Annotated in this window: 59 protein-coding genes and 3 pseudogenes (2 of these 62 running past the window's edge); 27 read left to right on the forward strand and 35 right to left on the reverse strand. The window is 68.0% G+C overall.

Annotated elements, in window-relative coordinates; all coding sequences use genetic code 11:
- Together urtA and MVF96_RS16750 are read right to left on the reverse strand one after the other, a co-directional pair.
- Positions 1-263: the start of an urea ABC transporter substrate-binding protein gene (gene urtA, locus MVF96_RS16745; RefSeq protein WP_091344393.1), read on the reverse strand. The gene continues 1051 nt to the left of window position 1, outside the view; the window shows 263 of its 1314 coding nt (coding positions 1-263); it begins with the start codon at positions 261-263; its stop codon lies beyond the left edge, outside the window.
- A 277-nt stretch (positions 264-540) separates the two neighbouring features.
- The gene (locus tag MVF96_RS16750) at positions 541-1587 is read right to left on the reverse strand and encodes an oxygenase MpaB family protein (RefSeq protein WP_247449743.1); all 1047 of its coding nucleotides are present in this window, start codon (positions 1585-1587) and stop codon (positions 541-543) included.
- A gap of 116 nt (positions 1588-1703) precedes the next feature.
- On the opposite strand from MVF96_RS16750, the gene MVF96_RS16755 reads away from it, so the two are divergent.
- Positions 1704-2312, forward strand: coding sequence for a TetR/AcrR family transcriptional regulator (locus tag MVF96_RS16755; protein ID WP_247449745.1), 609 nt, complete (start codon positions 1704-1706; stop codon positions 2310-2312).
- On the opposite strand, the gene MVF96_RS16760 is transcribed toward MVF96_RS16755, so the two are convergent.
- Positions 2293-3531, reverse strand: coding sequence for an MFS transporter (locus tag MVF96_RS16760; protein ID WP_159371206.1), 1239 nt, complete (start codon positions 3529-3531; stop codon positions 2293-2295). The two genes, MVF96_RS16755 and MVF96_RS16760, sit on opposite strands and share 20 nt — an antisense overlap.
- A 67-nt stretch (positions 3532-3598) precedes the next feature.
- Positions 3599-4300, reverse strand: a complete 702-nt coding sequence (locus MVF96_RS16765; RefSeq protein WP_159371207.1) for a TetR/AcrR family transcriptional regulator — start codon at positions 4298-4300, stop codon at positions 3599-3601.
- Between the two features lie 105 nt (positions 4301-4405).
- Here MVF96_RS16765 and MVF96_RS16770 point away from each other — a divergent pair, with 105 nt between their 5' ends.
- Positions 4406-5392 carry an ATP-binding cassette domain-containing protein gene (locus tag MVF96_RS16770; RefSeq protein WP_159371208.1) on the forward strand — a complete coding sequence of 329 codons (987 nt, stop codon included), beginning with the start codon at positions 4406-4408 and terminating at the stop codon, positions 5390-5392.
- Positions 5389-6213: an ABC transporter permease gene (locus tag MVF96_RS16775; RefSeq protein ID WP_247449746.1), complete on the forward strand. Its 825-nt coding sequence runs from the start codon at positions 5389-5391 to the stop codon at positions 6211-6213. Before MVF96_RS16770 ends, MVF96_RS16775 begins: the two co-directional genes overlap by 4 nt.
- A gap of 15 nt (positions 6214-6228) precedes the next feature.
- Here the strand turns inward: MVF96_RS16775 and MVF96_RS16780 are convergent, their stop codons facing one another.
- Entirely contained in the window at positions 6229-6738 is a 510-nt protein-coding gene (locus MVF96_RS16780; RefSeq protein WP_226513727.1) for a carboxymuconolactone decarboxylase family protein, read from the reverse strand.
- Positions 6739-6781: 43 nt separating this feature from the next.
- The gene (locus MVF96_RS16785) at positions 6782-7114 is read right to left on the reverse strand and encodes a hypothetical protein (protein ID WP_058252485.1); all 333 of its coding nucleotides are present in this window, start codon (positions 7112-7114) and stop codon (positions 6782-6784) included.
- 126 nt (positions 7115-7240) lie between these two features.
- Here MVF96_RS16785 and MVF96_RS16790 point away from each other — a divergent pair, with 126 nt between their 5' ends.
- Entirely contained in the window at positions 7241-9286 is a 2046-nt protein-coding gene (locus MVF96_RS16790) for a DUF2339 domain-containing protein (protein WP_247449748.1), read from the forward strand.
- A 65-nt stretch (positions 9287-9351) separates the two neighbouring features.
- On the opposite strand, the gene MVF96_RS16795 is transcribed toward MVF96_RS16790, so the two are convergent.
- The gene (locus MVF96_RS16795) at positions 9352-10221 is read right to left on the reverse strand and encodes a formate/nitrite transporter family protein (protein WP_065631086.1); all 870 of its coding nucleotides are present in this window, start codon (positions 10219-10221) and stop codon (positions 9352-9354) included.
- A gap of 253 nt (positions 10222-10474) precedes the next feature.
- Here MVF96_RS16795 and cynS point away from each other — a divergent pair, with 253 nt between their 5' ends.
- Complete coding sequence (cynS, locus tag MVF96_RS16800; RefSeq protein ID WP_058252560.1) at positions 10475-10927, forward strand: cyanase; 453 nt, start codon at positions 10475-10477, stop codon at positions 10925-10927.
- Here cynS and MVF96_RS16810 read toward each other — a convergent pair.
- Positions 10915-12506, reverse strand: a pseudogene (locus MVF96_RS16810) (PucR family transcriptional regulator). The gene cynS and the pseudogene MVF96_RS16810 sit on opposite strands and share 13 nt — an antisense overlap.
- An 88-nt stretch (positions 12507-12594) precedes the next feature.
- On the opposite strand from MVF96_RS16810, the gene MVF96_RS16815 reads away from it, so the two are divergent.
- Both MVF96_RS16815 and MVF96_RS16820 read left to right on the forward strand, forming a co-directional pair.
- A complete protein-coding gene (locus MVF96_RS16815) occupies positions 12595-13095 on the forward strand; it encodes a nucleoside deaminase (protein ID WP_078113680.1) in 501 nt (166 codons plus the stop codon).
- Entirely contained in the window at positions 13092-14063 is a 972-nt protein-coding gene (locus MVF96_RS16820; protein WP_247449753.1) for an isopenicillin N synthase family dioxygenase, read from the forward strand. Before MVF96_RS16815 ends, MVF96_RS16820 begins: the two co-directional genes overlap by 4 nt.
- 449 nt (positions 14064-14512) lie before the next feature.
- Here the strand turns inward: MVF96_RS16820 and MVF96_RS16825 are convergent, their stop codons facing one another.
- From MVF96_RS16825 to MVF96_RS16840, 5 genes are all read right to left on the reverse strand, one after another.
- Entirely contained in the window at positions 14513-15394 is an 882-nt protein-coding gene (locus MVF96_RS16825) for a sulfurtransferase (RefSeq protein WP_247449754.1), read from the reverse strand.
- A 157-nt stretch (positions 15395-15551) separates the two neighbouring features.
- Complete coding sequence (locus MVF96_RS16830) at positions 15552-16535, reverse strand: glycoside hydrolase family protein (protein ID WP_247449755.1); 984 nt, start codon at positions 16533-16535, stop codon at positions 15552-15554.
- 301 nt (positions 16536-16836) lie between these two features.
- Positions 16837-17058, reverse strand: a complete 222-nt coding sequence (locus MVF96_RS24675) for a hypothetical protein (RefSeq protein ID WP_418930394.1) — start codon at positions 17056-17058, stop codon at positions 16837-16839.
- Complete coding sequence (locus tag MVF96_RS24680; protein WP_418930395.1) at positions 17055-17342, reverse strand: putative immunity protein; 288 nt, start codon at positions 17340-17342, stop codon at positions 17055-17057. Before MVF96_RS24680 ends, MVF96_RS24675 begins: the two co-directional genes overlap by 4 nt.
- A gap of 23 nt (positions 17343-17365) precedes the next feature.
- Complete coding sequence (locus MVF96_RS16840; protein ID WP_247449757.1) at positions 17366-18025, reverse strand: GNAT family N-acetyltransferase; 660 nt, start codon at positions 18023-18025, stop codon at positions 17366-17368.
- 116 nt (positions 18026-18141) lie between these two features.
- Between MVF96_RS16840 and MVF96_RS16845 the strand changes: the two genes are divergently transcribed.
- Positions 18142-19500, forward strand: coding sequence for a S1C family serine protease (locus tag MVF96_RS16845; protein WP_247449777.1), 1359 nt, complete (start codon positions 18142-18144; stop codon positions 19498-19500).
- Positions 19501-19516: 16 nt separating this feature from the next.
- Here MVF96_RS16845 and MVF96_RS16850 read toward each other — a convergent pair whose 3' ends face one another.
- From MVF96_RS16850 to MVF96_RS16870, 5 genes are all read right to left on the reverse strand, one after another.
- The gene (locus tag MVF96_RS16850; RefSeq protein ID WP_068971861.1) at positions 19517-19954 is read right to left on the reverse strand and encodes a VOC family protein; all 438 of its coding nucleotides are present in this window, start codon (positions 19952-19954) and stop codon (positions 19517-19519) included.
- Between the two features lie 115 nt (positions 19955-20069).
- Positions 20070-20561: a peptide-methionine (S)-S-oxide reductase gene (locus MVF96_RS16855; protein ID WP_247449779.1), complete on the reverse strand. Its 492-nt coding sequence runs from the start codon at positions 20559-20561 to the stop codon at positions 20070-20072.
- Between the two features lie 7 nt (positions 20562-20568).
- Positions 20569-21648 (reverse strand): redox-regulated ATPase YchF, encoded by a 1080-nt coding sequence (gene ychF, locus MVF96_RS16860; RefSeq protein WP_065631064.1) that lies wholly within the window; start codon positions 21646-21648, stop codon positions 20569-20571.
- 57 nt (positions 21649-21705) lie between these two features.
- Positions 21706-23004, reverse strand: a complete 1299-nt coding sequence (locus tag MVF96_RS16865) for an AI-2E family transporter (protein WP_247449780.1) — start codon at positions 23002-23004, stop codon at positions 21706-21708.
- An 84-nt stretch (positions 23005-23088) separates the two neighbouring features.
- Positions 23089-23427 carry a hypothetical protein gene (locus MVF96_RS16870; RefSeq protein ID WP_223258998.1) on the reverse strand — a complete coding sequence of 113 codons (339 nt, stop codon included), beginning with the start codon at positions 23425-23427 and terminating at the stop codon, positions 23089-23091.
- A gap of 118 nt (positions 23428-23545) precedes the next feature.
- Between MVF96_RS16870 and MVF96_RS16875 the strand changes: the two genes are divergently transcribed.
- The 4 genes and pseudogenes from MVF96_RS16875 to MVF96_RS16890 all read left to right on the forward strand — a co-directional run bounded on the left by MVF96_RS16875 (position 23546) and on the right by MVF96_RS16890 (position 28030).
- A complete protein-coding gene (locus tag MVF96_RS16875; protein WP_247449782.1) occupies positions 23546-25099 on the forward strand; it encodes a DNA-3-methyladenine glycosylase 2 family protein in 1554 nt (517 codons plus the stop codon).
- An 84-nt stretch (positions 25100-25183) separates the two neighbouring features.
- Positions 25184-25810: a methylated-DNA--[protein]-cysteine S-methyltransferase gene (locus tag MVF96_RS16880; RefSeq protein ID WP_247449784.1), complete on the forward strand. Its 627-nt coding sequence runs from the start codon at positions 25184-25186 to the stop codon at positions 25808-25810.
- Positions 25811-25867: 57 nt separating this feature from the next.
- Positions 25868-27120: pseudogene (locus MVF96_RS16885) on the forward strand (DNA recombination protein RmuC).
- A 76-nt stretch (positions 27121-27196) separates the two neighbouring features.
- Positions 27197-28030, forward strand: coding sequence for a DUF6542 domain-containing protein (locus MVF96_RS16890; protein WP_336287431.1), 834 nt, complete (start codon positions 27197-27199; stop codon positions 28028-28030).
- A 3-nt stretch (positions 28031-28033) separates the two neighbouring features.
- Here MVF96_RS16890 and MVF96_RS16895 read toward each other — a convergent pair whose 3' ends face one another.
- The 6 genes from MVF96_RS16895 to trhO form a co-directional block, all read right to left on the reverse strand.
- The gene (locus MVF96_RS16895; RefSeq protein ID WP_247449787.1) at positions 28034-28618 is read right to left on the reverse strand and encodes a nucleosidase; all 585 of its coding nucleotides are present in this window, start codon (positions 28616-28618) and stop codon (positions 28034-28036) included.
- A gap of 20 nt (positions 28619-28638) precedes the next feature.
- Positions 28639-29436, reverse strand: a complete 798-nt coding sequence (locus MVF96_RS16900; RefSeq protein ID WP_247449788.1) for a fructosamine kinase family protein — start codon at positions 29434-29436, stop codon at positions 28639-28641.
- Positions 29433-30356: an SDR family oxidoreductase gene (locus MVF96_RS16905; RefSeq protein WP_247449789.1), complete on the reverse strand. Its 924-nt coding sequence runs from the start codon at positions 30354-30356 to the stop codon at positions 29433-29435. The genes MVF96_RS16900 and MVF96_RS16905 overlap by 4 nt, the downstream gene beginning before the upstream one ends.
- 83 nt (positions 30357-30439) lie before the next feature.
- The gene (locus MVF96_RS16910) at positions 30440-31462 is read right to left on the reverse strand and encodes an N-acetylmuramoyl-L-alanine amidase (RefSeq protein ID WP_159371959.1); all 1023 of its coding nucleotides are present in this window, start codon (positions 31460-31462) and stop codon (positions 30440-30442) included.
- 196 nt (positions 31463-31658) lie between these two features.
- A complete protein-coding gene (locus MVF96_RS16915; RefSeq protein WP_247449790.1) occupies positions 31659-32666 on the reverse strand; it encodes a CobW family GTP-binding protein in 1008 nt (335 codons plus the stop codon).
- A gap of 49 nt (positions 32667-32715) precedes the next feature.
- Positions 32716-33573 (reverse strand): oxygen-dependent tRNA uridine(34) hydroxylase TrhO, encoded by an 858-nt coding sequence (gene trhO / locus MVF96_RS16920; protein WP_159371222.1) that lies wholly within the window; start codon positions 33571-33573, stop codon positions 32716-32718.
- Position 33574: 1 nt separating this feature from the next.
- Here trhO and MVF96_RS16925 point away from each other — a divergent pair, with 1 nt between their 5' ends.
- From MVF96_RS16925 to MVF96_RS16935, 3 genes are all read left to right on the forward strand, one after another.
- Complete coding sequence (locus tag MVF96_RS16925) at positions 33575-34396, forward strand: hypothetical protein (RefSeq protein WP_374612551.1); 822 nt, start codon at positions 33575-33577, stop codon at positions 34394-34396.
- A 265-nt stretch (positions 34397-34661) separates the two neighbouring features.
- The gene (locus tag MVF96_RS16930) at positions 34662-35006 is read left to right on the forward strand and encodes a histone-like nucleoid-structuring protein Lsr2 (RefSeq protein WP_058252466.1); all 345 of its coding nucleotides are present in this window, start codon (positions 34662-34664) and stop codon (positions 35004-35006) included.
- Positions 35007-35097: 91 nt separating this feature from the next.
- Entirely contained in the window at positions 35098-36144 is a 1047-nt protein-coding gene (locus tag MVF96_RS16935; RefSeq protein ID WP_058252465.1) for a PHP domain-containing protein, read from the forward strand.
- Positions 36145-36180: 36 nt separating this feature from the next.
- On the opposite strand, the gene MVF96_RS16940 is transcribed toward MVF96_RS16935, so the two are convergent.
- The 6 genes and pseudogenes from MVF96_RS16940 to MVF96_RS16965 all read right to left on the reverse strand — a co-directional run bounded on the left by MVF96_RS16940 (position 36181) and on the right by MVF96_RS16965 (position 42110).
- The gene (locus MVF96_RS16940; protein ID WP_058252554.1) at positions 36181-37275 is read right to left on the reverse strand and encodes an LLM class flavin-dependent oxidoreductase; all 1095 of its coding nucleotides are present in this window, start codon (positions 37273-37275) and stop codon (positions 36181-36183) included.
- A 23-nt stretch (positions 37276-37298) separates the two neighbouring features.
- A complete protein-coding gene (locus tag MVF96_RS16945; protein WP_247449791.1) occupies positions 37299-38372 on the reverse strand; it encodes an ABC transporter substrate-binding protein in 1074 nt (357 codons plus the stop codon).
- A gap of 32 nt (positions 38373-38404) precedes the next feature.
- A complete protein-coding gene (locus MVF96_RS16950; RefSeq protein WP_247449793.1) occupies positions 38405-39193 on the reverse strand; it encodes an ABC transporter ATP-binding protein in 789 nt (262 codons plus the stop codon).
- Between the two features lie 40 nt (positions 39194-39233).
- Positions 39234-40079, reverse strand: a complete 846-nt coding sequence (locus MVF96_RS16955; protein WP_058252462.1) for an ABC transporter permease — start codon at positions 40077-40079, stop codon at positions 39234-39236.
- Between the two features lie 127 nt (positions 40080-40206).
- A complete protein-coding gene (locus tag MVF96_RS16960; protein ID WP_058252553.1) occupies positions 40207-40806 on the reverse strand; it encodes a DUF1707 SHOCT-like domain-containing protein in 600 nt (199 codons plus the stop codon).
- Between the two features lie 68 nt (positions 40807-40874).
- A pseudogene (locus MVF96_RS16965) lies at positions 40875-42110 on the reverse strand (serine hydrolase domain-containing protein).
- A 127-nt stretch (positions 42111-42237) separates the two neighbouring features.
- Between MVF96_RS16965 and ygiD the strand changes: the two are divergent.
- On the forward strand, positions 42238-43080 hold the full coding sequence (ygiD, locus tag MVF96_RS16970; protein WP_418930449.1) for a 4,5-DOPA-extradiol-dioxygenase: 843 nt from the start codon (positions 42238-42240) through the stop codon (positions 43078-43080).
- Positions 43081-43083: 3 nt separating this feature from the next.
- On the opposite strand, the gene MVF96_RS16975 is transcribed toward ygiD, so the two are convergent.
- Positions 43084-43569: an SRPBCC family protein gene (locus MVF96_RS16975; protein ID WP_078113699.1), complete on the reverse strand. Its 486-nt coding sequence runs from the start codon at positions 43567-43569 to the stop codon at positions 43084-43086.
- 3 nt (positions 43570-43572) lie between these two features.
- Positions 43573-43944, reverse strand: a complete 372-nt coding sequence (locus MVF96_RS16980) for an ArsR/SmtB family transcription factor (RefSeq protein WP_058252459.1) — start codon at positions 43942-43944, stop codon at positions 43573-43575.
- Positions 43945-44120: 176 nt separating this feature from the next.
- Between MVF96_RS16980 and MVF96_RS16985 the strand changes: the two genes are divergently transcribed.
- On the forward strand, positions 44121-45491 hold the full coding sequence (locus tag MVF96_RS16985) for an LLM class flavin-dependent oxidoreductase (RefSeq protein ID WP_078113700.1): 1371 nt from the start codon (positions 44121-44123) through the stop codon (positions 45489-45491).
- A gap of 6 nt (positions 45492-45497) precedes the next feature.
- On the opposite strand, the gene MVF96_RS16990 is transcribed toward MVF96_RS16985, so the two are convergent.
- Complete coding sequence (locus MVF96_RS16990) at positions 45498-47159, reverse strand: ABC-F family ATP-binding cassette domain-containing protein (protein WP_058252457.1); 1662 nt, start codon at positions 47157-47159, stop codon at positions 45498-45500.
- A gap of 113 nt (positions 47160-47272) precedes the next feature.
- On the opposite strand from MVF96_RS16990, the gene MVF96_RS16995 reads away from it, so the two are divergent.
- From MVF96_RS16995 to MVF96_RS17010, 4 genes are all read left to right on the forward strand, one after another.
- Complete coding sequence (locus MVF96_RS16995; protein WP_078113701.1) at positions 47273-48472, forward strand: NAD(P)/FAD-dependent oxidoreductase; 1200 nt, start codon at positions 47273-47275, stop codon at positions 48470-48472.
- 109 nt (positions 48473-48581) lie between these two features.
- On the forward strand, positions 48582-49013 hold the full coding sequence (locus MVF96_RS17000) for an iron chaperone (protein ID WP_247449795.1): 432 nt from the start codon (positions 48582-48584) through the stop codon (positions 49011-49013).
- A 274-nt stretch (positions 49014-49287) separates the two neighbouring features.
- Positions 49288-49665, forward strand: coding sequence for a VOC family protein (locus MVF96_RS17005; RefSeq protein WP_078113702.1), 378 nt, complete (start codon positions 49288-49290; stop codon positions 49663-49665).
- Positions 49666-49774: 109 nt separating this feature from the next.
- Complete coding sequence (locus MVF96_RS17010) at positions 49775-50737, forward strand: hypothetical protein (protein WP_078113703.1); 963 nt, start codon at positions 49775-49777, stop codon at positions 50735-50737.
- 27 nt (positions 50738-50764) lie between these two features.
- Here MVF96_RS17010 and MVF96_RS17015 read toward each other — a convergent pair whose 3' ends face one another.
- Both MVF96_RS17015 and MVF96_RS17020 read right to left on the reverse strand, forming a co-directional pair.
- Complete coding sequence (locus MVF96_RS17015; protein WP_247449796.1) at positions 50765-51457, reverse strand: alpha/beta fold hydrolase; 693 nt, start codon at positions 51455-51457, stop codon at positions 50765-50767.
- Positions 51458-51479: 22 nt separating this feature from the next.
- The gene (locus tag MVF96_RS17020) at positions 51480-53198 is read right to left on the reverse strand and encodes a CocE/NonD family hydrolase (RefSeq protein ID WP_247449797.1); all 1719 of its coding nucleotides are present in this window, start codon (positions 53196-53198) and stop codon (positions 51480-51482) included.
- A 144-nt stretch (positions 53199-53342) separates the two neighbouring features.
- On the opposite strand from MVF96_RS17020, the gene MVF96_RS17025 reads away from it, so the two are divergent.
- The 6 genes from MVF96_RS17025 to MVF96_RS17050 all read left to right on the forward strand — a co-directional run.
- On the forward strand, positions 53343-53699 hold the full coding sequence (locus MVF96_RS17025) for a VOC family protein (RefSeq protein WP_065631726.1): 357 nt from the start codon (positions 53343-53345) through the stop codon (positions 53697-53699).
- Complete coding sequence (locus MVF96_RS17030; protein ID WP_247449798.1) at positions 53696-54049, forward strand: ArsR/SmtB family transcription factor; 354 nt, start codon at positions 53696-53698, stop codon at positions 54047-54049. Before MVF96_RS17025 ends, MVF96_RS17030 begins: the two co-directional genes overlap by 4 nt.
- Complete coding sequence (locus tag MVF96_RS17035) at positions 54039-54572, forward strand: SRPBCC domain-containing protein (protein ID WP_247449800.1); 534 nt, start codon at positions 54039-54041, stop codon at positions 54570-54572. The genes MVF96_RS17030 and MVF96_RS17035 overlap by 11 nt, the downstream gene beginning before the upstream one ends.
- Before the next feature lie 65 nt (positions 54573-54637).
- Positions 54638-55705, forward strand: a complete 1068-nt coding sequence (locus MVF96_RS17040) for a transposase (RefSeq protein WP_247449802.1) — start codon at positions 54638-54640, stop codon at positions 55703-55705.
- A gap of 33 nt (positions 55706-55738) precedes the next feature.
- The gene (locus MVF96_RS17045) at positions 55739-56053 is read left to right on the forward strand and encodes a transposase (RefSeq protein ID WP_068969944.1); all 315 of its coding nucleotides are present in this window, start codon (positions 55739-55741) and stop codon (positions 56051-56053) included.
- On the forward strand, positions 56050-56155 hold the 5' end (the start) of the coding sequence (locus MVF96_RS17050) for an IS3 family transposase (RefSeq protein WP_165630008.1). The gene runs 788 nt beyond the window's last position; the window shows 106 of its 894 coding nt (coding positions 1-106); its start codon is at positions 56050-56052; its stop codon lies beyond the right edge, outside the window. Before MVF96_RS17045 ends, MVF96_RS17050 begins: the two co-directional genes overlap by 4 nt.

The following is a 56155-nucleotide window of genomic DNA, read 5'->3' on the forward strand; positions in this document are numbered from 1 at the left end:
ACGGTGACCTCGGAGATCGCCATGGTGCCCGACAGCGAGTTCAGCGAGCCGACCTTGATGGTGCTCCCGGAGGTGTCGACACACGATTCGGCGCTCGATGCCGATTCCTCGCTGGCCGAACTGCCACAGGCGCTCAGGACCAGCGCCACCGCGGACAGCGCCGCGGGGACCAGGATGCCGTACCGCCGACGGCGTGACCGGGTCGGGGCGGACGGCGGGATGTCCGCCGGCGGGGGGCCGGGCGGCAACGGAACAGACGGCATCGGCGAAGCCTTTCTCATTACGTCTCAGGTCCACTCAGATGGGGGCACGACGAACACGCGGCCTGTCACCGCGTGACCCCCGATGAGATACGCGTCGCAAGCCTTGCGATCTGGCGTATGGGAGGTAAACGTAAATTGACTTTGTTACACCGGCGTGACGTGAGATGAAATCGATGTTTCCGCTTCCGGACCCGCCGTCACGATCTGATGCCGGCGAATTCCGTTGCCTTCATTGAAGTTTCGGAGCGACCCGGTTTGACACGAGCGCCCACAGCGGCTAACGGGCGAACGAGGCCTCGATTTCGGCACGGGTACGCTCGGGGTCGGATCCGAGTTCATAGCGCGGAAGCGTGTGCGGCACCGTCGTCCCGTGCGCCACGCGACGACGAGCGGCCGCGAACTCCGGCGCCTCCCCCATCGTCAGGTGGGCGGAGTTGATCAGACCCCACACCGCACTCCGGCGCGCACGCCGTTCGACCGGATTGGGCGGGCGGTACATGATGAGCTGCTGGGCCCAGCGGGGCATCGTGTCACGGATCGCCCAGTCCACGGCGCCCTGGGCCGGGTTGCGTACGTTCAACCCGGTGGCCATCGCATTGCCATGTGTCAGTGCGAGTTTCGGAAGGTACTCGGCCAAGCAGGTGAGGGTGTCGGCTTTGGTCGTGGGCAGGTCGGTCCCACCCAGCGCGTGACCGACACGCACGAATTCCCGGTAATAGCCGTCGAGTTCGGCGCCCCGCAGCGGCTGCGGGTGGTAGATCTCGTGCGCGGTGGCGATACCCCAGACGACGGTGGCATAGTTCCAGCGAAGCCAGGCCGGATCGTCGGCGTCGTAGGCCGCACCGTCGGGCCGGACACCTTTGATGGTGTGGTGCATCGCGCGTACCATACGCGCCAGTCGCTCGGCGGACTCGGTCGAGCCGTACGCGGTCCCCATGAAGAAGGCCAGCGAGTGCCCGAGTCTGGTCATCGCGCCGTCGGGATCGATGGACAGGGTCGGGGTTCCGTCCTCGCGGCGCCGGACCAGCCGTGAGTGCTGCACACCCATCCAGAAGATGCTCGGGTCGAGACGCTCCAGGTACGACGCACACTGCAGACCGAAGATGAGCGCCGGCGTGTGCGAATGGACGTACCAGGTCGCGCTGCCCGGGCCGAACCAACCCGGATCGCCGGATGGATTCTCGAAGTCCATCCCGCGGAAGAACTTCGCTCGGACGTGGGCGTCGAACTTGCCGTTCAGCCAGGACCCGACGAACTCGTGCGGGAGGGGAACCGGAATCCAGTCGGTCGACGGCAGTCGGAGAGGAGCCATGGACACAGTCATCTACAGACCTTCCGCTCGGGTCGACCATTGGTCACGGTCGTACCCAGAGTAACTCTTTGGGTACAGGCGTGACCAGATCTGTGCGGGGCACGTTCGCGGCCGACTATGGTGAGCAGATGTCCTCACCGACCCGCTGGGCGGGCGTACCGCTCGCGGACCGGCGCGCGGAGCGTAGAGCGGCACTGATCGCGGCTGCCTTCGACATCTTCGGAGGTATCGGCGCGGAAGCCGAGCTGTCGGTCCGCTCGGTGTGTCGATACTGCGGCTACAACACCCGGTACTTCTACGAGAGCTTCTCCGACACCGACGATCTGCTCGGCGCGGTCTACGACACCGCGACCGCGGAACTCGGCGCGGTGGTCGAGGCCGCGATGCGCGAGGCGGGCCCCTCGGTCCGGTCACGCACCCGTGCGGGTATCCGGGCGGTCCTCGGCCACGCGTCGTCGGATCCGCGGCGCGGCCGCGTGTTGTTCACCGCCGAGGTGACCAATCCCGTTCTCGCCGAACGGCGGGCCACCACCCAGGGCATGCTCCGCGACCTCGCGTTCGCCGAGGCCGACGCCCGCGACACCGACCGCCTGACGAGCCGGGTGCGGGCCGCGATCTTCACCGGCGCGATGGCCGAACTGGTGCAACAGTTCTTGGCCGGCAGCCTGGGTGACGACCTCGACCGCGTCGTCGACGAGGCGATGGCGACCCTCCTGCCTACCCGAGCCGTTTCATGAGACCGCGATCGAGGGCCCGGATCATGACCAGGCAGCCGAGGCCGGACAGGATCAGGCCGGTCGCGAAGATAGCCGGGAAGCCGAACAGGTCGCCGACGACCCCGGCGGCGAACCCGGCCGCACCCTGCACGCCGACCACGGCGCACGCGAACAAGGTGTAGTCGCTGCCCTCGTAGCCCTTCTGGCACGCATCCATCATCAGGGTGAACACCGCGACGGTCGCCGCGCCACCCAGGATGTGCTCGGCGAGGCTGGCCGTGACCACCAGCGAGAAGCCGCCGACGCCGATCGACGCGACCAGATACAGTCCGAGACTGAGTGTCTGGGTGACACCGCCGACGAGTAGTGCGCGCCGCCGACCGTAGGTGTAGGCGAGCCACCCGCCGAGCGCGGCTCCGCCGAGCGCCCCGGCCGACGACAACGCACCTTCGACGAGCGCGATCTGGCCCAGCGTGAGTCCGATGTCGGACATGAACGGGCCGACGAGCGCCGACGCCATCGAGTTGCCGAACTTGAACGCTCCGACGACGAGGATGAACGCGATCACGCCCGGACGTCGGAGCCGCGACGACCAGCCCGTCAGCAACAACCCGGGCGACACCCGCTTCGACGGTGTCAGTGGCGCATCGCCGGTCGGTCGGCTCGGCTCACGGGCGAGAAACCACACGCCGACGGTGACCGCGAACAGGAGCACCGCCATCACGACGAACAAGGTGCGCCAGCCGGCAAACGAGAACAGCCAGAGGAGCCCGCCGCCGCCGGCGATCATGCCGATTCGGTACGCGCCCACCTGGATTCCGTTGCCCAGACCGCGCTGACGCGGCTCGAGCATCGACACCGCCAGCCCGTCGGTCGCGATGTCCTGCGTCGCCGACAGCAGGTTGATGACCGCGATGCCGATCAGGAGCCAGACCAGGGACCCGGACAGATCGAGCGTCGCCAAGACGAGTGCGACGACCGCCGACGACAACTGCAGGGACACCAGCCATCTGCGCCGGGTGCCGTAGGCGTCGACATAGGGCGCCCACAGGAATTTCAGGCCCCAGGGCGCGAACAACAGTCCGTACACGCTGATCTGGGTCAGTGAGTAACCCTCCTCGCGGAGGATGACCGGCACCGCCTGGCTGAAGAATCCGTAGGGCAGGCCCTGCGCGAAGTAGAGAACGGTGAGCAGCGACAGCGTGCCGACCGCGAGCCGGCCCGAGCGCACAGTCGACATGGGTGACATCATGCCGCACCGATGCGAGTGCGGCGGTGGGCGGCCGGTCAGCGTGCCCGGTGACGCGTCAGGGCGAGCCGGTGGCGCGCGATGCGATGCCGTCGAGAATGAGCTGCAGCCCGAATTCACGGTCGTCGGACTCCCCGCCCGCGCTCTGCATCGCCGCGAACAGGTACGGATACTGCGCGGGATCGGCGAGACCGGTCAGCACCTGCTCGAAGTCCGACTCCACATCGGTACCCGTCGCACGCCGCATCTCGATCTCCAGCCGGGTTGCCGACAGCACATACTGGGCGAGCAGGCCGAGGATCTCGAGTTTGTCGTCACCGGGCAGGTCGAAGTCCTTCAGGATCTCGAAACCCGCCTCCATCCAACGCATTCGACGCGGACCCGGGACCGCGACCGTCAGCGGCAGTTCGAGGAACCAGGGGCGTTCGACCATGCCGTCGATCTGCGCCCGCGTCCACGCCGCCAGATCCTCGCGCCACTCCCCTCGGCGCGGCGGCAACGGGAGCTGACCCGCCACCGCGTCCACCATGAGGCTCAGCAGCTGAGCCTTGCCGGACACGTGGCGATACAGGGCCATGGCCGAACAGCCGAGCGCCTCACCCACGCGCGCCATGGAAACCGCGTCGAGGCCGTCGGTGTCGGCGATCGCGATCGCGGCGTCGACGATGCGGTCGAGATCGAGGGCCGGTTTGGGACCACGGCTGCCCGCCCTGCCACCTGTCCACAGCCGTTGCAGCGTCCCGTCTCCACCCTCTGCCATTCGCGGTCCTCTCGGTCGGCGACCCTTGCCGTCGCGCACAACTGCGTCTACTGTACGCAGTTACTGCCATAAACAGTTTTAGCCATAAACAGATTGGAGTCCGACATGACCGTCCCGGACCGTTCGTCACCCATGCCGGTCGAGGCCGTCGGCCTCACGAAATCGCTGGGCCGCGGGGACTCCCGGGTGCCCGTCCTGCGCGGGCTCGACCTCGACGTCGGCGCCGGGGAGGTCGTCGCCCTGCTCGGCCCCAACGGCGCGGGTAAGACGACCACGGTGCGCATCCTGTCCACCCTCACCCGCCCCGACGGAGGGACCGCCCGCGTCGGCGGCTTCGACGTCGTCGCCGATCGCCGCCGGGTCCGCGAGATCATCAGTCTCACCGGGCAATACGCGGCCGTCGACGACAAACTCACCGGTCGCGAGAACCTGAGGATGATGGGTCGGCTCGCGCACCATCCCCGCCGCACCGTCGATCACCGCGTCGACGAACTCCTGCTCGCCTTCGATCTCACCGACGCCGCCGACCGACTGGTCGCGACGTACTCCGGCGGTATGCGCCGGCGTCTCGATCTCGCCGCGGGACTCCTCGACCGGCCGGTGGTCCTCTTCCTCGACGAGCCGACCACCGGCCTCGACCCGCGCAGCCGTCAGATGCTCTGGCAGGTGATCGACGACGTGGTCGCGCAGGGCACGGCAGTCCTTTTGACCACGCAGTATCTGGAGGAGGCGGACCGCCTCGCCGACCGCGTGGCCCTCATCAGTGGCGGCCGGATCGGGACCGCCGGTACACCGGCCGACCTGAAACGCCGCGTCGGCGAGGCCGCGCTCGAGTTCGTCGTGCCGACCGCGGCCGACGCCACCGCCCTCGCCTCCGACCTGGCGGCTTTCGGGCCGTCGGTCCAGTCGACCATCGTCCGCGTGCCCACCGACCGGTCGGTGGCCCACACACGCGCGGTCCTCGATCTCGTCGATCGGACCGTCGCCACCGTCGATTCCTGGGAATTGCGTTCTCCCACACTGGACGACGTGTTTCTCGCGGCGACCGGACAACCCGCCGAACCGGCCACCGGGAACGAGGTCGCGGCATGAGTCTCACCACTGCCCTCGCCGAGGCCTCGTCGTCGAAGCGACTTCGGCACCTGCAGATCGACGCGACCACGATGTTCGGGCGATCGCTGCGCATGATGAGCCGCGATCCGGACGAGTTGATCCTCGCGCTCGTCCTGCCGATCGCCATCATGCTGATGTTCGTCTACGTCTTCGGCGGCGCGATGTCGGTGGGTACCGACTACATCACCTACGCGACTCCGGGAGTCATCCTGCTGTGCGCGGGCTACGGCGCGTCCAATACCGCACTGGCGGTGGCGAACGACATGAACGGCGGCGTCATCGACCGCTTTCGGTCGATGCCCATCGTGGGCGCGACCTTGGTGTTCGGCCATGTCGCGGCCAGCCTGGTGAAGAACTCCGTGTCCACCGCGGTCGTCCTGATCGTCGCGGTCGCCATCGGTTTCCGGCCGTCGGCGTCGCTGTTCGAATGGCTCGGTGCCGCCGGGATGGTCCTCGCCTACATCCTGGCCATCACCTGCCTCGCCGCGTTCATCGGGGTAGCGGTGCGAACGCCCGCCGCGGCAGGCGGTTTCGGCTTCGTCATGCTCTTCCTGCCGTATGTATCGAGTGCGTTCGTGCCACCCGAGACGATGCCGGCCTGGCTGCGCGGCTTCGCCGAGGCACAACCGGTCACACCGGTCATCGAGTCCATTCGAGCCCTGCTGGTCGGCATGGGCACCGGCGGGTCACCGGTGCACGATCTGACGTCGACAGCGGTGACGGGCCTGGCCTGGTGCGCGGCGATCGCGCTGGTGTCACTCGCGGCGGCCGGCTGGGTGTTCGCGCGCAAAGGGCGGTGAGGCGAGGACGGCCGACTAGCCTGTCGCGCCACCGGTGAACGGTGTTGCCGCCTTCTGCGGCGAGGCGCCGGGCCGGGGGCGGTACCCGCTCACGATGGACATCCGGTTGAACGCGTTGATGGTCACCGCCGCCCAGATCAGCACCGCGGTCTGGTCGGTGTCGAGGATGTCCGTCGCCCGGTCGTAGGCGAGGTCGGCCGCGTCGTGCGCCGGCAGTTCGGTGACGAGCTCGGCGATCTCCAGGGCCGCCTGCTCGACGTCGTCGTAGAGGTCCGGCGCATCCCGCCACCCGGCCATGACGTCGATCTGCTGCGTCGTCAGACCCGCGGTGCGGCCCAGTTGCGCATGGAGATCCATGCAGAAGGCGCAACCGTTGAGCTGCGAACACCGCAGGTTCACCAATTCCACGAGGGACCGACTCAGCCCGATCGATTCGGCGGCCGCGGCGACCTCCGCCGATACCGCGATCAGCTTTCGGTAGACCTGCGGCGTGGTCTTGTCGATTCGCACCCGTTGCGCAGGCATGGCCCCACAGTAGACATCAGCCCGTCACAGTGGGAAACAGGCATCAGCCCGCCATCGCGGGAAACGCCAGCGCCACGAGCATGAGGGCGAACAGGAACCACGCCGCGCCCTGCCACATCGGCCAGGTGCCGCCCCGGCGATAGGTGCGGTAGGCGTTGACCAGTGCACCGATCCCGCCGAGAAGGAACACACCGGGGACGAGCGACGCGAGGGCGATGTTGGCGGGGTCGACGGCGAGGAAGACCGCGCAGGCCACCGCGCCGAGCGCGACGACGGCCACGACATACAGGGCCGCGGACCGGTAGCTTCCGGTGTCCTGCCAGCGCTTCTCGACGTCGGCGCGTCCACGGTCGGCAGCATTGTGCGGATCAGTCATGGTCCAGCGATACCCTGCCGGGCCGTCCGGCAATCACGTCGCCGCGCACCCCGTCACACGAATCCCCCACCCCTGGTGGGTAGGACTACTCATCCATGCCGGGGCGCGACCGGTCATCGTCGACACATGAACTCTCCCAGCAGCACATTCGGCGGCGATCCGAGTACTGCCACCCTGGCGCGGATCTCGACCGAGTTCGACGCGATAGCACGCCAGATGTCCACCGTGTCAGCCGAATTCGCCGAGCTGCGACGTATCGTCGCCGAGCCCGACGAGCCTGCTCGCGACGTCGCCCCCGCACCGCAATCCGCCGTGCAGCCACCCGCCGCCGGCCTCACCCCACCGACGGTGGCGGCAGCTCCTGCGCAGGCCGCGGGACCTCGGCCCACACCCCCGTCCCGGCCCTGGTTGCCGACGGCGCCGCCACCGGTCGGCCACCAACGACCCCCGATCGCTCCGCCGGGCCCGCAAGGTCCTCCGCCGATGCCCCGCCCGGCGAGTGCGCGACCGTATCCGCCGGTCGCGTCGCCTCCGCCGCGGCCGGCCGGGCCGTCGATGTCCGAACGGATCGGCGCGGCCGCCGAACGCGGATTGATCGGCAAGATCCTCGCCACCGCCGGCGTGGGCGTGACCCTCATCGGTGTCGCACTGCTCCTCGTCCTGGCCGCACAGGCCGGATTGCTCCGCCCGGAATTCCGCGTCGCGGGTGGCGCGGTCCTCGCCGCGGCGCTCGTCGCCGGCGGGATCTGGTCGCGCGGCCGGCCCGACGGCCGGATCGGTGCCATCGCGCTGACGGCCACCGGGATCGCGGCGGGTTACCTCGACGTCCTGGCCGCGACCAAGATCTACGACTGGTTGCCCATCGTCGTGGGCCTCGGAGTCGCGGGACTCGTCGCCGCGGCTGGGCTCGCGCTTGCCCATCGGTGGCGCAGCGAACACCTGGGGCTGCTCGTCGTCGTGCCGTTGATCGCTCTGGCACCGGTGCTCACCGGCGGACTGGACACCACCCTCATCGCGTTCATGGTGGTCCTCGCCGCGGCATCGGCGTGGGTCCAGCTCGGTCGCGACTGGATCTGGCTGCATGCCGTGCGGCTCGCCGCGCCCACGATTCCGTTGACCCTGGTCGGTGTCCTCGCGCTGGCCGGCTGGACGTCGGCCGGTGCCGCCGACACCGTCTTCGCGGCCGCGGTCGTCGTGGTCGTCGTGCTGGGGGTCGCCGGCGCCCTGATCGCGATGCCCACCACGCAGTTCCGGGAGACGCTGGCCGGTCTGGCGAGTGCGACGACCATCCCCGCGTTGTTCGCCGGAGCGGTGATGAACATGCCGGGCGCGGTGATCCTGCAGACCTGCATCGCCGGCGCGCTGATCGGAACCGTGTTGATCGGATCGGGGCTTCCCGACTCGCGTACCGGCTCCACCCCGCGCGTGCCCGACGTCGTTGCGCAGATCTGGTCCGCGACCGCCCTTCTGCTGCTGTTCGTCGCCGTTCTGGTGGCCTTCGACGGCACGGTGGCGATCACCGTCCTGCTCGGCCTGGCAACGGTGACCGCGCTTGTCGCCCGGACATGGTCGACGACCTCGCGGGTACTTCTCGCCGGTGGCTCGGTCCTGTGGGCCATCGGTTTCGCGGCGCTACTCGACGCGGCGCCGCCGTATGTGCTCGCCGATGCGGACCTGATGCGACGGGACGCGTCTCTGGGGATCGTCGTGGCGAGTGTGTTCGCGGCCGCCGGCGCCCTGGTCCTGGCCGCCGGGTGGGCCCGCCTCACCGACGAGAAGGTCTCGCGCGCAGCCCATATCGCCGCCGGAGTGGTCGTCGTCTACGCACTCACCGCGATCAGTGTGACCGCAGGCGTCCTGGTCGCCGGGTCGGACGGCTTCCTCGCCGGTCACGTGCTGGCGACCACCTGCTGGATGGTCCTCGCGGGGACGGCCCTGGCCTATGCCCGGCGTCGCACCGGTGCCGCACGTACCGCCGCGGTCACCGGGGGTCTAGTCCTCGTCGCGGCCGCGATGGCGAAACTGTTCCTCTTCGACCTGGCCACCCTCGACGGGATCTTCCGCGTGATCGTGTTCATCGTGACCGGACTCATCCTGCTCGGCCTGGGCGCCTGGTACGCCCGCGCCCTCCAGGACGACCCGGCCGAGCCGTCTTCGGCGACAGCCGTATGACCCTGTCGAACAATATGACGTCGTGCCCGGAATGCGGGCACGACGTCATACGGGTCGGCGTCGGGCTAGGCGGTCGTCGTACGGACCGGCGCGGCCACGTCGACCTCGGTCGTCGCGTCGTGGGCGGGGGGTCGACGATCCGGAGCGGTCCGTACATGGGTGAAGTACAGCGTCAGACCGACGAAGGTGAGTCCGCCGACGAGATTGCCGATCACCGTGGGGATCTCGTTCCAGACGAGGTAGTCGGCGATCGAGAAGTCACCGCCGAGCATGAGACCCGAGGGGAAGAGGAACATGTTGACGATCGAGTGCTCGAAGCCCATGTAGAAGAACAGCATGATCGGCATCCACATCCCGATCACCTTGCCGGGCAGGGATGTCGACATCATCGCGGCGACGACACCGGTGGACACCATCCAGTTGCACAGCACGCCGCGGATGAACAGCGTCAGCATGCCGGCGGCCCCGTGCTCGGCGTAACCGACGGTACGGCTGTGGCCGATCTCGCCGAGCCGCTGTCCCACCTCGTCGGGTGCGACGCTGAATCCATAGGTCAGGATGACCGCCATCATCACCGCGACCAGGATGGCGCCGAGGAAGTTCCCGAGGAACACCAGACCCCAGTTGCGCAGCATCGACCGGACCGTGACTCCTCGTCGCTTGTCGAGCAGCGCGAGTGGCACCAGCGTGAACACACCGGTGAGCAGGTCGAATCCCATCAGGTAGAGCAGGATGAAGCCGACCGGGAACAACAGCGCCCCCAGCAGCGGCTGGCCGGTCTGCACGGTGACGGTCACCGCGAAGGCCGCGGCCAGAGCCAGGATCGCGCCGGCCATGAACGCCCTGATCAGGGTGTCGCGGGTGGACATGAACGCCTTGGACTCGCCGGCGTCGACCATCTTCACCGCGAATTCGGACGGTTTCACATAGGACATGTGGTTCTCCTCGAACTCCTCAGTTGATGCGCCCATGGAACCGAGGCCACATGTCCGTTCGGTGTCATCGACGAGTCTCCCTGTTACACCGCCCTCACTCGGTCCAGGTCGCGGTGTGAAGTTCTGGTGTCGCCGCGGTCGGCGGTGGGCGTGTCGATCGTGTGAACACTGCCGAAAGTCGCTGACTCGACTTGGCATCGTGCCCGCCGATGGGCAATGTGGGTGTGGTCCAACACTATCGATGGAGATGACGATGACCACCCCGATCATGCCGAAAACCGATGCCGCAGAGCTGATCAACGCCGCGCGGATTCGCCAGGGACTGACGTGGGCGACAATTGCCGAGAAGATCGACGCCCCGTTGGTCTGGACCGTCGCTGCGCTGCTGGGCAAACATCCGGTCCCGGCCACGAAGGCCACCGCCGTGGTGGAACTGCTCGGCCTCGGCGAGGGCGTCGCCGAGAGTCTGCGGCAACAGCCGACGCGTACACCCGACGAGGCGGCGACGAGCGACCCCACCATCTACCGCTTCTACGAGGCGCTCGACGTCTACGGGCCCGCGCTGAAGGCACTCATCCACGAGGAGTTCGGCGACGGCATCATGAGCGCCATCAACTTCAACATCGACATCCGACGCCGGCCCGACCCGAACGGCGACCGCGTGGTCGTGACCTTCGACGGGAAGTTCCTCGACTACAACTGGTGAGCCACCTGGTGAACCTCGCGGGTCACCGAACGCAGGGCCAGCATCGTCGACGCGTAGACGGCCGGGTCGGTGGGGTCGAAACCGAGCACAGTCCGGATCCGTTCGAGCCGCTGATAGAGGCTCTGCCTGCCGATGTGGAGCGCCGCAGCCGACCGCGTCGCGCTGCAGCCGTGCGCCAGGTGCACCGCCAGGGTCCGGACGAGGTCCGACGAGGAGCGTCCATCGGCCGCGACGAGTGGTTCCACCAGGGACCGCAGCTCCGTCCGAAGAGCGGGATCCAGCGCACCGATCGCCTCGTCGACGAGGAGTTCGCGCGAGGTGAACACCCGACGTCCCGCCTCGAGACCCGCGGCGGTGGACGCCGCGAGCCCGAGTTGTCGCCCGCATCGACGCAGTGAGGCGGAGAGGGCGGACGCCACATCGGCGCCGGGCCCGACATCGTCGATGACACAGGGGTTTCCGACGACGACCGTGGTGCGTCCGATTCGGTTGCCCTGCCGTGTCAACGAGGACGCCACACGGTCGACCGGGTCGGTGGCGCCCTCTCCTCCCCGGCCGGCACCGCGGCCAGTGCGTAGACCGTGGCGTCGACGATGCTGCGTGCCACCGAATCCAGCTCGGCGCCGGCGACCGCGGCATCGGCCATCCGCGGGTCGGGGGCCTCCGCCGCAAGGGGCACCACCACGGTGGGCGCCCCCACGGACACCCCCGCGGCGGCCAGGCGTGCCCGCAGATCCGCGGGTCGCATCGGTCTGGCGTCGACCAGGTCTTCGACGAGCCGCGCGGCCAGGGCCGAACCCCGGACCCCGGTCCGGGTCAGGCCGACCGCCACCGGACCGGCGGCCGCACGCAACAGACTCTGCGCGAACGGGACCGGGCCGGCGTCGGTGCGCTCGCCCACGATCAGCCGGGCGATCGGACGTCCCTTGCTGTGGACCGTGGCCTCCGACACGGCCCGGTCGACGACCCGCCACGCCGCCGAGTCGTCGTCGACGCCGTGCGCGGACAGCAGCGCCCCGGATGTGGACACGAGAACGACAGGCGCATGCAGGGTTTCGGCCACATGACCGAGCATCGGCGCGACCCCCGCTCCGGCCGCCAGGTCGTCGTGGAGTGATTCCACGAGAGTCGAACGGACTCGTAACTCGTCGACCTCGCGGGCGGCGATCGCGGTGTTGACCGCTCGGCACACGTCGATGAAGGGGACCACCGCCCGGAGTTCGATGATCGGCAGCCGGACCGCCGATCCCGCCCGCACCATCTCCTCGGGTACCGCCTCGAACGTCCGACCCACTTCGATCGCGACCGCCGCGACCCCGCGCTGCGACAGGTCCTGCACATAGTGCTTGCGGGTGCCGGCATCGAGTCCGCGCAGACCGAGCCCCGTCGTGAGCAGCAACTCGCCGCCGGTGAGCAGCGGCCCGATCTCGTAGATCTCGCTCGAATGCACCCACCGCACCGGTGCGTCGAGACGTTCGTGGCCGCTCAGGACCCGCGGCTCGGCGACCGCCAGGTGGTCGTCGAGGATCTCCCGAAGCGTCGGGGTGGCGGTATCCGTCGGGGGTCGATCGAGCGTCATGGACGAAGACAATATGCACCGGCGGCCTCGGCCGCAGTACGACGATCTGTCAGTTGTCACCGTCGGAGCCACCCGGCACTCTCGAAGCATGACGATCTCGCTGCCCGGCCATGCCGGTCTCGACGTGTCCGGGATGCTCGACGTTGCCTACCGGGAGGCACGGACGAGCCTCGACGAGGGCGGCATCCCGATCGGTGCGGCCCTCTTCGCGGCCGACGGCGCGCTGCTCGGCGCGGGCCACAATCGTCGCGTGCAGGCCGACGATCCGTCGGCGCACGGCGAGACCGATGCATTCCGCGCCGCGGGGCGGCAACGGGATTACGGGCCGACGATCATGGTGACGACCCTGTCGCCGTGCTGGTACTGCTCCGGCCTCATCCGCCAATTCGGCATCGGCACGGTCGTCATCGGCGAACACACCTCGTTCTACGGCGGAGAGGACTGGTTGCGTGAGCACGGTGTCGAGGTCATCGTGCTCGACGACGACCGGTGCGCTGAGATGATGTCGTCGTACATCGCGGCCAATCCTGCGGTGTGGAACGAGGACATCGGGGTCGCCCCGGCCGACGAGAACGTGGAGATGTCATGACCGACAGCCCGGTACTCACCGTCGACCTTCGGGAGTGGCACTCCGGAGGTGCTGCCGCGCAACGGGTCTGTGCCGCTGTCGATGAATCCCTGCAGCAGGCCGGGTTCCTGCTCGTCACCGGGCACGGACTCGATCCCGAGTTGCCGCGCTCCCTTCGCGCGGCGGCCCGTCGTTTCTTCGCTCTCCCGGCCGACGTCAAGGGCCGGTACTCCGCCGGTGTCGGCGGCCGCGGTTGGATCGGTCCCGGCAAGGAGGCCAACGGTTTCGCCGAGGGCACCGAGACCCCGCCGGACCTGAAGGAATCGTTCACCTCCGGTGCGCAGACGCCGGTGGGCATACCCGAGATCGACGGGTACTGGTTCGCCCCCGACGTGTGGCCGGCGGAAACGCCCGAACTGCGAGAACTGATCACTGCGTGGACGTCTCAGATGCGGCGGCTGTCCGACGACCTGCTGGCGCTGATGGCCGCCGCACTCGGCCTCGTCGGCTCGGACAATCCGTTCCGCGACCTCGCGTCGAACCCGACGTGGTCGTCCAACATCAATCACTACCCGCCGCTGCACGACGTCGGAACCCCCGAACCCGGCCAGTTCCGCATCGGACCGCACACCGACTTCGGCACCGTCACCATCCTCGACCGCGAACCCGGCGCCGGTGGATTACAGGTCTACAGCGAGCATTCGGGGTGGGCCGACGCCCCGTGGAACCCCGACGCCCTGACCGTCAACATCGGGGACATCCTCGAGTACTGGTCGGCCGGCCGCTGGCCCGCGGGCCGGCACCGCGTCCTGCCACCGCAACCCGACGCACCCGCCGAGGATCTCGTTTCGCTGATCTTCTTCTACGAACTCGATCACGACGCCCTCGTCTCCCCCGTCGCCCCACCCGTGGGTCGCCGCGCCGGACTCGAACCGGTGGTGTCCGGAGACTTCATCCGGCAGCGCCTCGACGCGATCACCGTCGGCTGAGACCTGGCCCTCCACTCCCGAGGCGGAAAAGCGCGAACCCCCTCCGCTCCCTGAGGAGCGCCCGGAGCTTGCGGAGGTCGCGTCACGAAGGGTCCGGCGACCGAGAGTTGCGTAACCCTTCGTGACGCTCGCAGGCTCGCTCCTCAGGGAGCAGAGTGCTTTCGTGGTTCACGACGGGCGCCAGGCCGCAGATACTGAGGTGCTAGGTGCGCGACCCCCGCTCCCTGAGGTGCGAGGAGCGATAGCGACGAGCCTCGAAGGGTCTGGTGGGAATGTTCCTGTAGCCATTAGCTTTCGAGGCTCGCTTTACTCGCACCCTGGGGAGCGGCCGGCCGGCCCGGAAAAGCTCGTCCCCGTGAGCAGGGTCGAAGGGCAATGTGCCCTTCGATCCTGCTGAGGGGGACGCCAATTCACGCGTAGCGCCAGACCGCTGGAGCGGCCCGGCGTCGTCAACGCGGTTCCGGTCCGGTGACCAGCGGGAGCGACGGGTCGTTGGCCCACGCAGTCATCGATCCATCGTAGACCGCGACGTCGTCGCGACCGACGAGGGCGAGCGCGTGCGCGATCCCGGTGGCCGCGATGCCGCCTCCGCAGTACGTCACGACCTTGGTGTCGTCGGCCAGTAGCCCGGCCGCCTCGAACTCCCGACGCAGCTCGTCGACCGGGCGGAGGTCGCCGGTCTCGGCGTCGCGGATCGAGAACACCGGGAGATTCACCGATCCCGGGATGTGGCCCTGACGGGCGTACGTGGTGGTCTCACCGCGATAAGTCGCCTCGTCGAGGACGTTGACCAGCAGCGTCGACGGATCATCAAGCGCGGCAGCGACCTCCGTGGTCGAGCGCAACAGTTCGGGACGACGCGTCCCGTGAAAAGTACGCGGGGTGACGGTCGACTCGGCATCGGTCACCGGGGCGCCGGCCGCCTTCCAGGCCGGCAGGCCGCCGTCGAGCACGGTCACGGCGTCGAAACCCTCGAGTCGCAGGTGCCACCAGAAGCGCGTTGCCCAGAACCCCTCGAGCTGGTCGTACACCACGACGGTCGCCCCGTCTCCGATCCCCAACGCCGATGCGGCCGTGGCGAACTGCTCGGATGACGGGACCGTCCACGGTTCGGGGCTGTCGGCGTCGGCGAAGTCGGTCAGCAGATCGGCGAACACCGCACCCGGGATGTGTTCCGCGCGAAAGGACTCCGCTCCCGATTCGGGGACATATGGCCCCTCTTTCGGAATCGGGAGATGGGTGGTCGCGTCGACGATGACCACGGTGGGGTCGTCGAGCCGCTCCCGCAACCAGGCGACGTCGACCAGCGCGGGCAGGACAGAAGTCCTCATCGGAACCTCTCGAGAAACGGGCAAAACACCCCCGACGTCACCGAGACTAGGTGCCCGTCGGCTTCTCGGCACCGTGCCGAATCTCACCGAGCACGACGGTTGACGCACGTACGCGACCCGGTGCGTCGTGTCGCGGCAGCGTGCGGACCCGTCGCCGTCAGGCGCGCTCGCGCATCACGCCTACGTGGCGGACGGTGCCGGAGATGCCCGGGATCTGTTTCACCGGCGACCAGGTGCGCATCCCATCGGTGCTGTCGGAGTAGAGGTATCGGCCGTTCCGGTAGGCGTCGAGGTACATCCGCCAGGCGCCGTTCGGTAGCTGGACGACGGACGGACCCTCGACGAGACGACCCCAGTTGCCCGGCGGCACGAACCGGTAGGGCCCGAACAGCGAGCCCGAGACCGCGTGCTCGATGAACTTTCGCGTCTCGTTCTTGGTGAATGCATGATAGGTCGGCCCGACCTTGATGACCGTGGTGTCGATGTGGTCGGCGCCGATGCTCAACAGCGGCACGGGCGGACTCCACATCCGCAGCCCGGGATCGAGCGCCGTCATCACATACGGGACGAAACCACCACCGGTCGACATCGACAGGATCACGTTGACCCGGCCACCCTCCACGAACCATTCGGGCGCCCAGGCCTTGGTCGTGAACGGCGACAACGACGGACCGTCACTCGAACCCGCCGACCCGGACGAGCCGGACGAACCTGATCCGCTCGAGCCGAATCCCTTGCCGTCACCGGTCCCCGGCAAGAACGCACAGCACAGCGGCACCGGCCAGTTGTACAGGAAGTTCCAGTTGACGCGGTCGCGGCTGCGCGCGAACCCGATACTCGCCCCGTCGGCGGTCGTGTACGTCACGTAATACCAGCCGTCGGTGTGCCGGAAGATGCTCGCATCCCGGACGTAGCCCGTCGGCGGCCGGTACGCGGACCTGCGCACCAGGGTGTACTCGAGGCCGTCTGAGGACTCGTACACGTCCATGTCGCGCGCACTCGCATTGCTGAACGCGACCATCGTGTACCGCCAACCCGAGGGCGCGGCGGCACTGCTCGCCGGCGTCGGGACGAGAAGCCCGGCCACCGCGAGCAGGACCACGATGGCCGCGGCGAGCACGGTTCGTCTGGAAGGAGTCACCGATGCAGTATCGACGACGAACGGCGCACGATGTGCAACTTTCACCCGGAAGGTCGTACCCCTAGCTGCCGTTGGCGTAGAGCGCCAGGAGCGGACCGATGAAGGCGAACAACATGGTGAGACCGAGTTCAGACGAGGACACTGGAGACCTTTCGACATGTGCCAACTGGATGGCCGACGAGCCCGACTGCGCGCATCGGCCAGGCAACACCATGTCATGCGACATGTCGTTTGTCAGGCGAATGATCAAACAAAACCGTTCCTGCACAGGGGATTTGACGTGGCCGAGCGGCCATTCATCTCAGTCGGGCGTCCCAGTCGTCCGTCTGCCCGACGCCCGCAGTCGGCTGTCGAGTTCGGCCATCAGGCGGGCCGCCCGTGATGCCCCGGCACCCGGTTCCGGGTAGCGACACAGCACATCGATGAGCTCGGGTGGTGTCCGGTTGCACACGTCCTCGACCATCTCGTTCCCCACCGCCGGGTCTCCGCCGCTCTCCAGTTCGGCGATGTATACCCGGTTCACCGCGGCCCGCAGGATGTGACCGACCTGGTGCGCTTTCGCGATCGGATGCAGATATGCCGCCGCCGCGGCGTCGCCCGCGGCTTGGGCGGCCAGTCGGGCGGTCTCCGACGGCGCGTCGATCTGCGTGCGCCGGCGGCGAATTCCCGGGCCCCCTCGATGGCCGCGCGGGGACGCGGGTCGTCGGGCCGCGTTCGCTCGAAGACCGGCAGCACTTCCTCGGCCCACTCTGTGGCACAGCGCACGACGACCGGCAGGTCGTCGTCGGTCAACTCGAAGTCTGCCATCGGCCGAAACGCTAGCAGTGTCCTCACACGGTCGCCGACAACCCGCCGCCATCCGGATCGCGGAGCATCGAATGGACGACGAGGCCCGTGTCGACCGGAGTCGTTGCGGTGACGACGAACCCGGCACGTTCGTAGATCATCACATTGCGATCGTCGGAGGTCTCGAGCGCGACGCACGCACCCGGAGGAGGAGTCCTGTCGTCGACCGCGGCGAGTCCGGCGCGGACCAGCGCGCTTCCCAGCCCCTTGCCCTGGCGGTCCGGGTGGACTCCGAGTGTCGCCAGGTTCCATGCGCCTGCCGGGTGCGCAGGGGCCTCGGCCAGGGCGACCGCGGCCAGCCGATCGCCGTGCAGGGCGGCCGCTTCGGCCTGAAACTGTCCATCCGGGTCCGGCACATCCGGGGGCAGCAGGGCGATCACGCCGCACCGGTCCGTGGTGACCAGCACGACACCGTGGTCGAAGGCGTATCCCAGATACATCCGTTGTAGTCGGTGCAACCGTTCCCGATAGCCGTCCTCGGGAATGGACCATCGAGTCCAGGGATAGGCGTCGAAAGCGGCGGCGAGAGTGCCGGCGGCATCGTCGAGATCCGCGATGATCGCGTGGTCGATGGAAATGTCACTGTCCTCGAGGGTTGAGTCGGATGCGGGTGGTCGGCGGGTCACATTACCGCGGAACCACATTCGGTCGACACTGATATCTCGTGGCGCGGGAAATCCGCAGTGGACAGGTCAGAGTCACCTGAGAGTCCGCGTCGAGCTTGTCAGCAAATCCGCAGGATTTCCGTAGCCCTGTTCACATGAGGCGCAGGCATCGTGGTGCCGTGAACACGCCCCAGACCCCCATTCCCGACGACGACCACGACCCGATCACCGAACCCTTTGCGCCGCCGCGCGGACCGGTGCCGCCGCCCGGGCCCTGGGCGATGAACCCGCAGGCCACCCCGCCGCCATTCGTCTCACCCCCGCCGCCTCCTCCGGTCGCGCGGCAGCGGGCCGGCGTGACGAAGCCGATCATCGTCACCGCGCTCCTCGCGGGACTGCTCGGCGGCGCCGTCGGCATGGGAGGCAGTTCGCTGCTCGGGCACGACGCCGCGTCGGTACCGATCCTCAACTCGCAACCGGCCGCCGCGGCCAACGCCGCCGACGCGCAACCCGGTTCGGTGACGTATGCCGCGAGCGTGGCGTCGAAGTCGACGGCCGACATCAAGGTTCAGACCGCGAACGGCACGGCGGTGGGCAGCGGTATCGTCCTCTCCCCCGACGGTTACGTCCTGACGAACCACCACGTCGTCGCCGGGGCCGGCTCCGGCAGCACGATCGTCGTCACCACCGGCGACGGGCAACAGCACAACGCCACCGTCACCGGGAACGCCCCGTCGTACGATCTCGCGGTCATCAAGCTCGAAGGTGCGTCGGGACTGACCCCGGCGGCACTCGGTGACTCGGATGCGCTGAAGGTCGGCCAGCAGGTGGTCGCCGTCGGCAGCCCGGACAGCCTGTCCAACACGGTGACGTCCGGCATCGTCAGCGCGCTGTCGCGGACGGTGACCGCCGGCGACGCCAATGGCTCGTCGCTCACCGTGTACAACGGTCTGCAGACCGACACCCCCATCAACCCGGGCAATTCCGGTGGGCCACTGGTGAATCTGCAGGGGCAGGTGATCGCGGTCAATTCGGCGGTGGACACCGGCCAGGCCGCGTCCGGTGGGCCGCAGTCCTTCGGGTTGGGTTTCGCGATCCCGATCAACACCGCCAAGCGCATCGCCAATCAACTGTTGCAGGACGGTCAGGCCACCAAACCCGTGATGGGAGTGTCGGGTTCACTGTCGGCGGGCGACCGGACCGAGGGCGCGACCGTCTCGTCGGTGCAGCGTGGCGGGCCCGCGGCAGATGCGGGTATCCGGCAGGGCGACGTCATCACCAAGGTCGGGGACACCACCGTCTCCGACTACGCCGACCTGATGGCGCAGATCCTCACCCACGAGCCGGGTGAGACCGTGCCGGTGACCATCGGTTCCGGTTCGGGTGCCCGGACGGTCCAGGTGAAGCTGGGCAGTGCCGTCGACGAGCAGGAGACGACGGTGCCGGAATCCGGCAGCGGATCGGGCGGTTCCCCGTTGCCGTTCGGCGGCAACCCCTTCGGTCAGAACCCGTGACCCGAGCTGCGCCGGATCAGCCCGGCGAGAGTCGTTGGGCGAACATGACGAGGATGTCGCTCGGCCCGCGCACGTAGGTCAGTTTGTACACGTCCTCGTAGGTGGCGACGCCGCGCACGGGATGACACCCGTGCCGTGCCGCCACCTCGAGGGCCTCGTCGATGTCGTCGACCGAGAACGCCACCCGGTGCATCCCGATGTCGTTGGGCTGCGTGGGTGGCGTCTCGATGGCCTCGGGGTGGATGTACTCGAAGAGTTCGAGCCGCCCGTGACCGTCGGGGGTCTGCAGCATCGCCATCTTCACGTGGTTGCCGTCGAGCCCGACCGCCGTGTCGGCCCACTCCCCGCGGACCGTGTCCCGGCCGATGACGTCGAGACCGAGGTCGGTGAAGAAGGCGATCGCGGCGTCGAGGTCACGCACGGCGATGGCGACGTTCTCGAGTGTGATGGGCATGACGGCCACGCTAGTGGGCGCCGCTGCCGGATACGACTCGTCCGACGAACCTCATCTCGACCGATGGACTTCGATCGAGGTCTGGCTGTCGAGTCGAGGTCTGGCGGTCGCTTCGTCAGACGCGGTACTTGGTCAGCAGCTCCTGCGGGAGATGGCACGAGCTGTCCGGGAACCGTGCGAGCCGATCCTGGTGCTCGTCGGCACTTCTCACATAGTTCGTCAGCGGGAGCACCTCGACGGCGATGCGATGGGCGTCGGCCCGCGCGCCGAGGAGGGCGCGCGCCTGGTCGAGGTGCTCTGGCCGGTCGGAGTACACACCGGTGCGGTATTTTTCGCCGACGTCGGGACCCTGACGGTTCACGCTGTACGGATCGATGATCTCGAAGAGGTACGAGACCAACTGCTCGACGCTCACGACAGCCGGATCGAACCGGGTCCGCACGCATTCGGCGTAGCCGTCGTACTCACCGTCGAGGGTGTGGCTCGTGCCGTTGGCCCGGCCGGCCTCGGTGAAGGTCACCCCCGGCAGCGTCGCGACGAATGCCTGCACACCCCACAGGCAACCGCCCGCGAGGTAGAGCTCCTCGTTCGGCGGCACGGACGTCATCGCTTGTCTAGACGTTGAACCGGAACTCGACGACGTCACCGTCTTTCATGACGTAGTCCTTGCCCTCCATGCGCACCTTGCCGGCGGACTTGGCCGCGGCCATCGAGCCGGCGGCGTCGAGGTCGTCGAAGGAGACGATCTCGGCCTTGATGAAGCCCTTCTCGAAGTCGGTGTGGATGACCCCCGCCGCTTTGGGCGCGGTGTCGCCCTGGTGAATGGTCCAGGCACGGGATTCCTTGGGGCCGGCCGTGAGGTAGGTCTGCAGGCCCAAGGTGTGAAAACCGGCGCGCGCCAACGAGGTCAGGCCCGGCTCGTCCTGCCCGATCGAGTCGAGCAGCTCCTGGGCGTCCTCCTCGTCGAGTTCGAGGAGTTCGCTCTCGACCTTGGCGTCGAGGAACACCGCGTCGGCGGGTGCGACGGCGGCGCGCAGCTCCGCCTTGCGGGCGTCGTCGGTGAGCACACCCTCGTCGGAGTTGAAGACATAGAGGAACGGCTTCGCGGTCATCAGGTGCAGCTCGCGCACCGACGCCAGGTCGAACGAATCCTTCTGCGAGAACAGTGTTTTGCCGGTGTCGAGGATCTCCTGCGCCTTTTTGGCGGCAGCGAGGGTCTCGGCCAGGTCCTTGTTCTTGCGCGCGTCTTTCTCCAGACGCGGGATGGCCTTCTCGAGCGTCTGCATGTCGGCCAGGATCAGCTCGGTCTCGATGACCTCGATGTCGGCGAAGGGATCGACGCGACCGTCGACGTGGACGACGTCACCGTCGTCGAAGACCCGGACCACCTGGCAGATGGCGTCGGCTTCGCGGATGTTGGCGAGGAACTGGTTGCCCATGCCCTCACCTTCCGACGCACCCTTCACGATGCCGGCGATGTCGACGAAGGACACGGTGGCGGGCAGGATCCGCTCGCTGCCGAAGATCTCTGCGAGGCGGCCCAGGCGGCTGTCCGGCAGTTCGACCACGCCGACGTTCGGCTCGATCGTCGCGAACGGGTAGTTCGCCGCGAGGACGTCGTTACGGGTCAGGGCATTGAACAGGGTCGACTTACCGACGTTGGGCAGGCCGACGATTCCCAGGGTGAGACTCACGGGCGCCCAGTCTATCGGCAGGCTGCGCGACGCCCGGCGGGGCGTCGGTCCAAGGAGTCAGTCTCTGTCGAGCAAACCCTTCACCGGATTCGGGGGATCCTTCGGCGGGTCATCGTTCGGAACACCGACCTGGGTCGTGACCGGTGTGTTCGCGGGTGGTAACGACTCGCCGGCCCGCTCGGCGATCTGCTCGTTCAGGTAGCGGAGCACCACGGCGAGCGAGGCCACCGCGGGAACCGCGAGGAACGCGCCGGTGATGCCGAACAACGTGCCGCCCAGGGTCACCGACAGCAGCACGATTACCGCGTGCAGATCCATCGACTTCGACTGCAGCCACGGCTGGAGCACGTTCCCCTCGAGTTGCTGCACCGCGAGGATGATGCCCAGCACGATCAGGGCCGTGGTCAGACCGTTGGACACGAGTGCGATCAACACCGCGAGGGCGCCGGCGACGAAGGCACCCACGATCGGGATGAATCCGCCGAGGAAGGTGATGACCACCAACACAGACGCCAACGGGACGCCCAAGATGAACAGACCGAGACCGATCAGCGCGGCGTCGACGAAACTCACGATCGCCTGTGTGCGGATGAAACCGCCGAGGCTGTTCCACATGCGGGTCAGCACCTCACCGAGGTGGTTGCCCGAGGGCTTGCCGACGGTGCGGTCGAGCCACGGCACGAACTTCGGACCGTCCTTGAGGAAAAAGAACACGAGCACGAGCGAGGTGAACATCGTGATCAGGACGGACGTCGCCGTTCCGACGCCGCTGAACACACCCGCCGCGATGGTCGACGCGCTCGACTGCAGGCGATCGGTGATCGTGTTGACCATGTTGTCGAGTTGCTGGTCGTCGACGTTCAGCGGCGGACCCTGCACCCAGTCCTGCAAGCGCTCCACACCATCGGTGGCACGGCTCGCGAGCTCGGGTGCCTGGTCGACGACCGACGGGACGATCAGCCCGATCACACCGGCCAGCGCACCGAGCCCGATGAGCATCATCAGGAACGACGCCGCGGCGGCCGGGACGCCCTTGTTGCGCATCCACCGCACCGGCGGCCACAGGATCGTGCACGCGATGATGGCCAGGAGGACCGGCAAGAGGATCACCCAGAACTTGCCGAGCAACCAGAACAGCACCCACAGCGCGGCGGCCACCAACACGATCTGCGCGCCGACCGTCGCGCACGACCGCAGGCCGGTCATCATCACCTGGAGCCGGGTCGGATACGTCTTCTCACCGCCGCCGAGCACCGCATCGCCGCCGAGGACGGCGTCGGCACCGACCTTGGTGGTGTCTGGTCTTGCGTCGGCGGACGAGTCGTCCGCGCGCTGATCGTCCGAGCTGTCGGTCACCCGAGGATCCTCACACATCGGCATGACAATGCGACATCGACGCGGCGACGGTCGTACGAACATGTGGTCCGTCCGACGACATGATCAGCGGCGGCGGAATTTCCGTCCGAGGTAGCGAACCAGCGAGTTGATGGCCTCGAGTTCGGCGTCGACCTGGTTGAAGACGACCGGGGTGTCGTCGCGCCCGGCTGGCCCGGCGTCCGATCGCGGCGGGGGCTCGGCCGACGACGGAGCGCATCCGGCGGCCGGGGCGACCCGCTCGGCCCGCGCCGTGATGCCGAGCTCGGTTTCCTCGGCGCAGGCACGCCTGATCGTCTCCGGGCCGTAGAGGCCCATCATCATCTCCAGCCCCCACGCGGGGAGTCCGGACAGGGACTGGTCGTCGTGCCGACTTCTGCGGCGGCCATCGAACCGGGTGGTCATGGCGCCATGCTGCCACAGACATGTAACCCAGATCACACTTTTCGTCCGCTCAGTGGGATGCCGTCGCGATGTCCGATTCCCGCCAGACCGGGACGTCGACGGATGACACAGTGGACGGGTGAGCACAGGCACCGCAACAGAACCCGACACCGGGGGTTTCGCGCCGGACTTCGACCGGTGTTTTCGCGCAGTGCAGGCCCGCGACGCCCGCTTCGACGGTCAGTTCTTCGTGACGGTCCGCACCACCGGCATCTACTGCCGTCCGTCGTGTCCGGCACAGACCCCCCGGCCCGCCAACGTGGCGTTCGTCCTCACTGCGGCGGCCGCCCAGCAGCAGGGTTTCCGTGCTTGCCGACGCTGCGCGCCCGACGCCGTTCCGGGGTCCCCGCTGTGGAACATCAACGCCGACATGTCGGCTCGCGCGATGCGGCTCATCGCCGACGGCGTCGTCGAGCGCGAAGGGGTCGACGGACTCGCGGCGCGTCTGAGGTATTCACCCCGGCACCTCACCCGCGTGCTGACCCGGCATCTCGGAGCCGGGCCGCTCGCGCTCGCCCGAGCACATCGCGCCACCAACGCCCGCGTGCTCATCCAGTGCACGACGATGCCGATGACCGACGTCGCGTTCGCCGCCGGATTCGCCAGCGTGCGCCAGTTCAACGACACCGTCCGCGCGGTTTTCGGGCTCACCCCCACCGAGCTTCGACGCCTGCACAGCCGCAGAAAGGATGCGATCGGCACCGATTCCGCCCCGGGAAGCGTCACCCTGCGCCTGCCGTTCCGCGCGCCGTATCGCTGGCCATGGATGCGCTGGTTCCTGGACGCGCACGCCGTGGCCGGGGTCGAATCCGTCGTCGACGCCCCGGACAGTCCGCACGGCTGGCGTTACCGCCGGGTCCTCGCCCTACCCCACCGAACAGCGTCGGCGGAGGTGGAGCCGCAGGACGACCACGCCGTCGTCGCCCTCCACGGACTGGACATGCGTGACGTGGGGGTCGCGGTCAACCGGATCCGGCGTCTGCTCGACCTCGACGCCGACATCACCGCGGCCGAGGACGCACTGGCCGCCGACGCCACGATGCAGCGGCTGCTGCGCCGGGCGCCGGGCCTCCGTGCGCCCGGCAGCCTCGACCCGGCCGAGACGATCATCCGGACCATGCTCGGTCAGCAGGTGAGTCTCGCCGCCGCGCGCAACCAGGTGAACCGGCTCGTCGAGGCCCTCGGCGAACCGGTCGGCGACGCCTTCGCCACCCCGTCCGAGACGGCGACGACAGTCGACGGTCCGGCGTCGAAGTCCTTCCCGACGCCGGGTGTCATCGCCGCCCGTGGACACGAGGTCCTCCGCGGCCCGCGGCGGCGGATCGATGCCGTGATCGGCGTCGCGGCGGCACTCGCCGAAGGTCGGGTGGAACCGCATGTGGGGGTCGATGCGTCTGATCTTCGTGCCCAGCTTCTCGAGTTGCCCGGCATCGGCCCCTGGACCGCCGACATCGTCACGATGCGAGTCACCGGCGATCCCGACGTCCTGCTCACGAACGACCTCGTGGTCGTCCGGGCAGCCGCCGACCTCGGGATCGATCTGCGGGACACGCGGCACTGGGCACCGTGGCGCTCGTACGCGACCATGCACCTGTGGCGACACCGACTCGACGCCGCCGGACAGGCCGTGTGACGAGCAGTGAGCAGACTCCGATGACCGGCATCTCGTAGCGATCTCTCTTCCGATCACATCCCCAGCGATCCGCAAGGAGCGACAATGTCCGCACCGACCACCACCACCGCCGCCTCCGGGCCCGACACCCCTGAACCGGGGGGTGCCCAATCCATCGGTCACACGACGACAGTCGGCGGCTATGCCACCGTCACCACTCCCAACGGGGCGTTCACCGTAGTCGCCGATCCCGACCACCGGGTCCTGGCGTCGGGGTGGACCGACGATCCCGCCTACCTGATGGCGCTCGTCCACCGCGCGCTACGCCCGGAATCGGTCCAGCCATCGGCCGCGCTCGGCACCATCACCGACGCCGTGTCGGCGTACTACGACGGCGATCTCGCCGCGCCGTCGCGGATTCCGGTCGTCCAACGTTCCGGCGGGACCTTTCTCGGTCCGGCCTGGGACGCCCTGCGCCTGGTCGAGGCCGGGAACCCCGTCACCTACACCCGCTTCGCCGAACTGGCCGGTCAGCCGGCGGCGGTCCGGGCCGCGGCAGCCGCCTGCGCGCGAAACGCGGCTGCCCTGTTCGTGCCCTGCCACCGGGTGAAGCGCAGCGATGGAAGCCTCGGCGGATTCCGCTACGGCCTGCCCACCAAGCAGTGGCTGCTCGACTTCGAGGCCGGCGCGCGGAGCGGCCCGGACGAACGGAGCGGTTCCGACGACCGATAGTGCCCGTCGCCCGCGGTCCGGCCGAACTTGTCGGGGGTGTCCGACACCATCGACGACATGACTGCTGCCGCCCTCTCGCTCGTCGTCGGCCTCGCCCTGGGGATCGCCCTGGGCTGGTGGGCGCACGCCGCTCGCAGTGCCGCGACCGTGGCGGCGGCTCGCGCCGAGGTGGAGATGCTGCGCGCCGCGCGCGACGATGTCGCGTCCTCGTTGTCGTGGGCCACCGAGGACGCGGCACGCCGGCAGTCGTCGGCGATCGGCAGCTCGGTTGCGCACATCGTCGAGCCATTGCGCGCCAACCTCGCGCAGCTCGCCGACGAACTGCGCCGGGTCGAGAACAACCGGATCGGCGCGTACGCCGGACTGACCGAGCAGGTGCGCGGGATCCACTCGGCGTCGATCGCGCTCAACGACCAGACCCGCCAGCTCGCCAACGCGTTGCACAGCCCGCACGCCCGCGGCCGGTGGGGTGAGGTCCAGCTCGAGCGCGTGGTCGAGCTCGCCGGCATGACCAAGCATTGCGACTTCAGCACCCAGGTGTCGGTCACCGACCCCTCCGATCCGAACGGTTCGGGAAACGGCCGGGGTGCCACGACGCTGCGGCCGGACCTCGTCGTCCACCTCGCCGGCGGCCGCGACATCGTCGTGGACGCCAAGGTGCCCCTCGACGCCTACCTGCGGGCGGCCGAGGCCACCGACACGTCCGTTCGCGACAAACTCATCCGCGAACATGCTCGCGCCCTGCGCGCTCACATCGCACGACTGTCCGCGAAGTCCTACTGGTCCGCCTTCGACAACACACCGGAGATGGTGGTGCTGTTCGTGCCCGGCGACGTCGTCCTGGAAGCCGCCGCCCGCACCGACCCCGACCTCCTCGAGTTCGGCTTCGCACGCAACGTCGTCATCGCCACCCCGACCACCCTCATCGCGTTGCTACGGACCGTCGCACTGGGATGGCGTCACGATGCGATGGCTCGCGACGCCGCGGTCATCCACGATCTCGGTCTGCAGCTCCATCAGCGGCTCGCCGGGGTGCTCACTCACCTCGGCACCCTCGGCACGTCGCTGCAGCGCACGGTCGACGCCTACAACTCGACGATCGGTTCGGTGGACAGTCGCCTCGGCGTCACCGCACGCCGGTTGGCCGAGCTCGACGCCCTGGGCGATGTCCCGGACGCCCCACGACCACCGGTGATCCACGACACCTGCCGCCCGGCGGGGCCGACCGCCCGGCCTGGGACGGCGCCGGAGGCGGCATCGACGCCCCGGTCCGGGGTGAAACGATTTCTGTCGAGGACCCGGTACCGTGACCATGTGCCTTCCCCGCAACGTCTCCAAACCGCGGTACCACTGGACCAGCAGTCGGTACTGCCCGCGGTCCGCGGTGTGCCGTGGTGGGGCGCCGTTCTCCTGGCCACCGGGATCACGGGCCTCGGTGCGGCCATCGACGCCGGCAGCAACGATTCGCTGGGCTCGATCTACAAGTTCTGCTACCTCGTCGGATGTGTGATCGCCGCGCTGGCGGTGCGTCGTCGTGCCCTGTTCACCGCCGCCGCGCAGCCCCCGCTCATCGCCTTCTTCGTCAGCATCGTCACGCTGTACGGACTCAATTCCGAGCAGGCGTCGTCGGGACTGAAGAGCCTCGTCTTCAATGTCCTGCTCCCCATCGCGGCGGACTTCCCCTGGATGTTGACGACGTTCCTCGTGACCCTGGGGATCGTGCTCGCCCGGTGGTTCCTGACCCGCGAGGCCGCCGAGCCGGCGAAACGCCGGGCCCTGAGTCGCGACAAGGCGGGCCGGACGCCCCCGAGCAGGTCCGCGGCCGGGAGCGGCGACGCCGACCGGCCATCGGGCCGCGCGGCAACGCATCGTCGCGCCAAGGGGCCCGGCTCGTCCGGAACCGCCACCGAGGCCCCGTCGGCGTCTCCCGAGAAGAACCGATCGGCAGCGCAGTCTTCGCCCTCCTCGACCAAGGCCGCGCCGCGATCGCGACCGAAACCGCGTTCGACCGGAGCCTCGGACCGGCCGTCCGCGACGTCCCGCTCGGCGACGAAGGGATCGCGTACCGCATCGGGCGCGCCGAGACCTACTGTCGCCGACCTCGCGGCCCCCGACCTCACGCCGTCGGACGCCACGCCCGCGCCGCGACGCCCGGACATCCCGACGTACGAGTCGGCAACCGACATCCCCCCGGCCGGAGTCGCCGACACGCGGTCCTGAGCCTCAGCTCGCGACGTTGCGTTCCAGCCAACGCCCCAGCCGACGCGCTGCGGCGTCGACGAGCGCGGGCCACTCCATCGCACCCTCGTCCGCGTTGTCGGTGACCGCCTTGATCAGGCGGCAGGGCACGCCGAACTCAGCACTCACGTGGGCGACCGCGCACCCCTCCATGTCGACGAGGTGGGCATGCTGGGCGAGTTCGCGCCGACGAACCGGATCCGCGACGAAGGTGTCCCCGGACGCCAACACCGTTCCGTCGCCGCCGGGTAGCTCCCAGCGGTCGGTCATCTCATAACCCATCGCCCGTAATTCGGCGCTGCTGATGTCGTGCTCGAGCACGGCCGACGGGAGGAACAGACCCAACTCGGCGTCGCCGCTCACACCGTCGCGCAGGGCCCCCGCGGTACCGATGTTGATGACCTCGGAGACCGGCGCCCCGCCGGCGAGTTCCCGGCTCAGCGCCATCGTCGCGCGCACCTTGCCGATGCCCGTCACGAGCACCCGCATCCCGGGCGGCACATGTCTGGCCTCGGCCCGCGTCGCCGAGACGACGAGGACACCGGGTCGGGGCAGCGCGTTGTGAGTCACGCCGACGATTATGGCGTGTGTCAGCCGCGGGCGAGCGCGGCGGACGCCCGCGCCGCGCGGCCCAGCGACGAGCCGTATCCGGGTCCGTGGCCGGCCGCGTGCACAGCGAGCGGATGCAGTTGGTGGACGTCGACGCGGTCCTGCCAGCCGCGGACGAGCGGGTGCTCGTCTCGATAGCCGTCGAGGACCGCATCGAGGTGCGGGCACCCGAACAGTGCGAGCATCGCCAGATCGGTCTCCCGATGACCGCCGTGCGCGGCCGGGTCGATCATCACCACGCCCCGCGGAGTCCACATCACATTCCCGTTCCAGAGATCGCCGTGGATGCGTGCCGGCCCCTCGTCGTCGTCGAACACGCCGTCCGCGATCAGGACACATGCGTCGCGGACCGCGTCCTCGTCCTCGGTCGTGAGGTTCCCGGCCGCGCGTGCCGGGGCCAGATACGGTTCCACCCGTTCCCGGACATAGAACTCACCCCACGACCGGTATTCGACCGAGCTCAACTCTCGGCGACCGATGAACAGCTGACCGGAGAACGGTGTTCCGTCCGCATCGGCAGGCGGGGAACCGAACTGCGGGGCGCCCGCGTCGTGCATCCGAGCGAGCGCGGCCCCGAACTCCCGTGCCACTCCGGGCGATGGCCGACCGCGTTCGAGGCGTTCGAGTTCGATGGCGTCTTCGCTCACCGAGATCACCTGTACGACAGGCGCTCCCGACGCCGACAGCCAACGCAACCCGGCGGCTTCGGCCGCGAAGAAGTCGGGATGACCGCCCCGCGGGCCGCTCTCGCGCAGCGCCTTGGTGAAGACGGGACTCACCGGGAGGAATGCTCGTCGGTCGCCGTCGCCTCGAGACTCTTCGCACTCACTCGCGCGAGCCGGTCGAAACGATCGTTGGCGACTCGCATCGCGATCTCATACGGCAGTGCGAACTTTCGCGCCCACCAGTACCCGAACCGGATGTCGAACGAGGTGTAGACCATGAAGCGGTTCTTGCGAATCCCGGTCAGGATCGCCGCCGCCGCCACGTCGGGCGACACCGCGACCCTGTGAAATCCGTTGATGGCGGCCTTGACCCGCGGGTTCTCGCGGTCGATGCCGAGGATCTCCACGGAGTCGACCAGCGGCGTGTCCACCCCGCCGGGGCATACCAGGGACACCCCGATCCCGTGACGCCGCAGATCAAATCGAAGAACCTCCGACACGCCCCGCAGCCCGAACTTGCTGGCGCTGTATGCGGCGTGCCAGGGCAGCGCCAGCAGTCCGGCGGCCGAGGAGACGTTCACGATGTGTCCACCGCGCCCCCGTCGGATCATCTGCGGCACAAAGCTTTCGATGATGTGAATCGGCCCCATCAGGTTGACGTCGACCAGCTTCCGCCAGTGCCGGTGTTCGAGATTCTCCACCGTTCCCCACGCCGAGATCCCGGCGATGTTCATCACCACGTCCATGACGCCGACCTCGGCGTCGACCTGGCGGGCGAACCCGGCCACCCAGTCGAAGTCCGAGACGTCCCCGGCCACGTGGTAGAGGACCGTTCCGTCGGCCGCGGTGATGGCCGCGACGACCTCGTCGAGCTGATCCGCGTGCAGGTCGGTGAGCACCAGTTCGGCGCCCCGGGCGGCGGCGGCCTGGGCGGTGGCCCTGCCGATTCCGCTCGCCGCGCCGGTGATGAGGACCTTGCGGCCACGCAGCGACGGCACCGGGGTGTCCATGAACAGCAGCTCTCTGAAACCCATGACGCGAGGTTAGCCGTCCGCCGCGGCGGACCTCAGCCGATCGACGGATCGCCCACGCCGGATCGGGCCGCGCGCCGGCGACGTCAGCCGATCGGCAGCTTCCCGTCGAAGAGCGCGTAGACGATGGTCAGCATCGCCTTGAGCACTTGTGCGGACACGTCCTGGCCCTGGGTCATCAGCAGCCGCGCCACGGCTTCGGGGTCCTCGGTGGCGAGGAGCTGCTCGACGAAGGGGATGACCGAGGACAGTCCGCTGGCGTCGTCCGTCGGCACCGACGGCGCCGGGCCCGCTCCGGTGGCGGCGTTCCCGTTGACGTAGTTCAGGATGCCGTCGGTGATCGCCATGGCGTACTTGACCTGACCGTCCCGGCCGGCGAGCGCCTTGGCCTCACCGGGGTTGGCGAGGTTGCCCATCTCGATGAACACCGCCGGGACCTTGGTCAGGTTCACCGCGGCGATGTCGGGACGGGTCTGGATGCCGTCGCGGACGCCGGCATAGTTCGCCGACGGGAACCCGGCCTTGACGAAGGCGTCGCGCATGGTCGTCGAGGCCTTGCGTCCCTCGCCGGACTGCACGCGGTCGACGGTGGCATCCGGGACCGGCAGCGACGGCACGATCATGTGGAAGCCCTTCTTGGACTCGTCGGCTCCCCGCGCCGTCGAGTCGGCATGCAGGCTGACCGCGACCGCGGCGCCCGAGCGACTGGCCGCGGCGGCGCGTTCGTCCACACAACCGCCCCACCCGGTGTCGTCCGGCCTGCTCAGGACCACACGAGCCCCCTGACTCTCGAGGCCGGCCTTCACGAGTTGCCCGATCTGCCAGTTGACCGTGTGCTCCTTGGCGCCGTTCACACCGGTCGCGCCGCTGGTCTGGCAGTCCTTCTTGCCACCGCGCCCGTCCGGCACCTGTGCCCTGAGGTCGTGACCGGCAGCCGAGGCCTGGTGACCGGGGTCGAGGAAGATCGTCTTCCCCGCCAGTGCCGTCCCGCGGGCGGGGGCCGCTTCGGCGGGCGCCGCGACCACGTTCGAGGCGACCGCCATCGACGTGGCGGCCACCATGGCGAAGCCGATCGTGGCGAGGCGTTGTGCTGTCGTCTTTCGGAACATTGCGCTGTCGAGGCCGCGACGCGCCGAAGCGCTGGTCACTTGCCTCACTCCCTCCCGTTGAGTACCACTGGTCACACTGGTCACAGACATAACAGTGAAACAAACGAACGCGGGATTCCGAAATGGTCGTCCTGGGACAACGGCATTTCGTTAGTGAGCTGTGACCTCTCGAACGGCGTGTCGAGCGCGTCGCGGGTCAGTCCGCCAGGTGCCGCAGGATTCCGAGGATGCCGTTCTCGTCCGCAGCGTCCTCCGGTCGGGCGACGGCGGCCTCCAGCTCGGCGCGCACGGCCGCCTCGTCGAGACCGCGCCCGATCGCGACGAGTTCGGTGGCCGGACGCCGCCCTTCCCAGGATTCGCGCATCACGCGCACGAAGCCGCCGACTCCGTGCACGACGAACCGCTGCCGATGCCTCGGTACGTCGAAATGGACGAGTCCCTTGATCCGGAAACAGCCACTGGGCGGACGTTCGAGAAATCGCGCCAGGCGCCGCGGATCCATCGGCCGGTCGCTGGAGAACGACACCGACTCGTACTCCGCGTGCAGATGCTGGTGATCGGCGTGACCTGCGTCGTCCAGAAGCAACTCGTCGAAAGCCATCTGGCCGGACCGAGCCTGCGCGACGTCGCGCTGAACGACATCGAACAGCAGCGCCGGATCGATCGCGGCATTCCGGGTCGCCACCCGCGGTGCGGTCGCATTGAGTTGTGCGACAAGCTCTTCGACGACGCGCCGGGACTCATCCGGGATCAGGTCGACCTTGTTGACGAGCACGAGGTCGGCGATCGCGACGTGCGAGTCCAGCTCCGGATGCGTACCGCGCACCTCCTCGACGTGCGCGGCGTCGACCACGTAGACCAGTCCGCCGTAGCGGAGTCGTGCGTCCGCCACCGACGTCACCATCCGGATGAGCGCTTTGGGTTCGGCGATCCCGCTCGCCTCGATCACGATGGCGTCGATCCCCGCGCTCGGACGAACCAGCGAGGTGAGTGCGTCCGCGAGGCCGTCGGCGTCGACGGTGCAGCACATGCACCCGTTCCCGAGGCTCACCGTGCCGTCCGCCTGCGCCGAGACGAGCAGCGCGTCGATGTTCACCTTGCCGAAGTCGTTGACCAGCACGCCCAGCCGGGTGCCGGTGCGCCCGGCAGACCGCAACAGATGATTGAGCAGTGTCGTCTTTCCCGAACCCAGATACCCGGCCACCACGACGACCGGAACCGGACCGCGGCGATCGGGGTCTTCGCAGCGCTCATCACCGGCGGTCGGGTTCCAGACAGTCCGCACAGATCACGGCGAGGTCGCGGCCGTCCCGATCGGGGTGATTGGCGACATTGCTCGTCGGACGACGGCATTCGACGCAGCGGCCGAGCACCTCCGCGTGGTCGGAGAACTCCACGCCCATGCGGTCGTCGAAGACGTAGAGCGAACCCTGCCAGAGCCCGTCGTCGCCGTACCGCTCGCCGTAACGCACGATGCCACCGTCGAGTTGGTAGACCTCGGCGAACCCGCGGTTCCGCATCACCGTGCTGAGGACCTCGCAGCGCACGCCGCCCGTGCAGTACGTGACGATCGGCCGGTCTTTGAGGTGATCGAACGCGCCGCTCTCGATCAACGGCACGAAGTCCCGGGTGGTGCGCGCCTTGGTCGTGACCGCGCCGGCGAATCGTCCGACCTCTGCCTCGATCTCGTTGCGCCCGTCGAAGAAGACCACGTCGTCGCCGCGGGCGTCCACGAGCTCGTGCACCTGCTCCGGACTCAGCCGGGTTCCGGTGCCGACGACCCCGTTCTCGTCGACCTCGATCTCGTCCGGAACCCCGAAGGTCACGATCTCGGGCCGGACGCGCACGCTCAACCGCGGGAAGTCCCGGCCCGTGCCGTCGGACCATTTGATGTCCGCCCCCGCGAACCCGGGGTACGCGCGGGTCGTCCTGACGTAGCGTTTGACCGCGGCGATGTCGCCACCGACGGTGCTGTTGATCCCGTGGCGTGACACGATGATCCTGCCCCGGACCCCGAGCGACTCGCACACCGCCAGCTGCCACAACCGGATGGCCTCGGGATCGGGCAGCGGAACGAAGACGTAGAACAAGACGATCTTGGGGGTCGGCACAGTGCAAGGGTACGGAAATCGGCGACCCCGCCCCGAATCCACATCACGGTCCCGCGACCGCCGATTTCTGCGCGTGATCTGCGCAACCGCGGCAATCGGGACACTGACCGTTTCGGTCGCACTCGCCGGATGCTCCCTGCCGTCGGACTCCGGCCCGTCCCGAATCGTCATTCCGCCCACCGACGAGTTGTCGACGGTGACCGAAATCGAGTCCTCGTCGACGACATCGACCACTGGCGAGGACTCGGCACGGAATCTGCCCGACTGGACAATCGGGCGAGTCGTCGCAATGGCACCACGCGTCGACAACTCGCGTTTCCACCAGGGCTCGGTGACGGCGGATTCGCCGCTGCAGGACTCGTCCGGTTTCCATTTCTCGACGCCGGATCGGGCGGTGAATTGCTCGACCGGTACCAACGGTTCGTCGGCCCTCGCCTGTCGGATCGATGAGGATGCGGACGACGATTCCTCGGCGGAACGCCCGTCGTCCGACTCGGGCGCCTGCGACTGGGCCCGGGATTACGCCGTCCTGGGACCGGATGGACCGCAGCGCGGTGCGTGCGCCAATCGATATCCCGTTCTGTATCGCAGTTCGATTGTCGACTTCGGTCGCACAATTTCGATATCACGATTTTCTTGTCTCGTTGAGACCGTCGGTATGTTCTGTCTCGAATCGCGTTCTCAATCAGGATTCGCAATCACCCCGAACGGTTACCAAACCATCTATGCAGCAGATCGGGCGCCCGAAGCGTTGGTGAGCGTGTCGCCCGAGGAATCGGACGAATCGTCCCGGCGGACGACCGGGGCTGTGCCCACGAGCTAGACCACACCTACTTCGAACCGGTCCGCCACTGCGCGTAACCCGCCGTCGAGACCAGCATGGATCCGACTTGTCAACAAACGGACGTGTCTCGACTTCCCTAACGCTATTCAATGATTTATGGTCTAGGCGGGGGTTCTCAGCAAGTACTCATGGTTTGAGTCTAAGCTGTGCACAGTTGGAATAGATCAAAACGGGGGGACGCAGGTTTTCGGGCCTTGCACGTCCGTCTTGGTCGGATGACACAATTCGAGGGGACAAGCAATTCATGGCGAAAAAGGAAATCGTTCAGGTCATCGACGATCTCGACGGTAAGGTGCTGGATCAGTACGAAACCGTCCGGTGGTCACTCGACGGAAAGAACTACGAGTTCGACACTTCGTCGAAGCACGCGCAGCAATTCCGCGATTCGCTGTCGAAGTACCTCGACATCTCCCGCCAGACCGGTCGCGTGACCAAGCGCACCGCAACGGCGTCGACTGCGACCGGGGGCGGACGCAACAAGGAGACCACCAAGGCGATTCGCGAGTGGGCCATCCGCGAAGGTTACGAACTGAGTGATCGCGGTCGCATCCCGCAGAGCATCATCGAGGCCTTCGAAGCCGCACACTGATCGGTCAGACCTGACCGTCATCACACATGAGACCTGTTGCCCGGCCGCCTTTCGCGTGCCGGGCAACAGGCGTTGAAAGGGCTGTTCGCCGATGAGGCCCCTGACCCCGCTGTCGGCTCCGGTGGACCCGATTCGCGCACTCGAGCGCATCTCGTGGCTGCTCGAGCGTCGCCGGGAGAGCACGTACCGCGTGGAGGCCTTCCGCCGCGCCGGGCAGGCGGCCGCCGGACTCGACCCGTCCGAGCTACACGCACGGGCTGTCGCCGGCACTCTCACCGCGATCAAGGGAATAGGCAAGACCACCGCGGCGGTCATCGCCGAGGCCGCCGACGGTGAGCTACCGGGGTACCTCGCACGTTTGCAGGGCGAAGATCCACCCCTCGCCCCCGACGGCGCCGAGGGCCTCGTCGAGGCCGTGGTCGGCGACCTGCACGCCCACACCGACTGGAGCGACGGCGGCGCGCCCATCGACGAGATGGCCGCGGCTGCGGAGGCCTCCGGCCACGACTGGCTCGCGATCACCGACCACTCGCCGCGCCTCACGGTCGCGAACGGACTGAGCGCGGAACGGCTCGCCGCCCAGATCGAGGCGATCGACAACTGGAACACCGGTCACAGCAGCCACTTTCGTCTCTTCCGTGGAATCGAGATCGACATCCTCGACGACGGCACGCTCGATCAGACCGACGAGATGGTCTCCCGGCTCGACGTCGTGACCGCGTCCGTGCACTCCAATCTGCGCATGGCGCACGACGCCATGACCGACCGGCTCATCGCCGCGGTCTCTGATCCACGGGTGCACGTCCTCGGCCACTGCACCGGCCGGCGAGTGCTGAGCGGGCGCGGCCACCGCCCGCCCTCGACCTTCGACGCCGAGGCCGTGTTCGCCGCCTGCGCGGCCCACGACACCATCGTGGAGATCAACTCCCGTCCGGAGCGGGTCGACCCGCCCGACGAACTGATCGAGATCGCCGACGACGCAGGCTGCCTGTTCGCGATCGACTCCGACGCCCACGCACCCGGGCAACTCGACTTCAAGATCCTCGGCGCGCGGCGGGCCGTCGACCACGGCATCGACCCCGACCGGATCGTCACGACATGGTCGTCGGACCGGTTGTCGGAGTGGCTCGCCCGCTGAGCTGTCCCGGTGGGGCCCGAGCGGTCCAGAACGCTGTCAGCTCAGGGCGTCGACCCGGTCTCGGATCACCGGCAGCACGCCTTCGGCGAACCAGTGCGCTTCCTCGATGTGCGGATAGCCCGACAGGATGAAGTGGGAGAAGCCCTCGGATTCGTACTCGCCGATCAGCGCCGCGACCTCGTCGTAGCTGCCGACGAGCGCGGTGCCGGCTCCCCCACGGATGAGCCCGACCCCCGCCCACAAGCCGGGATGGATCTCGAGCGCATCGCGACGTCCGCCGTGGAGTTCGGCCATCCGACGCTGACCGGTCGAGTCCGAGACCGAGTGCAGGGCGAACGCGGTCTCGATCTCGTCGTCGGAGATCCCCTGCAGCAGTGTGTCGGCGACCCGCCACGCCTCCTCGGAGGTCTCGCGGGCGATGACATGCAGCCGCACACCGTATTCGAGTGACCGGCCGACCGTCTCGGCGCGTCGCGCCACCTCCGCGATCTTCTCTCCGGCCACCGCCGGCGGCTCGCCCCACGTGAGGTAGACCTGGGCACGCGAGGCCGCAACGGTCAGTGCCGGGTCCGACGACCCGCCGAAGTAGATCCGCGGTGGATCGGTCGGCGGATCCGCGAGGAACGCCCCGGCGATCCGGTAGAACTCTCCGTCGAAGTCGACGGTCTCACCGGACCAGAGCCGGTCGACGATCTGCACGAACTCGTCGGTGCGCGCGTAACGGCGGTCGTGGTCGACCCAGTCACCGAACCGGCGTTGCTCGACCTCGTCACCGCCGGTCACGATGTTGACCGCGATCCGTCCACCCGAGAATCGCTGGAGCGTCGCCGCCTGCTGTGCGGCCAGGGTCGGCGAGATCAGCCCGGGGCGGAATGCGACGAGGAAAGTCAACTGCTCGGTGTGGGTGATCGCGGCGGCCGTGGTCAGCCACGCGTCCTCGCACCAGGTTCCGGTCGGGGTCAGGACACTCTCGTAGCCGAGCCGATCGGCGGTGCGTGCGACATCGATCAGGTACGGCAGGTCTGGCGCACGGTAACCCGGAGGGTGTCGTTTCGTCGCCGATGCATGTGAGGCTCCGACGATCCCGCGGCTGTCACCGGCGGTCGGCAGAAACCAGTGGAAATGGCTCATGGGCGTGTTCCCTTCTCGCACCACTAGGACTGGGGCGTGCCGAACAGCGGTGCCAGGGCCTCGTCGTAGCGGTTGTCGACGAACTTCGCGAAGTCGACCTGCCCTTGGAGTTGCCCGGAGTCGGCGAAGGCATCGGCGAGCTCCTGCTCCGACGCCACGACGCTGTCGTCGAGTGCGATAGCGGGTCGGAGGCTGCGGCCCTGGGCGATCGCGCCGGCCCGCGGATCGATCCCGACCTCGGCGGAGTACTGCTCGGCCCAGGTGTCCGGGTTGGCCTTGGCCCAGTTGGCGGCCCGCGCGATCCCGAGCGCCAGTTCCCGTACCGCGGTGTTGCGACGCGGATCGGCCAGTGCCTCGTCGCCCGCGATCCCGAAACCGTAACCGTTCGAGACGCCTTCGGCCGTGACGAGCGTCTTCGGGTTGTTCTCGAGCTGGACGATCGCGGTGTACGGGTCCCAGATCGCCCATGCGTCGACGTTGCCGGAGGTGAACGCGGACAACGCATCCGCGGGCTGCAGGAAGACCGGCTCGACGTCCTTGCCGGGCCCCAGGGTCAGATTCACCTTGTTCAGTTGCAGCAGCAGATGTCCGTGGGCCGAGCTGCCCTTCGCCACGGCGACCTTCTTGGCCTTGAGGTCGGCGACCGAGGCCAGTGTCGACGTTCCCGGGATCAGGATCGCGTCGCCGCTGGCGTTGTTCGCGTACCCGGTGACGATCTTGACCTTCGCGTTCGCCGCGGCGCCGAAGATGGGCGGCGTGTTCCCGGTGACCGCGAAGTCGATCTTGCCTGCGGTGGCGGCCTCGATCTGCGGCGGGCCGGAGGTGAAGGTGGAGAATTCGATGGTGAACGGGAGCTTCTCGAGTTCGCCCGAGGCGCGCAGTAGGGCTTCGGTGCCGCCCTTCTGGTCTCCGACTCGGAGGGTCAGGTCCTGCAGTGAGGCGACGTCGACCGTCTCGTTCGCGATCGATTCGGCGGTGTCCTCCCGCTGCACACAGCCCGCGAGGCTCAGGGTCATGGCGGCGGTGGCCAGCACGGCGGCGAGCACGCGGCGCCGTCGGGGCCGGGATGCGCGCACGGAAAGATGGTGGTGTGTCATCGAGATCGGCTTTCGGTCAGGGAACGGGAGGGTCAGCGCGCCGGATCGGCGACGCCGAGTGCGGTCAGCATTTCGGCTCGCAGGCGCGGGATCTCGGAGTCGAGATCATCGACGTCGCCGGCCTGACGTGGACGGGGCACGGTGAGGTCTTCGACGATCTCGCCACCGGCCAGGACGACGACGCGGTCGGCCAGCCGCAACGCCTCGTCGACGTCGTGGGTGACGAGGAGTGCACCGAACCCGTTGTCGCGCCACAGCGAGATGAGCAGTTCGTGCATCGTGCGCCGAGTGAGGGCGTCGAGTGCGCCGAACGGCTCGTCGAGCAGCAGCAGTTGCGGACGGGCCACGAGCGCACGGGCGAGCGAGACCCGTTGCGCCTGACCACCCGAGAGTTGCGCGGGCCACGCAGCCGTCTTGTCGCTCAGGCCGACCTCGTCGAGGGTGCGGCGCGCGCGTTCGCGGGCCTGTGACTTGCCGACCTTCTCGCGCACGAGGCCGAAGGCGACGTTCTGTAAGACGGTGCGCCAGGGGAAGAGTCGCGGTTCCTGGAAGGACACCGCCGGGTGACCGGCGGTCCGGACGCTACCCGACTCGGTCTGCGACAGGCCCGCCAGCAGGCGAAGCAGCGTCGACTTGCCGCTGCCGCTGCGTCCGATGAGCGCGACGATCTCGTGCGCCCCGACCCGTAGGGTCACGTCCCGCAACACGAGATTGTCCCCGTAGCTCAGGCTCGCGTTCTCGACTTCCGCGGCGTATCCGGCGGGGTCGACCAGGTCGTCGGCGGACGGGACCTCGAGATCGCGGGTGGCGATGGCGGTCATGGTAGGGCCTCCTGGACTCGGGATGTGCGGGTTGGGGGCGTCACCGGTTCTGGTATCGGGTCGTGTAGCGCTCCAGCGCACGCACGATGGCGTCGGTGATCAAACCCAGTGCGGCGTAGACGATAAGGCCGAAGAAGATGATGTCGGTGCGCAGGAAGTCGCGCGCGTTGTTGATCAGGTATCCCAGCCCGGACGTGGCCGCGATCTGCTCGGCGACGATGAGGCTGAGCCATGCGATCGCCAGGGCCTGGCGCAGACCGACCAGGATCTGCGGCATGGCACCCGGGATGATGAGATCGCGGATGGTGGTCAGCCGCGAGAAGCCCAGCACGCGAGCGGTTTCCACCAGGCGGCCGTCGATCTGGCGAATCGCGGCGGAGGTGTTCAGGTAGAGGGGGAACAGCGCGCCGAGGGACACGAGCAGCACCTTGGGCATCTCGCCGATGCCGAACCACAGGATGAACAACGGGATCAGACCGAAGAGCGGAAGTGCGCGTATAGCCTGCATGTTCGGGTCGATGGCCGAGTCGGCGAACTTGCTCAGGCCGACCAGCAGGCCCAGACCGATCCCAACCGCGACGCCGATCGTCAGTCCGATCGCGACCCGCTGCGCCGACGCCGCGATGGCGTCGAGGAGTTGTCCGTTGTTCAGGACCTCCCACCCGGCCTCGGCGATCAGCGACGGTGCGGGCAGCTTGTCCTGCGGGATGATCCCCAGTGCGCTGCCCACCTGCCAGAGCACGAGAACGGCGATGGGTGACAGCGCGCGCAGGATGGTGTGCAGCCGGGACGACCGGCCCGCCTTGGCCGATGGGGAGTCGGACGACCCCGGGTCCACCGCCCGCGGATCGCCGGGCGCGCTGATACTGAGTGTTCGGTCGGCCACGTGCGGCAACGTTACGAATCGGGAAACACTCGCGACACCGTTGAGTTCAGCGTGAGCACAAGTAGGCCACCCGCCCAGCGTTCGCGTAACGGCGAGCGGTCAGCCCCGGTCGATACCGTTCGGTGCGTCAGCTCCGTTTGATGACGATGCCGGTCATCCCCGACGCCGACCCCGTCAGCTCGATCACCGGTCCGCCCGGACGCGTCGGTGCGCCGGCCTTGTCCTTCACCTTCGACCATCCGGAGAGTTGGAGGTCGCCGTACCTTATCTCCTGATCGGGGCCGATCCGGAGCTTCACCGTGGTGATGGAGACCTGCAGCTGCAGGATCGTCGACGGCCCGGGGAACGTCGCATGGGTGAAGTCCATGTCGACGGTGCCCATGCTGCCGGTGACCAGCGTCGACGGCGGAACATGCCACGTGCCCTTGCGTCGAACCGTCTCCCACTCGGCCGCGAGGTGCACGGGCCCGGCCGAAGGGACGGCGACGGCCGGGGTCGCGGCTACGGCCTGGCCCGGCTCGTTGAACAGGCGACCGGCGTTCGGCAGGTGTTCCAGGACGGCTCGCAGGTCTGCGCGGGTCTTGGCGGCGTACACCAGACCGGACCGGTCCTCGAACTCCGCGATCTCCAGATATCCGGACGAGAAGGCGTCGTTGAGAAGAGTCACGGCCCGTTCGCGTTCCGGGTTTCCGACCCGTAGATCGTCGTCGGGGAGGCGGTCGACCATACCTGCCACCTTATGGCACCCGCGCTGGGTGGGTTTTCCCAGCACGACCGCCGGGGCTCGCGGCGGCGTCAGTTCCGCGGGATCGGTGGCGCGGAGTCGGGGGCCATCAGGGCGCCGATCTGCGCGAAGATCGGATTGCCGCCGTTGGCGTAGGAGCCGTCCGGACCGAACGCCTCGGAGTCGTAGGTCACCGCCACCGCGATGGCGATCTTCTCCGACGGGAGATACCCGACGACCGCCGCGTAGCCGTTGAACAACGGGTTCTGCACGATCCAGCCGCCGGTCAGCACGACTCCCATGCCGTAGGTGTACTCCTCGTTCATCGGCCGGCACGTCGAGCAACCGGCCAGCGGACGCGCCACGCCGCGGAGTCGGGTGGAGACCATGGTGTCGTAGCCCTCGGCCGACAGCGTCTCCCCCGCGAAGAGTTTCCGGGCCGTCGCCTCGACGTCGTAGATGTTCGACGTCTGGATCGCACCGTGGGTGATGCTCCACGACGGGTTCCAGCCGGTCGTCTCCTCGTAGAACGGCGTCGACGGTGGAGGGTTCAGAATCCCGCGGCGTTCCGACGAGTAGGCATGCAGGGCGGGTTCCGAGATCACCGCCGTCAGATCCGACACCGTGTTGTCGAGGTCGAGCGGCTCGGAGATCCGCTGCCGGAGTAGATCCGCGACCGATTCACCGGTGATCTTCTCCAGCACGAGGCCGAGGATCACGTAGTTGGTGTGCGCGTAGTTCCAGTTCGTCCCCGGCGCGTAGAGCAGCGGCTTGTTCACCGCGTAGGACAACATCTCGTCGGTCGTCCACGCCTTGAACGGGTTCGTCAGCTCCTCGATCTCGAACGCGTCGTTGCCGAGCACATAGTCCTGATACCCCGACGTCATCGTCGCCAGTTGCCGGAGGGTGACCCGGTCGCTGTTGGGGATCTGGGGCACCCATGTCGCGATGATGTCGTCGAGGGCGACCGCCTTCTCGTCGACGAGTTGCAACAGCACCGCCGCGACGTAGGCGATGGCGACCGACCCGTTGCGGAAGTGCATGTCCGCGGTGGCGGGTACACCGGTCTGCGACTCGCCGAACGCCTTGGTGGTCACCTCCTGGCCGTCGTCGGTGACACGCACGATCACCGACTTGAGGTGTTGGGACTCCATCAGTCCTTCGACGATCTACTCGATCTGCGCCGCCTGCTGCGGGTTGGACGACGACGCCTACGAGGACGCGGGTTCGGCACCGCCCCCGGTGCCGCACGCCGCCAGAACGATCGCGAGGACCGCGGCAATCAGCATTGACCAGCGCTTGTGCATTGTCGAATTTTCACGGGCGCCGAACCCCTGTCGGCGACTTCGTCGATTCCGGAGTAGCGTCGACTCCGTCCGCAATCGGCCGGAGGAGGCGACGATGTCAGCGGTAGACGCGACGAGCTCGGGGACGATGCCGGTCGCGTTCATCGGTCACGGCAACCCGATGAACGCCCTGGAGCGCAACAAGTACACCGAGGCCTGGGCCGCTCTGGGTGCATCGGTGCCGAAACCGCGAGCGATCCTGGTGATCTCGGCGCACTGGTACACCAACGCCACCGCCGTGACGGCGATGCCACGGCCACGGACCATCCACGACTTCTACGGTTTCCCGCAGGACCTCTTCGACGTGGAGTACCCTGCCCCGGGCGACCCGGATGTCGCCGACATGGTCTCCGATGTCGTCAAACCCACGTGGTGCGGTCACGACGTCGACAGCTGGGGTATCGACCACGGCACGTGGTCGGTGCTGGTGCACACGTTCCCGGATGCGTCCGTACCCGTACTCCAGTTGTCGCTCAACGCTTTCAAGGACCACGAACACCACTACGAACTGGGCCGCCGGCTCGCCCCGCTCCGCGACCAGGGTGTGCTGATCATCGGCAGCGGCAACATCGTGCACAACCTACGCGCGGTCGACTTCGCGAAGCCCGACAGCGGATTCGACTGGGCCCACCGGTTCGACGATGCGGCCCGAGAGGTGTTGCTGGACAAGCCGTCGAGTGTGCTGAGTCTGGACGGACATCCCGACTTCGACAAGTCCGTACCGACCCCGGACCACTATCTGCCGATGCTGTACATCGCCGGACTCGCCGGGGACGCCCCGCTGAATCTGCTCGTGGACGGCCATGCCGCCGGGTCGATCTCGATGGCCGCCTACACGCACGGGCTGGAGGTCGAGCCCACGGGGTCCGGCGCCGGTGGCCCGGCTGCCGAACTGCCCGAGGGGTTTCCGACACTCAACTCGAACCTGTGACCCTCAGGCCGCGAGGAACTCGTCGATCTGGTTGATCGCCGACGACGCACCTTCGACGACTCCCATGTCGAGCACCTTCTGCAACGCCTCGGCCGAGTCGTAGGTGCTGATGAAGGTGGCGACGGTCTTACCGTCCGTCTCGGTGAATGCGTAGGAATTGCGGGATTCGGGCATGTCGGTGATCGGGTTGAGGTCCCCGTCGGCAAAGCCGTCCAGGAAGGTGAAGCCGGTGGGCTCGTCCACCGATTCGACTTTCCAGTAGCCGCCGAACTTCTCGCCCTCGGGACTGGTCATGTAGTACGTGACCTTGCCGCCCGGGCGCAGGTCGTGGTCGACGACGGTCGCCGGATAGGTGGGCGGGCCCCAGATCTGCTCGAGCTGACGCGGATCGGCGTAGATCTGCCACACCCGTTCGATCGGGGCCGCGAACTCGGCGTTGATGGTGATCGTCCGGGCGTCCAGGTCGGGTGTCACATCGATGACAGGCATTGTTCATTCCTCCGGTGTGATTGTGGGTGAGGGTGATTCGAGCGTGAGTAGATCGTCGATGCGGGCGATACGACCACGCCACACCGCTTCGAGCTCGGTGAGCATCGAGGCCACCGAACGCACTGCCGCGACATCGCCGCTGGCCAGCTGCTCGCGTCCGGAACGACGCTTGGTGAGCAGACCGGCCTTCTCCAGGACGGCGACGTGCTTCTGTACCGCCGCGAAGCTCATGTCGTATTTCGCGGCGAGCACCGAGACCGAGTGTTCGCCGGCGAGCACGCGTCGCAGGATGTCACGACGGGTGCGGTCCGACAACGCGTGGAACAGGGCGTCGGCCCGATCCTCGTCTGTCGGTTCGCCTGCATTCTCGGCCACGCCTCAAACATACAACCAATTGGTTGTATGTCAAGGGTCTGTTGCGATCACGACGGGCTCAACCCTGGCCTCCGGCGGACCCTGCGCCTTGACTTGTCCCGACCGTCTCGCTGCACCCGTCGCGCGTCGCCGCCACCGGACCGACTCCGCGATCCCGAACCCGAAGGACCCCACTCGTGACCCGTCAGCTCCACCTCGGTGGTTTCTTGATCGCCTCCCCCGTCACCCATTCGCACGCCGCATGGCGTCATCCCGGCTCGGAGACCGACTACTTCGGGCCAGACCACTACCACCGGGTCGGCCGCATCCTCGAACGCGGCAAGTTCGACTTCGCCTTCTTCGCCGACCTGCTCGCCGCACCGGTCCGGTTCGGCGGTAACCAGTCCGAACCCTTCCGGCGCGGCACTCAGGCCGCCGCGACGATCGATCCGAGCCTGGTCGCGGCGAGCATCGCCGCCGTCACCACGCGACTCGGTATCGCGGTCACCAAGTCCACCACCTACTTTCACCCCTACGAACTCGCGCGCGTCTTCGGTTCCCTCGATCACCTCACCCGTGGACGGATCGCGTGGAACATCGTGACGTCGCTGTCGCAGGCCGAGGCGCAGAACTTCGGCTTCGACGACCACGTCGGACACGACGAGCGGTACGTGCGTGCCGAGGAGTTCGTCAGCACGGCGATCAAGCTGTGGTCGAGCTGGGATGCCGACGCCGTCACCGCCGACAAGGAGTCCGGCGTCTGGGCGGATCCGTCGAAGATCCACACCGTCGACCACGAAGGCACGCACTACCGCACGCGGGGTCCGCTCAACCAGCCCCGCTCACCGCAGCATCGCCCGGTACTCATCCAGGCGGGGTCGTCGAACACCGGCAAGGACTTCGCCGCGCGGTGGGCGGAGGCGATCTTCGAGATCGACCCGACCCCGGAGGGACGCCGGGCCTACTACGACGACGTGAAGTCGCGGGCGGTGAACTTCGGCCGAAATCCCGACCACGTCAACATCTTCCCGGCGTTCATCCCGTTCATCGGCGAGACCGAGTCGATCGCCCGGGAGAAGCAGGCGTTCCACAACGAACTCGCCGATCCGATCTCCGGCCTGATCACGCTGTCGGTTCACACCGACCACGACTTCTCCGCCTACGATCTCGACGCTCCCGTCGAAGACGTCCAGGTGAGCGGCACACAGGGGCTGTTCGACGTCGCCCGACGCCTCTCCGAGCGGGACAGTCTCACCCTCCGCGACATCGGCAAGCTCTACGCCCAGGGAGTCCTGCTGCCGCAGTTCGTCGGCACGGCCGCCGATGTCGCGGATCAGATCGAGGAGTCCTTCACCGGCGGTGAGGCCGACGGGTTCATCGTGTCGAGTGCGCAAACCCCGGGCACCTTCAACGATTTCGTGGACTACGTGGTGCCGGAGTTGCAGCGCCGCGGCCTGTTCCGCACGGAGTACGAGGGCACGACCCTGCGCGAGCACCTCGGGCTCGGGAGCGCCGAGGAGGATCTGCCCGCGGACGTGCGTGGGGTAGACACCCGGCTCGCGGGCTGAGAGAACTCAGCGCTCGCCGACCCGGCCGCCGTCGACGTCCCAGTGCCGGTCGACGCGCACGTTCTGCAGCATGCGCCGATCGTGGGTCACGAGAAGCACTGCGCCGTCGTAGGAATCGAGAGCGGACTCGAGTTGTTCGATGGCCGGCAGGTCGAGGTGGTTGGTCGGCTCGTCGAGGACAAGGACATTGGTGCCCCGCGCCTGCAGCAGGGCGAGTCCGGCCCGCGTGCGTTCGCCGGGTGACAGCTCTCCGACCGGCCGGTCCACGTGATCGGCCCGCAGGCCGAACTTGGCGAGCAACGTCCGCACGTCCGCGGTGGAGTATTCGGGGACCAGCGCTTCGAACCGTTCGGCCAGCGGCCGGGGACCGGTGAACAGGCCACGCGCCTGGTCGATCTCGCCGATCGCGACGTTGGCACCGAGTCGCGCGGTCCCCTCGTCGGGTTCGACGCGACCGAGCAGTAGCCGCAGCAGCGTCGTCTTGCCGGCACCGTTGTGGCCCGTGATGCCGATGCGTTCGCCGGCGTTCACCTGTAACGACACCGGGCCCAGCACGAAATCCCCCTGTCGCACGACCGCTTCATTGAGGGTGGCGACCACCGAGCTGGAGCGCGGCGCGGACCCGATGGTGAACTCGAGAACCCATTCCTTGCGCGGTTCGGCGACCTCGTCGAGCCGAGCGATCCGGCTCTCCATCTGCCGGACCTTCTGCGCCTGCTTCTCACTGGACTCGGTGGCGGCGCGGCGTCGGATCTTGTCGTTGTCCGGCGCTTTCCGGATGGCATTGCGGACACCCTGGCTCGACCATTCACGCTGGGTCCGAGCGCGTGCGACGAGGTCGGCCTTCCTGGCCGCGAACTCCTCGTACTCCTCGCGACGGTGACGTCGGGCGACGGCACGCTCCTCGAGGTAGCTCTCGTAGCCGCCGCCGTACACGGTGTTGGTGTGCTGCGCGAGGTCGAGTTCGAGCACCCGGGTGACGCTGCGCGCGAGAAACTCTCGGTCGTGACTGACGAGGACGACGCCGCCCCGCATGCCGGCCACGACCTCCTCCAGGCGCGCGAGACCGTCGAGATCGAGGTCGTTGGTCGGTTCGTCGAGGAGCACGATGTCGAAGCGCGAGCACAGCAGCGCGGCGAGCCCGACCCGGGCGGCCTGGCCGCCGGACAGATCCGCCATCAGGGTGGCATCCGGGTCGATGACACCGTCACCGAGCCCGAGGTCGGCGAGGACCGCGGGCAGCCGCTCGTCGAGATCGGCCGCCCCGGTGGCCAACCAGTGGTCGAGCGCGGCCGCATACGTCTCGGCCGGATCTCCCGGCGCCGCGGCGTCGGGGTCGGCCAACGCGTCCGCCGCCGCGTCCATCGCGGTCGTCGCCGCCGCGCACCCCGTCCGGCGGGCGACGTACGCGCGCACCACCTCACCGGGAACCCGTTCGTGCTCCTGCGGCAACCATCCGACGAAAGCGTCGGACGGTGCACGGGTCACCGTCCCCTCCAGGGGCGCGAGATCACCGGCGAGTACCCGCAGCAGCGTGGTCTTCCCGGCACCGTTCGCACCGACCACGCCGATCACGTCGCCGGGTGCCACCGTGAGATCGAGGTGGTCGAAGAGGACGCGGTGGGCATATCCCCCGGCGACGTCCTTGGCGACGAGCGTGGCGGTCATCGGTCCATGGTCGCACCCAGCTCTCGGACCACGAGGACCCGGCCGAGGCGGCTCCGGCACGCGGCAGCCGGCTCCCCCGGTTTTCCCGAGCGCCCGGCCGGGTATTGACCCGCATGACCTCATCTCGCGAGACCCGACACTTCGACGTCGTCATCGTCGGCGGCGGAAACGCCGGCCTCAGCGCGGCGGCGCGACTGCTGCGCCTGGGCGTCACCGATGTCGCGGTGATCGAACCGCAGGCCGTCCACACGTACCGCCCACTGCTCTCCTACGTCGGCGGAGGTCAGGCGACGCTGCAGGACGCCGAGCGCACGCAGCGATCGGTGACGCCGGACGGGGTGACGTGGTTGCGCGACACCGCCGTCGTCGTCGACGCGGGAAAGCGGACGGTCCGCTGCGTCTCGGGCGCCGACGTCGGCTACCGGGACCTCGTCCTGGCCGTCGGACTCGTACCGGATCACGACGCGATGCCGGGGATCGAGCTCGCGATCGCCGACCCGGCGGTGGCCAGCAACTATCTCGACCGGGCCGAACAGACCTGGGATCTCGTCACCTCGATGCCGCGGGGTGGACGGGCCGTGTTCACCGTCCCGCGTCCGCCGGTCAGCTGCACCGGGACCACACTCAAACCACTCTTCCTGGCCGCCGCCCACTGGCGGCGTCGAGGAATCCTCGAGTCGCTCGACATCACCATGACCGTCGACCGGCCCCATCTGCTCGGCGTCGCGGCCCTCGACGCCCGCCTCTCGGAGTGCCTCGACGAACTCGGCGTCCGCGTGCTGCTCGACAGCTCCGTACGACTGCATCCGGTCGATCGCCGGGTCACCGTGGTCACCGGCTCGGACACCCAGGATGTGTACTACGACATGCTGCACCTCGTCCCGCCCTTCCGAGGTGCCGACCTGGTGACCGACTCGGACCTGGCCGGCGCCCGCGGCCGGGGGCTCGTCGACATCGATCCCCACACGCTGCGTCACCGCACCCATCCGTCCATCTGGGGAGCCGGTGACGGCGCCGCGATCGCGACCGACCCGTCGGGCGGCGGGTTGCGACGGCAGATCTCGGTGCTCGCCGACAACATCGCGGCCGCGCGGGCCGGCGAGGAGCTCACCGCCTACGACGGGTACACCGTCGCTCCGATCGCGACGGACGCACATCATCTCATCGCCGCCGAGTTCGACCGCGACGGGACCATCACGTCGTCGTTGCCGTCGGTCATCGACCCGCTCAAACCGCGCCGGAGTGCGTGGGCCTTCGACCGATATGCCCTCCCGCGCCTGTACTGGAACGCGATCCTGCGAGGGCGGGTGTGAGTCCGCGTCGAGACCTGTGACCGGTTCGGAATCGAGAAGCCCCTAGACCCGCCGCACTACCGTGAGAGCTGCCTCGGCCCCGAGGCCGTCGACCGCGAAGGGAACGCGAATGGGCAGCTCTGGAGGATTCTCCGATCAGGAACGGGCCGCGATGAAGGAGCGCGCCGCGGAACTCGAGATGGAGAAGACCCGCAGGCGCGGGAACAAGAAGGCGGCCGAGGAACTCGATCTGCTCGCGAAGCTCGAGAGCATGGACCCGGCCGATCGCGCGCTGGCCGAACGCATCCACGCGATCGTCACCACGGCCGCACCGGACCTCGCACCGAAGCTCTGGTACGGACAACCGGCCTACGCGCTGAAGGGCAAGGTGGTGTGTTTCTTCCGCAGCGGGCACGACGACAAGGAGCGATATACTCCACCTTCGGATTCACCCAGAACGCCAACCTCGACGACGGCGGATTCTGGCCGACGTCGTTCGCGGTCAGCACCCTGGACACCGAGGCCGAGAAGACCATTGCGACGCTGGTCGCGAAGGCGGTGAGCTGACCTTCCCCTTACTGCCTCATCCGAAAGACTGTAAACCCGCAGGTCCCAGCCCTGCTCCCGGAGGTGTGAGGAGCGTTAGCGACGAGCCACGAAGGGCCAGCAACCGGCGCGGGATCGTCCTCCCAGCGAATTTGCCTCCCCCTCAACAGGTTTGAAGGGTATATTGCCCTTCGCGCCGACTCACGGGGACGGAGATTCAGCGCTGGGAGCCGGTTCCGGCTTCTGCGAACAACGCCGGTTCGGCTCCGCGGCCGACTACCCTGACAGCCATGATCACCGCGGTGCACACACTGATCTACTGCGACGACCCGGACGCCGCCCGCGCCTTCTTCCGCGACGTGTTGCGCTTCCCGCACGTCGACACGGGCGGCGGTTGGCTGATCTTCCAGACCGGTCCCAGCGAACTCGGAGCCCACCCGAATGCCTGGGAGCACGAGGGAAGCGCCGGGCGCACCGATCAGAAGTTCGACGTGTCGTTCATGTGCGACGATCTCGACTCCACCATGCGCGAACTCGCCGGCCGGGGCGCCGAGTTCGCCGGCACACCGACCGATGAGGGTTGGGGCGTGACTGTCCGGGTCAAGGTCCCCGGCGCCGGGGAGATCACGCTGTACGAACCGAAATACCCACCGCCCGCGCTCCTGTGAACGTCCGGACCCGTCCGCCGGACGTCGCTCATTCGGTCGCATGAAACCCGGCGATGCCCCCATCGAAGCGCGGTAATCTCCCAAGGTCACCGACCAGGAGGAGCCGACCGTGGGCAGTCCCTACGACCCCAACCAGCCGACCGCCATGGGTCCGCAGGGGCCGCAGCAACCCGGCTGGCCGCCTTCTGGCGGTCACCAACCCGGCGGGCCGCAGCCGGCTCCCGGCCAGCCGCCGAACCCGGGTCCGTACGGTGGGCAGCCGTACGGCCAACAGCCCTATGGCGGGCAGCCCTACGGCCAGCAGCCGTACGGCCAACAACCGTATGGCCAGCCGTTCGGTCAGCAATCACCCCCTCCGGCCAAGAGTGGGAGCAAGAAGTGGTGGTTCATCGGCGGCGGCGGACTGGTCCTCGTACTGATCGTCGTGGTGGCGGTGGTGCTGGCGCTGACCCTGCGCGGTGGTGGCGACGACGAACCGTCGATCCCGACCGCCTCGGCCCTCCAACTGGTGCTGCCCGAAGACCAGTTCCCGGACATCACGGGCGAATTCAGCACGGAGACGGGCAGTACCGACGACGACGGCAGCACCGTGGACAACGAGAAGTGTGCGACGCTGGTCCAGTCTCAGCAGACCGGCAACGAACGCGCGGAGCGCGAGCTCACCGAGACCTCGTCCTCCAACGAGATACTCTTCGGTCTCGACAACTACAGTGCCGACGTGACCAAGCCGGCCGACAACGGTTACGACGAGTTCGACGAGATCGTCTCCGCCTGTTCGTCTTTCACGCTGACCCTCGAGGACGGCGACGTCCCGGTCACTCTCGCGCTCGAGAAGGTCGAGCTGCCGATCGACGGTGACTACAAAGCGGTCCGGATGACCGGCGAGTACGAGGTCGGTGCGATCGAGGTTCACCTCGCCGGGATCATCGTGGTCGGCGAGGAGCGGGGCGTATCGTTCACGGTCACGCACAACACGGTTGACGACGCACCGCCCGCGATGGACACCACGGTCAGCAACAATCTGGCCGAGATGTTCACGGCCCAGCGGCAGATCATCGCCGACGCGACCTGAAGCCCGACGGTCGAGATTCGTCGGTCGTCAGAGGAGGATTCGCGCCACCGCGGCCGGGTCGTCGAAGATGCTCATATGCCAGGCCCCGGCGCGGACGATGAAGTCCGATCCCGGTATCCGCTGATGCATGGCTGTCATCGAGGCGACGTCGGACACCGTGTCGTGTTCGGCCACGACCACGGTCACCGGGCACGAGATCGACGCGGTGCGTTGCGAACAGTCGAAGTGGGCGATCGCGCGCAGCGCCGACGCCCAGGACGCGTGGTCCGCGGCGGCCACGGCTTCGCGAGCGTAGCGGACGACCGGTCCATCGTTGCGCAATTCGTCTGCGCTGAACCAGCGTCCGAGTGTGCCGTCGACATCGACGGTGCCGGCCTCGACGGCGGCTGCCGCAGCGTCGAATGTCGGGAAGGGCGTGTCTCGTGTGCACAGCAGCGTCAGGCCGGAGACGAGCTCGGGGCGCCGGATCGCGAGTTCCAGGGCCACCTGTCCGCCGAAGGAATGTCCCACCACATGCCAGGGCGCCTCGGACGCAACCGATTCCGCGACCCCGGCGGCGAGCCGCGCGGGTAGGTCGTCATCCGCATAACCCGGCGGCGGGCTGATAGCAGGCGTGATCACGTGTCCGTACTCGGACAGCTCGGCACGCACGCCGTCCCACACCGCCGGCGACAGCGGGGTTCCCGGCAGTAGCAGCCAGGTCGGGGGTTCGGTCGTCACCACGTACTCTCCTCAGCTGTCGTCACGGATTCAGACCGGCCGCCGGATTCGTCGCCTCGATCAGCGGCACCGTCAGCATCGAGGGATGATCTCCGCCCCGATGAATCCGACACGTTCCGCGGGGACCGGTCTGATAGCGGGCGGGGAAATGCCCGGTCAACGGGTTGCCCCGGTCGATGGACCGTCCCGCGATCACCAGCCGCAGGCGATCGCCGGGCATGAAAGATGTTGCCGACGAACCGAGTCCGACCTCTATCTCCACGATCTGGCCGGGCTCCAGCAACTGAACGCGGTCGAAGCTGTGCACCGGCCGGGCCACCGACGATGCATCGCGGTCCAGTGCTCGCAGCGACAGCTTCTGCCTACCCGTCACGATGCGGTCCCGGCCGTATCCGTACGAACCCTCGAACGGAACCCACCGCGTTCCGGCCCATTTCTCCACTGCCACGAACAACGTCGCATCTCCACCGCGCGGCAGGCTGACCCATAGTCGAGCACTCATCGGTCCGGAGAGTTCGAGATGAGAATCGATGGCAAGGTCGTAGGCCAGCCCGGCCCCGCGCAGGTCGAGAACCGACGAACCACTCGCCACGCCTCCCCCGGTGTCCCGGGTCAGACGGTCACCGTCGGCCACTCGCAGTTCGGTCCACGTGGCCGCGGCCGGCGGCCACTCATGTTCCTCGCGTACATCGGTGACCTCGGTCCGCGACCCCCGGACTTCGAGGCGGACCCGTGGCAGGGTCCTGGTCGTGTCCCCGCGCAGGTGTCGCTCGAAGAACGCGTGCTGCGCCGCCACCGCGACGTCGCTGTAGAACATCGCCCACTTCGGTCCGCGGTGGGTGTACAGGTACTTGTGAGCCGACCCGGCCCGCTCGAACGCACGCATCGAACCCGCGCTGTGCAGATTGCTGTCGGAGAAACTGGCGCACACCAGCATCGGCACCTCGATGGCCGCGAGATCCGGTGTCTTGCTCTGCCACCAATCATCTCGGAGCGGGTGGCGGCGGCGTTCGGCACCGATGTCCTCCGACAACCGGGCAGCCTTCCGGGTGACGAGAGCCCAGATGCGGGAGAACCCTCTCTCGTCGACTCCGCCAGGCTTCATGAAGTCGCGGTAGAGGTCGGTGAACCCCTCCCACGGACAGATCGCCGCGAGGTGGGGCGGGTGAAGTGCTGCCGCCTTGTACTGCGAGAGTGCGAGATACGACACGCCCAGCATGCCGACCGCGCCGGTCGACCAGGACTGCCGGCCGGCCCACTCGATCAGGTCGTGGACATCGAGGGCCTCGGCGTCGGAGAGCAGCGATCCGGTTCCCTCCGAGGTCCCCGCGCCGCGCAGGTCGGCGTTGACGACGACGTAGCCGCGCGAGGTCCAGACCGCAGGGTCGGGCGCCTCCCAGCCGGTCTCACTCGAAACGCGAAACGGTGCAGGTTGATTCATGATCCGGTACTGGAAGTTGAGCTTCCAGCCGAACCGCGTCCGGACCGGCAGCGCGTCCTTGCCGTAGGGGTGCGCCGAGAGCAGGACCGGGAACGGACCATCCCCCGCCGGCCGATACACGTTGACCCGCAGGGTGACCCCGTCGCGCATCACCACCGGGACGTCGGCGTCCTTGATCATGTCGTCGGGTGCCGGGTAGATGGTCACCGGCGGACGTACGGCGTTCCGCACCCGCCGCAGGCCGTAGCGGAGAGCACCCGGGCGCCGCCACGGCCGGTCGTGGCTCACCGAATCGCTCATACGACCTCCGACGACAGTGCGACACCCATGGCTGGACTCTAGGGCACAGGCCGAGACCGGTCATGGCTCTCCACACCCTTGCGTGTTCCGTCAGCGATCGCTAACGTTAGCCATTACCGACATATACCGGCACAAGGAGTCCTCATGGGAGCACCAGTCGCATTCTTCGAGATCACCTCGCATGACCCCACCCGTCTCACCGCGTTCTATCGCGATCTGTTCGGCTGGACCATCGACGACAGTTCCGGCCCGGAATACTCGCTCGTCGACACCGGCGCAGGTGACGGCGCCGTCTCCGGCGGCATCGGCGCCGTGTCCGAACCCGGCGGGACCAGCGGGGTGAGTGTCTACATGCGCGTCGACGATCTGCAGGCGTCCCTCGACCGGGCCGAGACGCTCGGTGGCAAGGCACTCGTGCCGCCCACGGACCTCCCGGATGGGTACGGCAGATTCGCGATGTTCGCCGACCCCGACGGCAACTCGATCGGACTCTGGGCGTGACCGACAACTCCCCGGGCGTCGACGAGGCCCTGCGCGCGATGGCGGAGCCCCGCCGCCGCGCCATCCTCGAACTCGTCTCCGGCGAGGAGCTGTCCGCGGGCGACATCGCCGCCCGGTTCGACGTCAGCCGCACCGCGATCTCCCAGCACATCACCGTGCTGAAAGACGCCGGGTTGCTGGCCGAACGCCGCGAGGGGACCCGACGCATCTACCGCGCCCGACCCGAGGGCATCGACCGACTACGCGACCTGCTCGACGACATGTGGGCGTCATCTCTCGACGTCGCGCGGCAACTGGTCGAGGCCGAACGCGGACTGACCGACGACGACGAGGTGAACCGTGCCGGGTGAACGCGAGGTCGCCGACGCCGGAAGTCGCGATGGCGGTGCCGTTCTCCCGCTCCGACGGCCGCCGATACGTCAATCCACCACCGTCCGTAGCGATCTCGACCACGTCTTCACCACTTTTGTCCGGACCATCGGGGTCTGGTGGCCACTGCAGCCGATGTCGATCGGCGGGGACCGGGCACGGACGGTGGCCATCGACGAGTTCACCGGCGGCCGGGTCTATGAGACCTGGGACGACGGCACGACCGCCGAATGGGGTCGATTGGCGGTGTGGGAACCCCCGAGTCGGTTCGTCATGTCGTGGCTGAACACTCCCGAGCCGACCGAGGTCGAGCTGTCGTTCACCTCGCTCGGTCCGGCTCTGACGCGGGTGTCCGTGGAACACCGCGGCTGGGAGCATCTGAGCGAGGAACAGCTTCGCGAAGACTGCGCCGCGCCGGGCGGTTACAGCTCCGGCGCGTATTCCGGCGGCTGGGCCGCCGCCCTGGCGGCCTGCGTCGACGTCATCGAATCGACCCACCCCTGAACCTGGATATTTCACCGATGTTGCTGGTGTTCGGCGTGTGATACGCGAAAGTGCCTATCTACCTTGTGATTATTGATTCACCACAAACAAATAGTCACAAGAAGAAAGGCACCTCGCAGGTGAAGAATAACGTGTATCCCGAGTTGATGGTGGACCCCACGCGCACCGAGTCGGTGCTGACAACCTCCGGTGCGGTGTTACTGACGAAAACCGTGCAGGTCTGCGGCCTGGGCGCCGCCCTGACCGCGGCAATGGCGCCATGGCGAACGACAGCGACGGTGCATGATCCGGCCAAGATCGTGCTGGACTTGGCGATGACCTTGGCCACTGGTGGTGACTGCGTGGCCGATGTGGCCACCGTGCGGGCTCAACCACAGCTGTACGGGCAGGTGGCCTCCGATCCCACGATCTCACGGGTGCTCACCCGACTCGCTGCCGACGTCGAAGCGGTACATTCCGCGATCGGTGCGGCTCGCGCCACCGCGCGTCAACGGGTGTGGGACATCGCCCGCCCCCTGGAAGGCACCGCGGGCAGCGTCGATGGCGGGCTGGTGACCGTCGATCTCGATGCCACGACCGTGACGGCCGGATCGGCCAAAGAACAGGCCCAGAAAACGTATAAACGGGTGTTCGGGCATTCCCCGATGTGTTCGTTCGTCGACCACGGCGCCTACGGCACCGGGGAAACACTGAACCTGGACCTGCGGCGTGGGGGCGCCTCCCCCAAGGGTGCGGACATGCACATCGCCGCCACCGAGAGGGCGGTGGCGCAGTTGCCCGCTGCCGAACGCGCCCACGTGCTCATCCGTACCGATTCGGCCGGGTGTGCCAAAGAGTTCCTGGCCTACCTGGCCGAGCAGGACCTGCAGTACTCGGTCGGGTTCACCATCACCGAACTGGTCAAACAAGCCCTGGACGTGCTGCCCGAGGCTGCGTGGGTCACCGCGATCAACACCGACGACGCCGATCCACGAGCTGATGCCCAGGTCGCCGAGATCACCCGCTACCTACCGCCGGCCACCCGTGCCGCAGAACCCGGCTACAAGTCCTGGCCATCGGGGATGCGGCTGATCGCGCGCCGTGAATACCCCCACAACGGTGAGCCTCCCCAGTTTGAGTGGACACCGAGATAGTGGGGCCAGGGGTCCTGCTGGAAGGATGTCGACATGTCCAGGAGGCGGTCGTTTACGCCGGAGTACAAGGCTCAGGCTGCTCGTCGGGTGATTGATGGTGGTCGGCCGATCACCGAGGTGGCTCGGGAACTCAATGTGCATGAGAATCTGCTGGGCAAATGGGTTCGGGCTGAGCGGCTTCGAGACGGCGTCGCCGATGATGTTCGCAAGGTGCCGCCCGACCAAGATCTGTCGGCGAGTGAACGCTCAGAACTGACCAGGCTGCGTGCCGAACTCGCCGAGAAGGACCGTGATATCGCATTCCTGAAAAAAGTATCGGCGTACTTTGCGGCGCAGCATCATCGGTGAGTCGTTTCGAACTCATCGCCGCGGAGTGCGCCAACCACGACGTGACGAAACTTGTTGCTCTCCTGGGTGTGTCGCGGTCCGGATTCTACGCGTGGGCAGATC

Source organism: Gordonia hongkongensis (assembly GCF_023078355.1).
GTDB lineage: Bacteria > Actinomycetota > Actinomycetes > Mycobacteriales > Mycobacteriaceae > Gordonia > Gordonia hongkongensis.

What these genes read in the sequence shown, in the direction of transcription:
- MVF96_RS16930 (WP_058252466.1), top strand. Translation starts at nt 34,662, where the DNA reads ATGGCGAAAAAGGAAATCGTTCAGGTCATCGACGATCTCGACGGTAAG.
- cynS (WP_058252560.1), top strand. Translation starts at nt 10,475, where the DNA reads ATGACCACCCCGATCATGCCGAAAACCGATGCCGCAGAGCTGATCAAC.
- MVF96_RS16910 (WP_159371959.1), bottom strand. Translation starts at nt 31,462, where the DNA reads ATGTTCCGAAAGACGACAGCACAACGCCTCGCCACGATCGGCTTCGCC.
- MVF96_RS16825 (WP_247449754.1), bottom strand. Translation starts at nt 15,394, where the DNA reads ATGAGGACTTCTGTCCTGCCCGCGCTGGTCGACGTCGCCTGGTTGCGG.
- MVF96_RS17020 (WP_247449797.1), bottom strand. Translation starts at nt 53,198, where the DNA reads ATGAGCGATTCGGTGAGCCACGACCGGCCGTGGCGGCGCCCGGGTGCT.
- MVF96_RS16975 (WP_078113699.1), bottom strand. Translation starts at nt 43,569, where the DNA reads ATGCCTGTCATCGATGTGACACCCGACCTGGACGCCCGGACGATCACC.
- MVF96_RS16940 (WP_058252554.1), bottom strand. Translation starts at nt 37,275, where the DNA reads ATGAGCCATTTCCACTGGTTTCTGCCGACCGCCGGTGACAGCCGCGGG.
- MVF96_RS16795 (WP_065631086.1), bottom strand. Translation starts at nt 10,221, where the DNA reads ATGTCCTATGTGAAACCGTCCGAATTCGCGGTGAAGATGGTCGACGCC.
- MVF96_RS16855 (WP_247449779.1), bottom strand. Translation starts at nt 20,561, where the DNA reads ATGACGTCCGTGCCGCCGAACGAGGAGCTCTACCTCGCGGGCGGTTGC.
- ygiD (WP_418930449.1), top strand. Translation starts at nt 42,238, where the DNA reads ATGCCGGTCGCGTTCATCGGTCACGGCAACCCGATGAACGCCCTGGAG.
- MVF96_RS16945 (WP_247449791.1), bottom strand. Translation starts at nt 38,372, where the DNA reads ATGACACACCACCATCTTTCCGTGCGCGCATCCCGGCCCCGACGGCGC.
- MVF96_RS17000 (WP_247449795.1), top strand. Translation starts at nt 48,582, where the DNA reads ATGGGCAGCTCTGGAGGATTCTCCGATCAGGAACGGGCCGCGATGAAG.
- MVF96_RS16780 (WP_226513727.1), bottom strand. Translation starts at nt 6,738, where the DNA reads ATGCCTGCGCAACGGGTGCGAATCGACAAGACCACGCCGCAGGTCTAC.
- MVF96_RS16840 (WP_247449757.1), bottom strand. Translation starts at nt 18,025, where the DNA reads ATGTGGTTCCGCGGTAATGTGACCCGCCGACCACCCGCATCCGACTCA.
- MVF96_RS16880 (WP_247449784.1), top strand. Translation starts at nt 25,184, where the DNA reads ATGTCCGCACCGACCACCACCACCGCCGCCTCCGGGCCCGACACCCCT.
- MVF96_RS16950 (WP_247449793.1), bottom strand. Translation starts at nt 39,193, where the DNA reads ATGACCGCCATCGCCACCCGCGATCTCGAGGTCCCGTCCGCCGACGAC.
- MVF96_RS16765 (WP_159371207.1), bottom strand. Translation starts at nt 4,300, where the DNA reads ATGGCAGAGGGTGGAGACGGGACGCTGCAACGGCTGTGGACAGGTGGC.
- MVF96_RS16785 (WP_058252485.1), bottom strand. Translation starts at nt 7,114, where the DNA reads ATGACTGATCCGCACAATGCTGCCGACCGTGGACGCGCCGACGTCGAG.
- MVF96_RS16760 (WP_159371206.1), bottom strand. Translation starts at nt 3,531, where the DNA reads ATGTCGACTGTGCGCTCGGGCCGGCTCGCGGTCGGCACGCTGTCGCTG.
- MVF96_RS24680 (WP_418930395.1), bottom strand. Translation starts at nt 17,342, where the DNA reads ATGGCAGACTTCGAGTTGACCGACGACGACCTGCCGGTCGTCGTGCGC.
- MVF96_RS16960 (WP_058252553.1), bottom strand. Translation starts at nt 40,806, where the DNA reads ATGGTCGACCGCCTCCCCGACGACGATCTACGGGTCGGAAACCCGGAA.
- MVF96_RS17025 (WP_065631726.1), top strand. Translation starts at nt 53,343, where the DNA reads ATGGGAGCACCAGTCGCATTCTTCGAGATCACCTCGCATGACCCCACC.
- MVF96_RS16775 (WP_247449746.1), top strand. Translation starts at nt 5,389, where the DNA reads ATGAGTCTCACCACTGCCCTCGCCGAGGCCTCGTCGTCGAAGCGACTT.
- MVF96_RS16820 (WP_247449753.1), top strand. Translation starts at nt 13,092, where the DNA reads ATGACCGACAGCCCGGTACTCACCGTCGACCTTCGGGAGTGGCACTCC.
- MVF96_RS17045 (WP_068969944.1), top strand. Translation starts at nt 55,739, where the DNA reads ATGTCCAGGAGGCGGTCGTTTACGCCGGAGTACAAGGCTCAGGCTGCT.
- MVF96_RS16755 (WP_247449745.1), top strand. Translation starts at nt 1,704, where the DNA reads ATGTCCTCACCGACCCGCTGGGCGGGCGTACCGCTCGCGGACCGGCGC.
- MVF96_RS16845 (WP_247449777.1), top strand. Translation starts at nt 18,142, where the DNA reads ATGAGGCGCAGGCATCGTGGTGCCGTGAACACGCCCCAGACCCCCATT.
- MVF96_RS16870 (WP_223258998.1), bottom strand. Translation starts at nt 23,427, where the DNA reads ATGACCACCCGGTTCGATGGCCGCCGCAGAAGTCGGCACGACGACCAG.
- MVF96_RS16990 (WP_058252457.1), bottom strand. Translation starts at nt 47,159, where the DNA reads ATGACCGCCACGCTCGTCGCCAAGGACGTCGCCGGGGGATATGCCCAC.
- MVF96_RS16995 (WP_078113701.1), top strand. Translation starts at nt 47,273, where the DNA reads ATGACCTCATCTCGCGAGACCCGACACTTCGACGTCGTCATCGTCGGC.
- MVF96_RS16770 (WP_159371208.1), top strand. Translation starts at nt 4,406, where the DNA reads ATGACCGTCCCGGACCGTTCGTCACCCATGCCGGTCGAGGCCGTCGGC.
- MVF96_RS16905 (WP_247449789.1), bottom strand. Translation starts at nt 30,356, where the DNA reads ATGGGTTTCAGAGAGCTGCTGTTCATGGACACCCCGGTGCCGTCGCTG.
- MVF96_RS16850 (WP_068971861.1), bottom strand. Translation starts at nt 19,954, where the DNA reads ATGCCCATCACACTCGAGAACGTCGCCATCGCCGTGCGTGACCTCGAC.
- MVF96_RS16815 (WP_078113680.1), top strand. Translation starts at nt 12,595, where the DNA reads ATGACGATCTCGCTGCCCGGCCATGCCGGTCTCGACGTGTCCGGGATG.
- MVF96_RS16790 (WP_247449748.1), top strand. Translation starts at nt 7,241, where the DNA reads ATGAACTCTCCCAGCAGCACATTCGGCGGCGATCCGAGTACTGCCACC.
- MVF96_RS17005 (WP_078113702.1), top strand. Translation starts at nt 49,288, where the DNA reads ATGATCACCGCGGTGCACACACTGATCTACTGCGACGACCCGGACGCC.
- MVF96_RS16750 (WP_247449743.1), bottom strand. Translation starts at nt 1,587, where the DNA reads ATGACTGTGTCCATGGCTCCTCTCCGACTGCCGTCGACCGACTGGATT.
- MVF96_RS16935 (WP_058252465.1), top strand. Translation starts at nt 35,098, where the DNA reads ATGAGGCCCCTGACCCCGCTGTCGGCTCCGGTGGACCCGATTCGCGCA.